This window comes from Nocardioides panaciterrulae (assembly GCF_013409645.1).
Lineage (GTDB): Bacteria > Actinomycetota > Actinomycetes > Propionibacteriales > Nocardioidaceae > Nocardioides > Nocardioides panaciterrulae.
Genome location: NZ_JACCBG010000001.1, coordinates 564110 through 619158, shown reverse-complemented (window position 1 = coordinate 619158; position 55049 = coordinate 564110). Strand labels below are relative to the sequence as shown.

The window sequence follows — 55049 nt, the reverse complement described above, 5'->3', positions numbered from 1 at the left end:
GAACGTCAGCCCGGCCGAGAGGTGGCGGCGCACCACATCGCCGTCGAGCGTGGTCACCGTGCGCTCGCCGTGCTCGAGCAGTCGGTCCACGAGCGCGCGGGCCAGCGTGGACTTGCCGCTGCCGGACAGACCCGTGAAGAAGAGCACCAGACCCTGGCGCTCGGGCGTCGGCTGGTCGAAATCGACGATCTCGGCGATGTCGGCCGGAGGTTCGGAGTCGTCATCGGTCGACGACAGGGCCAGCACCGGGTTGTGGCCGGCGTAATTGGCGACCACCCGGTGGCCCAGGGCGTGGTCGGCCTCGGCGTCGCCGTGCGCGGCGAGCGGGACGGCGACCACGGCCGCCCCCGGGAGGTGTCCGGCCGCCGCGAGCGTCGCGCGGAGCAGTGCGACCGGCGAGAGCGCCGGGGTGCCGTGGCCGACCAGGGCCAGCAGCACGAGCGGTCCCACCTCTGCGAGTTGGTCGAGCTGGGCCCGGGTGAGCGCGTCGTCGACGGGAACGAACGTGCGGCCGGCGTACTGCTCCAGGGCCTGGCGCGGAGTCAGGTAGTGGCTACGGAACGGTCCGAACTGCGCGTGCGTGAGCGTTTCGATCTCGCCGCCGGGCACCGACACGCGGGCGAGCGGCAGGCCCTCGGGGTCCACCAGCTCCACCGCCCCGGCGGCCGCCGCCTGGGCGTTCACCTGCTCGGGGAGGGTGAGCGTGACCGGGCTCCCGGGCTCGTTGAACGCGGTCGTCGGCGCCAGGGCGCCGTGCACCAGCAGCTCGAGGTCGTCGAGCTCGCGGGGCGTGGGGCAGTGCTGGGGGACGGGCGGCGAGGCGGGGGTCGACACGGGCAGCATCCTGCCACCCGCGGCTGGCTACGCTGCGGGGCATGTCTGCAGCTGCCTCCGCCGCCCCCGTGCCCGTCGCCGAGATCGTCCGCTCCGGGTTCGTGGAGGGCCACCACTACGGCTCCCTGGTCGCCCTCGGCCAGGACGGCGAGGTGGACTGGTCGGTCGGCGCGGTGGCCGTGCCGGTGCTGCCGCGGTCGTGCAACAAGCCGCTCCAGGCCCTCGGCATGGTGCGGCTGGGCCTCGACCTGCCGCCCGAGCTGCTGGCGCTGGCCTGCGCCTCGCACTCCGGTGAGGACTTCCACATCGAGGGCGCGCGCCGGATCCTGGGCTCGGCCGGGCTGGGCGAGTCGGCGCTGCAGACCCCGCCGGACTGGCCGCTCGACGACGAGGCCCGCCTCCGGCTGATCCGCGACGGCGGCGAGAAGTCGCGCATCCACATGAACTGCTCGGGCAAGCACTCGGCGATGCTGGCCACCTGTGTCGTCAACGGCTGGGACACCGCCAGCTACCTGGACCCGCAGCACCCGCTGCAGCAGGTCATTCTCGAGACCTTCGCCGAGATGACGGGGGAGCGCGTCGAGCAGGTCGCCGTCGACGGCTGCGGCGCCCCGCTCCTGTCCACCTCGCTGATCGGCCTGGCCCGCGCCTTCCGGCGCCTCGCGCTCGGGCTGGACGGCAACGACAAGCCCGACGAGCGCTCGCAGCGGATCACCGACGCGATCCGCCAGCACCCGGCGTCGGTCTCGGGGACCACCCGCGACGAGCGCGAGCTGCTCACCGCCATCCCCGGCTCGATCGGCAAGGCCGGGGCTGAGTCCTGCTACGCGGTCGCGCTGGCGGACGGACGCGCGTTCGCGCTCAAGACCGACGACGGCGCCGCCCGGGTGCGCCCGGTGCTGATGGCCGAGATGCTCCGGCGGGCCGGGGTGCCCGAGGAGGACGGCGTCGACGCCGACGCGGTGCGGCGCACGGGGGTCGTGGAGCTGCTCGGCGGCGGCCGACCCGTGGGCGAGATCCGAGCCAGCTTCTGATGCTGGCGGGGCTGGTGCTCGCGGGACTCGTGGTGCTGGCCGCCGTCGCACCCCAGACGGGGCGGATCGGGGCGATCGCCCTCGGGTTGACCTCGGTGGTGTGGCTGCTCGTCGACCAGTCCGTCGAGGGCGTCGTGGTGCTGACGGTCACCCGCACTCACGGACTGACGTCCTCGGACCTCGCCGGGATCGCCGGACTCGGGGTTGCCGGATGGTTGTTCTTCTGGCCCCGGGACTAGTGGTTACGTTGGTTGCCGTGGCTAGCGGGGCTGGAGTGCCCAGAAGTCCATGTTTCATTGGGATTTTCACTCAGGTGTGAACGGCTTCACCCTCGTTCTGCTTGCATTTGCTAACTCCTGCTAGCAGGGTGGAGGTATGGCAAAGGGAAGGGTCGGCAAGACCGTCGGGAACCTCGGCGACTACCTCAGGGAGCAGCGCGTCGCCGCGCAGCTGTCCCTGCGGCAGCTCGCTGAGCAGGCCGGCGTCTCCAACCCCTACCTGAGCCAGATCGAGCGTGGTCTGCGCCGGCCCTCGGCCGAGGTGCTGCAACAGATCGCCAGGGCGCTGCGCATCTCCGCCGAGCAGCTCTACATCCGCGCAGGGATCCTCAGCCCCGAGGATGGCGTCGGAGGCTCCGTGGAGCTGGCGGTGCTCAACGACACCGGGCTCACCGAGCGGCAGAAGCAGTCGCTGCTCGACGTCTACGCGTCGTTCCTCGCGCTCAATGCCAGGACCGAGAGCGAAACCGACAACCCCTCCAAGGAGTGATCGACATGGCCAAGGCCAAGTTCGACATCAAGACCGAAGCTGCCCGCCCGCTCTACGCCGGCGTGGGCGTCACCGACCTCGCCGTGGAGTACGTCCGCGGCTACGTCGCCGGCGTGCAGAAGAACGTCTCCGGCCTCGACGTGAAGCCGCAGGCGCTGCGTGACCGGGCCCTTACGACGGTGAACGGCCGGGTCGAGGCGCTCTCCAAGGACGCCAAGGCCCGCCGCGACGCGATCGAGTCGCGCGTCGCCGAGCTGCAGTCCGACGCCCGCGAGCTGCCCGGCCGCGTCCAGGCGCTGCTCAACGACAACGTCGCCACCGTGACCAGCGCCTACGAGGACCTCGCCAAGCGCGGCGAGACGCTCGTGGGCCGGATCCGCCGCCAGGAGTCCACCAAGGCCACGACCACCGCGGCGAAGACGACGACCGCGAAGGCCAAGACCACGTCGACCCAGGCGAAGAAGACCGCCAAGAAGACGACGAAGACGGCCGCCTCCGGCGCGAAGTCGACCGCCAAGAAGGCCTCGACCACCGCCAAGAAGTCGTCGGCGAAGCCCAGCGCCAAGGCGACCGCCACCGCCGCGAAGGCCACCGCGTCGAACGCCGCCACCGCGGCGACCCAAGCGGCTGAGAAGGTCGGCGACTGAAGAGCACCCCGCGATGAGCAGCTGAGGCTGTTCTGACGGCGAGACCCCCGGAATCTTGTGGTTCCGGGGGTCTTTCGTGTCAGCGGGTCTCGATACGCTCGCTGGCGCTCGCTACTCGACCAGCGATCAGGTGCTGGCTACTCGACCACCGATCGGCTTCTGGCGCTTGCTGTTCGAGGAACGAGGCACGCCGGGGCGTCGGACGGCGGTTAGGCTGGTCGGGTGCTGAACGTGTTTGCCCTCGAGCTCGGGGTCGTGCTGATCGTGGACCTGGTGCTGCTGGCGGTCAAGGTCTTCGCCTTCGTCAACTCCCTGACCTGGTCGGGGCAGCACTACACGGCGGCGAACAAGCTGACCAAGCCGGCCTGGACGATCATCCTTGGGCTTGGGCTGGTGCTTCAGCTGTTGATGCTGCGGTCCTCGCCGATCAACCTGCTCAGCCTGGCGTTCACGATCGCCGCTTTCGTCTACCTTGCCGACGTTCGTCCCGCGCTTGCTTCGTTGAGTCGCCGCCGCTGACCTGGTCTTGCGCGTAGCTGTAGCCGTAGGAGTACCCGTAACCGTAGCCGTAGCTGCGGCCGGTGCGGCGCGCCGGCGCCAGGTTGATCACCACGCCGACGACCTTGGCATCGACCGCCTCGACCCGCTCGATGGCGTGGCGGAGCTGGTCGCGAGTGGTCTTGCCGTGCCGCACCACGACCAGCGCGCCGTCGGCCTGGGAGGCCAGCAGTGCGGCGTCGGTGACCGGCAGCAGCGGCGGCGCGTCGAGGATCACCACATCGAACTGGTCGCGCAGCTCGCCGAGCATCTTCTCCATGGCCACCGACTGCAGCAGCTCCGACGGGTTCGGCGGGATCGGGCCACAGGTGAGGACCTGCAGGCCGGTGTCGGCATACTCCTGGAGGGCGTCGGCGAGCTGGACCTTTCCGATCAGCACGCTGGTGGTGCCGACCGCGCCGTCGAGGCTCAGCCGGTTGGCGATCAGTGGTCGGCGCAGGTCGCACTCGATGAGCGCCACGCGCTGCTTGGCCATTGCCAGCGTGATCGCCAGGTTGACCGCGGTCGTCGACTTGCCCTCGCCTGGCAGCGAGCTCGAGACGACGAAGATCCGTTGCGGACGATCCACCTCGACGAACTGCATGTTCGTGCGCAGCACCCGGAAGGCTTCCGCCCACGGCGTCACGTCGCGCAGCACGTCGGCGGGGGCGACCTTCACGGCGTTGGGGTCGGTGCCGATGTGGCCGAGGATCGGGGCCTCGGTGACCTCGCCGACGTCCTCGGCGTTGGACACGGAGGTGTCCAGCAGTTCGCGCAACACCGCCACGCCGACGCCGAGCAGCAGGCCGAGCACGATCGCGAGCCCCAGGTTGCGCACGGGCTGGGGGCTGACCGGAGTGGTCGTGCGCTCCGCATTGTCGACGATCGAGGCCTTGATCAGCGGTCGCTTCTTGCCGTCGGGGGTCTCGAGGCCGGCGATGTAGTTGCTGAGTTCCTCGGCGTAGGCCTGGGCGATGTCCCGTGCCGTCGTGGGGTCGGGGTCGGTCGCGGTGATCGTCAGGAGGACGGTGTCGGGGTCGACCGTCGCGGTCACCTCGTCACGCAGCTCATCGGGCGTGTAGGTGCTGCCGAGGTCATCTGCGACTCGCGAAGCGAGCTTCCGGGTGTCGACGATCTTGGCGTAGGAGCTGATCCGCTGCGTGGCGAACAGGCTGCCCTGGTAGGCCTGGCTCGCGTCCGTCGGGCTTGTGGAGACGAAGATCTGTGCCGAGGAGGAGTACTGCGGCGTCGCCGAGAACGTGAACACCGAGGCGGCGGCCACCGTGAGCAGCAGGCAGAGGATGACGACCTTCCACCGTCGACGGAGGGTGCGCCAGTAGTCCTTCAGTTCCACGTCAGTCCCGTCTGGTTGTGCGTCGTGGCGGCGTCACTCTATCGGGGATCTCCGCTCCAGTCGGATCCGGAGGCTACTGACGGGTAATGAAGGGCCTGTGCTGGGGACGGGTGAATCGGGTCCGCGGCTACTCGGCAGCGAGATAGCTACGCAGCGCCGAGCGTGCGTCGGCCGGGTCGAAGCCGGCGGCCTGGAGGCGGGAGAGGTCGAGCACACTGTGTCGCGGCCGGGGCGCGACGGCGGCGTACTGCGCGCTGCTGATCTCGGTGACGTCGCCGGGGTCGCGGCCGCTCAGCGCGAACACCTCGCGCGCGATGTCGGCCCAGGACGTCGGGGCGCCGCCGTTGGTGACGTTGTAGGTGCCGTAGGCGGCGCGGGTCTCCAGCAGGTGCCGGGTGGCGCGGGCCAGCTCGTCGGCGAAGGTCAGCCGCCCGACCTGGTCGCCCACCACGCGCGGGGAGGCGCCGGTGCGAGCGAGCCGCCGCATCGTGCGGACGAAGTTGTGGCCCTGGCCGACCACCCACGAGGAGCGCACGACGTAGTGCCGCGGTGCGGTGGCGGCGGCCAGGTCGCCGGCCGCCTTGCTCTGCCCGTAGACGCCGAGCGGGGAGAGCGGCTCGTCCTCGGAGTGCAGCTCGGCATGGCCGTCGAAGACGTAGTCGGTGGAGTAGTGCACCAGCGTCAGCCGGTGCTCCCGGGCGATCCGGGCCAGCAGCCCCGGGGCGGTGGCGTTGACCGCCCAGGCGCTGGGCCGGCCCTCGGCGGACTCGGCGACGTCGACCGCGGTGTAGGCGGCGGCGTTCAGCACCACGGCGTACTCGTGCCAGGGCCAGGCCGCCAGCGCCGCCGCGTCGGTGATGTCGAGCTCGTGGCGGCCCACGGCGTGCGCCTCGGGGAACGCGGTGGCCAGGGCTCGACCCAGCTGGCCCTGGGCGCCGGTGATCAGGGTCTTCAGCGGCGGCACGGGGATGGCCTCGGCCAGCGGCGGGTTGGCGCGGTCCTTCGGGGAGACTCGGGCGCCGCGGTCCAGCGCGATCGGCCACGGCACGTCGAGCTCCGGGTCGGCCAGGTTCACCGCCGGGTAGCCGACCCCGGGCCGCCAGTGGTCGTTGACGAGGTAGCAGTAGGCGGTGCCGTCCTCCAGCGACTGGTAGGCGTTGGCGACCCCCCGGGGCACGAACACGGCCACGGTGGGGTCGATGCGCACCTGTGCGGTCCGGCCGAAGCTGGGGCCGGGGCGCAGGTCCACCCAGGCGCCGAAGACCGAGCCGTGCGCCACCGTGACCAGCTTGTCCCACGGCTCGGCGTGGAAGCCCCGGGTGGTGCCGCGCTGTGCGTTCCACGACATGTTCTGCTGGACCGGCTCGAAGTCCGGCAGCCCGAGCGCGGTCATCGCCTGGCGCTGCCAGGCCTCCTTGAACCAGCCGCGCAGGTCGTGGTGGACCGGCAGCTGCAGCACCAGCAGTCCCGGCAGCGCCGTCTCCTGGACGCTCAGCGGGGCGGGTGCGAGGTCCAGCGCCAGCTCGGCCGCGGCGTTCATTGGCCCACCGCCGCGTAGGCCGCCTCGCTTGCCGCCTTGTGCCGGCGCCACCAGGGCTCGTGGACGCGGTACCAGTCGACCGTGGTCGCCAGGCCCGCCTCGAAGTCGGCGTACTGGGGCTCCCAGCCCAGCTCGCGGCGGATCTTGGCGGCGTCGATCGCGTAGCGCAGGTCGTGGCCGACCCGGTCCAGGACCGTGTCGTAGTCGTCGGGGTCCCGGTCGAAGAGGCGCAGCAGGGTCCGCACCACCTCCAGGTTGTTGCGCTCCCCGTCCGCCCCGACCAGGTAGGTCTCGCCGATCCGGCCGGACCGGAGGATCGCCAGGATCGCCGCGCAGTGGTCGTCGACGTGGATCCAGTCGCGGACGTGGCACCCCGCGCCGTAGACGCGGGGCCGCCCCCGGTCGATCAGCGTGGTGATCTGTCGGGGGATGAACTTCTCCACGTGCTGCCAGGGGCCGTAGTTGTTGGAGCAGTTGGAGATCGTCGCCCGGACCCCGAAGCTGCGCATCCAGGCGCGGACCAGGTGGTCCGAGCTCGCCTTCGAGGCGGAGTAGGGGCTGCTCGGACGGTAGGGGGTGTCCTCGGTGAACCGGGCCGGGTCGTCGAGCGGCAGGTCGCCGTACACCTCGTCGGTGGAGACGTGGTGGAAGCGGGCGCCGGTGCGCCGGACCGCCTCGAGCAGCGTGAACGTGCCCAGGATGTTGGTGGTCACGAAGGGCGCCGGCTGGGTCAGCGAGTTGTCGTTGTGGGACTCCGCCGCGAAGTGCACGACGGTGTCGTGCATGGCGACCAGCGGCTCCACGACGTCGGCGTGGGCGATGTCCCCGGGCACGAGCCGGACCCGCGACCCGGGCAGGCCGACCAGCGCCTCGGTGCTCGCGGCGTAGGTGAGCTTGTCGAGCACCGTGACCCGGGCATCGGTCTGTGAGACGAGGTGGCGCACGAAGTTCGCACCGATGAAGCCGGCGCCGCCGGTGACGAGGACTCGTTCCACGTCGCGAACCTAGGTCGGCGGCAGGGTGCCGGACCGGGTCCGGGGCTGCGGCTACGCCATGTTGGGGATCGTCACCCGGGACCCCCCGACCGGCGCCGTCCTCTCCTAGCGTCGTGGCATGCGCGGCATCATCCTCGCCGGCGGGACCGGCTCGCGGCTGCACCCGATCACCCGGGCGGTCAGCAAGCAGCTGGTGCCCGTCTACGACAAGCCGATGATCTACTACCCGCTGACCACGCTCATGCTCGCGGGCATCCGGGAGATCCTGGTCATCACCACCCCGCACGAGGCCGAGGCGTTCCGCCGGCTGCTCGGCGACGGGGCGGACTGGGGCCTCTCGATCTCCTACGCCGTGCAGCCCTCGCCCGACGGGCTCGCCCAGGCGTTCCTGATCGGCGAGGACCACATCGGCGGGGAGGAGGTCGGGCTGGTCCTCGGCGACAACATCTTCTACGGCACCGGACTCGGCCACACGCTGCGCCGCTTCCGCGGCCTCGACGGCGCCGCAGTCTTCGGCTACCGGGTGGCAGACCCGACCGCCTACGGCGTCGTGGAGTTCGACGAGCGGGGCCGGGCGTTGTCGCTGGAGGAGAAGCCGGCCAAGCCTCGCAGCAGCTACGCGGTGCCCGGCATGTACTTCTACGACAACGAGGTGGTCGAGCTGGCCCGCACGCTGCGGCCCTCCGCGCGCGGGGAGCTGGAGATCACCGACCTGAACCGCCTGTACCTCGAGCAGGGGCGGCTGCACGTCGAGGTGCTGCCGCGCGGGTCGGCGTGGCTGGACACCGGGACGTTCGAGGCGATGCACGACGCCGGCGACTTCGTGCGGGCGATCGAGGCCCGGCAGGGCACCAAGATCGGCTGCCCCGAGGAGGTCGCGTGGCGGCAGGGCTTCATCACCGACGATCAGCTCGCCGAGTGCGCCTACGCACTGCTCAGCAGCGGCTACGGCGGCTACCTGCTGGACCTGCTCGACCAGCGGGTCGTCTCCTGACTGACCCTTCCCGTCCGCGAGTCGGCGCTGGTTGACGCGCTGCACGTCAACGAGCGCCGACTCGGCCTCGTCGTGCGCGCGCCGGCGCGGCGAGCGTTAGCGCAGCGGCCGCACGTGCAGGCCGACCTCGGGGTCGACCAGGACCTCCTGGGCGGCGGTGAGCCCGTCGACCTCGAGCTGGGCGTCGAGCGGTACGTTGCGCTTGACCATCGCCAGCGCGATCGGGCCCAGCTCGTGGTGGCGGGCCGAGGTGCCCACGAAGCCGACCACCTTCTCGCCCTGGGTGAGCGCGGCGCCGACGGCCGGGAGGCGGTTCTCCGAGCCGTCGAGGTGGAGCAGCGTCAGCCGACGCGGGGGGCGGCCGAGCGTGTGCACCCGGGCCACCGTCTCCTGGCCGCGGTAGCAGCCCTTGTCGAGGTGCACCGCCGGGCCGATCCAGCCGGCCTCGTTGGGGATGGTGCGCTGGTCGGTGTCCAGCCCGAGGCGGGGCTCGCCGCCGGCGATCCGCAGCGCCTCGAACGCCCACAGGCCGCAGGCCGGGCCCGCGGCCTCGGCGTAGGTCGTGAGCTGGTCGCGGGGGACGAGCTCGTAGTTGGCGTAGAAGTCGTGGCCGCCTCGCGCCTCGGCCCCCGGCTTCGGGCGCCAGGTGACCGCGAGGTCGCCGGTCACCTCGGTGACCTCGACGCGCATCATGAAGCGCATCCGGTCCAGGAACGCGACCAGCGCGGCGGCCTGGCCGGGCTCGGTGTGGGCGAGGAAGGCCTCGCCGTCGTCGTAGCCGAAGAAGGCGTGCTCGACGTGGCCCTGGGGGCTGAGGACGAGCGCGCCGATCCACCTCTTCGGGGGCAGCTCCAGGAAGTGCTGGGAGGTCAGGGAGTGCAGCCAGGTCAGCCGGTCCGGGCCCTCGACCCGGATCACCTCGCGGTGCGAGAGGTCGACGAAGCCCTCCCCGGACTCCAGCGTGCGCTGCTCGAGGTTGAACGAGCCGTAGTGCGCGGCCACGCCCGCGTCGATCCCGTCGCCGGAGACAGCGCCGGGCAGCTCGAGCAGCGGACTGCGGTGGTCACTCACAGGTCTCACACCTTCCGAAGACGGTCAGGTGCCCCACGTCGATCGTGAAGCCGTGCTCGCTGCGCAGCCGGTCGCGCAGCGGATCAAGCACCTCTGGGTCAACGGACACGATGCGGTGACAATTCCGGCAGACCAGGTGGAAGTGCTCGTGGTCGCTGACCGAGTGGTAGGTCGGGGCCCGGTCGCTGAGGTGGGCGTGCCGGACCAGGCCGAGCTGCTCGAGCACCTCCAGCGTGCGGTAGACCGTGGAGACGTTGACCGCCGAGGACTGCTCGCGGACCCGGGCCAGCACCTCGTCGGGGGTGGCGTGGCCGAGCTCCTCGACCGCGCGCAGGATCAGCTCCCGCTGCGGGGTCAGGCGGTAGCCGCTGCCCCGCAGCTTCTCGCGCCAGTCGCCGGTCATGGGGCCATTCTCGCGCTCGCGGGCGTGCCCGCAAGCCCGAGCCCGCATCGCCGGGTCACCTCGCCGGTCTGATCACTCGCGCCCGGCGTCCAACCGGGCCAGATCGGCGTCGACCATCCGGGCGACGAGCTCGTCGAAGGCCACCGTGGGCGCCCAGCCCAGCTCCCGGCGCGCGCGGGCGGGGTTCCCGACCAGCTCGGGGGCGTCCTGGGGCCGCAGAAGGTCGCCGTCGACGCTCACCAATGACTCCCACTCCGCGATCCCGACGTGGGCGAACGCCATCGCGACGAAGTCGCGGACCGAGCGTGAGGTGCCGGTGGCGACGACGTAGTCGCCTGGGTGGTCGGCGCGGGCCGCCCGCACCATCGCGTCGACGTGGTCGGGGGCCCACCCCCAGTCGCGCCGGGCGTCGAGGTTGCCGAGCTGCAGCCGGTCGGCGCGGCCGCGGGCGATGGCCGCCACGGTGGCGGTGACCTTGCGGGTGACGAAGTGCCGGGGCCGGCGGGGCGACTCGTGGTTGTAGTGGATCGCGCTCACCGCGTGCAGGCCGCGCCGACGGTAGACGTCCACCATCAGGTGGGCGTGGGCCTTGGCCGCGCCGTACGGGTTCACCGGCCGCAGGGGCGTCTCCTCGTCCTGCGGGCTGGTCACCGGGATCCCGAACATCTCCGCGCTGGAGGCCTGGACGACCCGGACCGGGCGACCGCTCTTCTCCTGGGCCTGCCACGCCGACTCCAGCAGCGCTGCCGCGGCCAGCCCGTTGACGCGCGAGGTCAGGTCCGGCTCCGCCCACGAGCGGGCCACCGAGCTGACGGCCGCGAGGTTGTAGACCTCGCCCGGGGCCAGGTCCACCAGCAGCCGGCGTACCTCCGCGACGTCGGTGAGGTCCCCGCGGTGGATCGCCACGCCCTGCAGGTCGACGTCGGCGGGCCGCTCGCCGGGCTGCAGGAGCGCGTGCACCTCGGTCCCCTCGGCCAGCAACCGCTCCGTCAGATAGCTGCCGTCCTGGCCGGTGGCGCCGGTGATGAACGCGCGGGCCATGCTCACCAGCCCTGTCGGGTGGCTTCGAGGTCGGCCTCGACCATCATCGCGACGAGCTCGCGGAAGGTCACCCTCGGCTTCCAGCCGAGCACCTCGCGGGCCTTGCTCGCGTCACCGACCAGGTGGTCGACCTCGGCCGGGCGCACGAATCGTGGGTCCTGGCGGACGTAGGGCGTCCAGTCGGTCACGCCGACCTGGCCGAAGGCCTCGTCGAGGAAGTCGCGGATCGAGTGGGTCTCGCCGGTGGCGACCACGTAGTCGTCGCCCGCGGGCTGCTGGAGCATCAGCCACATCGCTTCCACGTAGTCGCCGGCGAAGCCCCAGTCGCGCTCGGCGTCGAGGTTGCCCAGCACCAGCTGGTCCTGCAGGCCGAGGTGGATCCGGGCGACCGCCTGGCTGATCTTGCGGGTGACGAACTCCGGTCCGCGTCGCGGCGACTCGTGGTTGAACAGGATCCCGGAGGACGCGTGCAGCCCGTAGGACTCGCGGTAGTTGATCGTCATGTGGTGGCCGAAGACCTTGCTCACGCCGTACGGCGACCGCGGCCAGAGCAGGGTCCGCTCGTGCTGCGGCGACTCCTGCACCTTGCCGAACATCTCCGAGCTCGACGCCTGGTAGAACCGCACCCCGCCGACCTGGTCGGACCCCTCCCGGTAGCCGCAGTGCAGCCGCACCGCCTCGAGCATGTTGAGCACGCCCTTGGCGGTGACGTCGGTGGTGAGGTGCGCGTTCTCCCACGAGTAGGCCACGAACGAGACCGCGCCGAGGTTGTAGACCTCGTCCGGCGCCGCGTCGCGCAGCGCGCGCAGCAGGCTGGACAGGTCGGTCAGGTCGCCGTTGTGGAGCCGGACCTCGGGCAGCAGTTTCTCGACGAGCTGTCGCTTGGGGTTGTTCTGCCCGCGGATCAGCCCGTGGACGTCGTACCCCTTGGCGAGCAGGAGCTCGGCGAGGTAGAGACCGTCCTGGCCGGTGATCCCGGTGATCAGCGCGCTCGGCATGGCCGCGATTCTGCCAGCGGGTCGTCGCCACTCACTACGGCATCGTCCCTCCCCCGCGCGCTACCGGCCGTAGTCGTCCTCAAGGCGCAAGGCCGCATCGACTGGGCAATGCGCCTCAGGCGCGCTGCAATCGCGCCCAGAGATGCGGCTGAAGCGCCTGCCCCATGGCTGCCATGTCGTAGGCGTACAGCAGGTCACCCTCGACGTTGCCGTAGAGCCGCATGCCGCCGACATACTCCTTCGCGGTCTCAGTGCGGGCGACCGCGTCGGTGACCATCTCGAGCTTGCCGCCGTCGGCGTGGCCGTACCAGATCTCGACGAAGCCGGTGTTGTGCGTGAGCACGAACTCGACCTTGCCCCCCGGCTTGGCGCGGAGGAACCCGGTTTCGATGGCGGCATCACGGACCTTTTCGCCGTTCTCGTCCACGATCCAGGCGCGAGCCATGTAGTGGAAGAAGGGCCGGCCGTCGTGGGTGAAGATCAGCTCTTGGCCGAACTGGAACGGCTCGATCGTCGGGTAGTCGCCGTGGCCGTTGCCGCGCCAGGTGCCGAGCATCCAGGCGATGGGACCACAGTCCGGGTGCAGGTTGTCGGGGAGCTCGAACGGCATGACAGGTGAGTCTAGTTAGGCTCGCGCCATGCCCCGAAACCTCGTGATCAAGGTGACCTGCGGTGTCGAGGACAGAGAGCGGTGCAACCAGGCGTTCACGGTGGCCGCGGCGGCCGTCGCGGCCGGTGCCGAGGTGAGCCTGTGGTTGACCGGAGAGGCGGCGTGGTTCGCGGTGCCTGGGCGGGCCGCCGAGTTCGAGCTGCCGCTGGCCGCTCCCCTGGCCTCCCTGCTCGAGGCTGTGATCGCAGGCGGCCAGGTGACGCTGTGCACCCAGTGTGCCCAGCGGCGGTCGATCGCGGCGGACGACGTCGTACCGGGAATCGGGATCGCGGGGGCGGCGGTGTTCGCCGAGGAGGTGCTCCAGGAGGGCGCGCAGGCGCTCGTGTACTAAGCGCTGCGCTGGGTTGGCGGGGTCTCGATACGCTCGCGGGCGCTCGCTACTCGACCACCGACGGACGGCTGGCGCTCGCTACTCGGCCAGCGACGTGTCAGGGGAGGGAGACCGCCCGGGCAGGTGCCTGGTCTGGGCGGTCTCTTGTCGTGCGGTTGACCTACCGAGGTGCTTCTTGCGCGGCTTCGGCCTGCTCGGGGAGTAGCCCGAGCTGCATCATCATCGAGCCGGTGTCGAAGTAGGACCGCTGGCGCTTCACCTTGCCCTCCTGGAACTCGAGCACGTCGCACAGCGACAAGGTGAGCTGGCGGCCCGTTGGCGGGATCGGACCCATCGACGTGGGGAGCGTGCCGGTGTGGGTGCCACGGCCGGTGAACTCCACGACGACGCAGTCGCCCGCGTCGAGGATGTTGTCGACCGTGATCTCACCGTCCGGGAACCCCTCGGCCCAGTTGCTGTCGTAGCGGCGTACGCCGTCCGGGCCGATGAACTTCTCACCCGTGCCGACGACGATGATCTCGCTGTCGGGCTTGACCATCTCTGCGGCACGGTCGAAGTCCCTCTCGTTCCAACTGAGGTAGAGGTCGCGAGCGATCTCTGCATTGCTGGGCATCATGAACCTCCGCTCTGACACCTGCCGCGGCTCAATCTAGGGCTTTGGCCCCTCCCGAACACGGGTCGTTTGTCCTCCCCGACCCGGGGAATCCTCCCGAGCAGGAGGTCCCCTGTGTTCGCGTCCCGATACATGCCCTGCCGGCGCTGCGGCGCCTCACTCGAGCGCTCTGAACGCGCGGGCCACGAGTGCTCCCTCGAGCGCCTGCTCGACTATCAGATGTTCCAACTGCGCGAGGAGGTGGCTGGCTTCGAGCATTGCTTCTGGGGCCATCTCGACAGCGCGTACGGACGGTTCGAGGTCTGGGAGGCCGCGCGACGGGTGCGGGAGTGAGGCGCTGCCTTCGGGTGCGGGGTCTCGATACGCTCTCTGGCGCTCGCTACTCGACCACCGATCACTGCACCGCTGGCGCTCGCTACTCGACCACCGAGGGGTGCAGTGTGGTCAGCAGGCGGAGTGGATCACTGCGTTGTTGTCGCCAGGAACAATGCTGGGCGTCATGCCGAGGTGGATGTCGCCGGTCTCACCGGGGCCCGTGGTCATCGTCCAGTTGATCACCACGTCCTTGGTCGAGGACAGCATGATCGGGACCTGGGTGACGGGGCGGCCGTTGAGGTGGGTGACGTTCAGCGAGTCGGTCAGTGACTTGCCGTTGATGCTCAGCGAGTCGAACGTGCCTCCGTGCGGCGCGTAGATGTCGATCACCACCAACTGCTTGCCGCGCCCTGTGCCGAACGTGCCGGGTCCGGTCACGGACGCCGGCAGCTTCCGAGCGGCCTCGGGGGTGATCTTCTGGTTCAGCGTCATCGACGCCTGGATGCGCTGGGCCTGGTCCTGGCAGCTCGTGGACTCGAGATCGGTGGAGTAGCGGAGGTAGTAACTCATCTTGGTGCCGGTCGCGTCGTTGAGCGCGATGTCGACATGCGGGGTGCGGCCGTCGTCACCTGTGAGCGCGCTTTCGACGCGTGTGCCGGCCAGTTGCGAACTGACCTCGGGGTCGTCCACGGACACAAGGAAGCGGCCCTCGCTGGCGGCGCGGCTCAGGCCGCGGACGAATCCCAGAGGCGACTTGAGGTGCCCCGTGGTGGCGTCGAAGATCGCCTTGGCCGCGTGCGCGAACAGCACGTCCTGCTGCGCAGGCTCCAGCTCGCGGTACGGCCGGCTCAGCAGCTCGTCGACCGCGTTCTCGCTGGTGATGGTCCGGCCGGCAACGGTGACCGGTCCGGTGCCCTTGAGCAGGTAGGACAGGGCCACCGGGTCGAGCGAGAGCACCCCATCGAGGTGGGTGGCCGGGAACTCCTGCTCGAAGCGGGCGGTCCACAGCTGTGCGGCCCGGGGGAAGTCCGGGGTGAAGTTCGCGTCCGCGAAGAAGGTGCCCAGCTGTTCGCCATGGACGGCCAGCTCCGCCTTGGACAGCGGCAGCACCGGCCGGGGTAGTGGCGGGAACTGTTGCAGTGAGCCCTGCTGGGTCACCTTGAGCTTGCCGTCCTCCGCATGGATCACCGACCAGGAGCCCGGCAGGCCACCCGTCGCCCGGATCTCGGCGTTGTTCTGAAAGATCAGCAGGTAGTCGCGCGGGCCGTCGGCGCCGATCATCGTCGGCAGCACCCGGACGGCGGTGTCGGCGGAGGACAGGGCCACCGACGTGTCGTGCACGAGGCGGGCGTAACGGTCGAACTTGGTGCGGAGGACGCCGACGTACCCCGAGCTGTCGAGGCCGGAGAGGTCGCTGTCGGCGCGAGCGAAGGCGCGACTCGCCTCCGAGACCGGCCGCTGGAGCGCCTCGACCTGGTGCACGTCCACGCCGCCGCCGGCGGTGAGCGAGTCCAGGCCGTCGACGCTGTCCGAGAGCGGCTGCACTCCCCCGGCAGCCACGGTGTCCAGCGACCGACTCAGCGCCCGCACGCCGGTGGCGTCGTCGCCCACGAAGGGCAGGTGGGTCAGCGCTCCCCACCAGGCGCCGTCGGTCCGGTTGACCGCATCGTCGGCGTGCCGGCGCAGGTCGGTGACCGCGGTGTCGCGGGCGGAGGCGTCACCGTCGTCGATGGCCTGTTGAAGCCGGCTGGCACTGCCCTGGGCGGCGGACAAGGAGGCCTGGACCCGCCATCCCAGCCAGCCGGTGTAGGCGACGGCGAGGAGGACGACGACCAGAGGCAGCCACAGCAGGCGACGTGCAGACACGCGGGGATCCTGTCAGAAAATGCCCGTCGGCCCCGCAGCGGGCTGCGGGGCCGACGGAATGGAGCGGTGTTCGGACGAGATCAGCCGCGGCGGGTGGCGCGGAACTGGTCGCGGTTGTCCGAGTCCTTCCACTTCGAGCCGGGGCGAGCGTTGTAGGCGGCGCGGATGTCGTAGGCACCGCGCGGGTGGAGCTTCGTCGAGCGGAAGCAGACCCGGTGGCCGTGGTAGGCCTTGGTGCGCACCCACTTGTAGCCCCCGTTGCCGCGGACGATGCGAACCGTCACGTTGCCCTTGGGGTTGGTGTTGCCCGAGGTGACGTTGACGCAGACCCGGATGGTGTGGCGCACCTTCACGTGGTTGGGCGCGTGGATCCTGGTCGAGGTCGGCACGGAGTGCGGGTAACGTGCATTGGCGTTGGCCGCCCCGACGCCGGTGAAGGCGACAAGAGCGCCCGCCACCATCAGCGTCGCGATCAGCCCGGAAATGATCTTCTTCACTGCGGGAAACCCCCATGGGTGAGACATCGGAAAGTCTGGAGAGAGGCCACTCTCTCACGAAAATTGGGTAGGTGCACCCCGAGTTGGCCGCGGTGGACGCGGGGGCGCGGATCGCAACGCGATCGTCACCTGGGGTTCACCCGATCAGGTGAGCCCGAGCAGCGTGCGCGCCTCGGCGGTGGAGGCCGGAGTGCGCTGGGCCACGGCCGCCGCGGAGACCGCCCGCTCGACGAGCTGGGCGTTGCTGTCCACCGGCACCCCCCGGCTGATCGTCAGCACGTCCTCCATGCCCACGCGCAGGTGGCCGCCCTTGGCGAGGCTGGCCAGCATCACCGGCAGCGTGCTGCGGCCGATGCCGGTTGCCGACCAAGAGGTGACGACCTCGGGCAGCCCCTGCACGGCGGCGACGAGCGCGTCGGCTGTGCCGGGCATCCCGCCGGGTACGCCCATGACCAGGTCGCAGTGCACCTTCCCGCCGTACGGCAGGCCGAACTTGTCCAGCAGCCGGTGCAGCGCGTGCACGTGGCCGAGGTCGAACAGCTCGAACTCCGGCACCACCCGGCGCTCCTGGCTCAGCTGGTAGAGCTCGCAGACGAACGGCCACGGGTTGGAGAACACGTCGTCGCCGAAGTTCGTGGTGCCCATGGTCAGGCTGCAGGAGTCCGGGGCCGCGTCGAGCACCTTCAGCCGCTGGTCCAGCGGGTCGTGCACCGAGCCGCCGGTGGAGAGCTGGACGACCAGGTCGGTGCTCTCCCGCAGCGCCGCGACGGTCTCGGTCAGCCGGCCCAGGTCGAGGGTCGGGCGATGCTCGGCGTCGCGGATGTGCACGTGGATCATCGCCGCGCCGGCGGCCTCGCAGGCCTGCGCGGTCGCGACGAGCTCCGCCAGCGTGGTCGGCAGCTGCGGACAGTCGGCCTTGCTGGTCTCGGCGCCGGTGGGCGCCACGGTGATCAGGATGCGGTCGGCGGGAACGTCGGTCACGGGCGTGATCCTGCCACGACGTCTGGGAGGATCTCCCGGTGAGAGCGGTGATCCAGCGAGTTCTCGAGGCATCCGTGGCCGTGGACGGGAGGATCGTCGGCGCGATCGACAAGCCGGGGCTGCTGGTCTACCTCGGGGTGACCCACGACGACGGCCCGGCCGAGGTCGCCTGGACCGCCCGGAAGGTCTGGGACCTGCGGCTGCTGCGTGAGGAGAAGTCGCTCTCCGACCTAAATGCCCCGGTGCTGGTGGTCAGCCAGTTCACGCTCTACGGCGACGCCCGCAAGGGCCGGCGGCCGACCTGGCAGGCGGCGGCGCCCGGCCCGGTCAGCGAGCCGACCTACGACGCGGTCTGCGCCGAGCTCGAGCGGCTCGGCGCTCGGGTGGAGCGCGGGGTGTTCGGCGCGGACATGCGGGTGACGTCGGTCAACGACGGACCGGTCACGCTCGTGCTGGATTCCACGCCAAAGGCGTGAGCCGCCATGGTTCCCCGTAGCCCCGACGCCTTCAGAGCCCCAAATTCATCCACCGACACGCCGTTGAGGCCGAGAACCGCGACGCGTCACGCGGCCAAGCGTATGAGTCAGGCGCACACAGTGCGGAGACCGATTTATCGAGCAGAATGCCCGCTCGGGACTTGCTGTAGCGTTCGCGGGTGCTTGGCATACGGAAGTGGCATGTGGCGATGGCTGTGGCGGGTGCGAAGCCGACCCCGCCGAGGTTGCGGCTGGCGATCCTGCGTCGCCTCGGCCTGCGGATCGAGACTGACCCCTTCCGGCTCCGTCCCGGCCTCACCGCACTCGGCCCCCACCTCCAGATCGGTGAGGGCACCTTCGTCAACTACGGGGTGCTTCTTCGAGAACGAGCACGCGTGGGTGCGGATCGGTCGGAACTGCGACATCGCCATGCGAGTGTTGTTCTGCACCGCGACCCACGAGATCGGCCCCGCCAGCCGCCGCGCAGGCGAGCAGGTCAAGGCCGACATCACGGTCGGCGATGGCGTGTGGATCGGGGCGGGTGCCCAGGTGATGCCCGGGGTCACGATCGGGGACGGCTGCGTCATCGCGGCCGGGACAGTCGTGGTTCGCGACTGCGCGCCGCATGGGATGTACGCGGGCGTCCCGGCCCGGCGGGTCCGAGACCTCGCCGCCTAGATCGAAGCCACCGAGAGGTCGTCCACGGTCAGGGCGAAGTTCCCCGACCCGAGGATTCGTTCTCGCGGCAACGACGATCGGGTCTGAGGCATGCACCTCGACCCGAGGTAGGGTGCCGGGCGTGATGGACGGCAGGCGGCCTGGTGGCGAGCACCCCGACTTGTCCACGTTGCTCGGCAGGAGCTGGCCAATCACGATCCTTGGGGGCGCAAGCGTCGCCTACTGGCTACTGGTGATAGCTGACGTCATCCACTCGTCGACACCGGAGATCGCTATCCCGACGTTCTTGCTTGCCACGTGGGTAGTCCTCGCCAACGACGGGGATCACTAGTGCCCGGCTTCGATGCTTTGGCGGCGTTCGCCTGCGTTCTCTTGGCCCTGCTCTTGTGGACCACGCTCAAGAGGAGACCAGAGCAGTCCCCCCGATGGTTCATCCTGCTGGTGTGGGCAATGCTTCTCGCGCAACTCATGCCTAAGTCCGTCGCGACCGCCGTAGACGGCGCCGCACTGTCAGTCGGGCTGTTGGTGTGGCTCACTCGTCCTGCGAGCCAGCGACGCGGCAAGGCAGTCGTCGGGTGGTCACTAGCCGTGCTGCTGTTCTGGGCCGCCCTGGTGGTGCACCCCAACGTCCCAGATCTAGCCACCGGGGCGCTTGGCTTCCGCCAGTCGGTCTTGGCTGTGGCGGGCCTGATCCTCGGCTGTGCGCTTAAACGGGAGCAAGTGGCGGCTACCGAATTGACTGTGATTCGCGCGCTGATGGCGACTCTCGGCGCGTCGATCTACATCCACCTCTATCAGCCCTCGATCGAGAACGGGATCACCCGGGCCGCTGGCGAATACACCGCCCTGTTCGCTGGGGAGGCACGCCTCCAAGGCATCTTCGCCGGGCCGTTTCACGCCGCCACCGCTGGTGCAGTGCTGTTGGCCTGGGCGCTGGTGCGACTCGGGAAGCCGGGGACGCCTCGTCTTCTTTGGTTCGCTGCGGTGGCCGTCGGCGCCTACGGTTTGATGCTCGCGGAAGTGAGGACGGCCTACGTTGCGGTCGCCCTCGGCGTTATTGCGTGGGTCTTGGTCGGTCGAAGCGTCAGCGGCTTCGCGGGCCGAGCTGCGGTCGTCCTGGTCGGGTTTGGGCTCGTCTACTACGCCTTCGTGACGGGCGACGCCGCCAATACCGTCGTGGGTTCGATCGCGAACTACTCCACGGACTCACGGCTCCTGAACCGACTCCCCGGGTATCAACTCGGACTGGACATGTTCCAGCGGTCTCCATTCATCGGTTGGGGCGCCGGTTCGGCTGGGGACACACTGCGCGAACACTTCCTCGGCCGCGAATACGTGACTCCTCACAACCTCGTGCTCAAGCTCGGCGTGGAAGGCGGCACGATCGGTCTGCTCCTGTGGGGCGGGCTCGCCGTTGCGGCAAAGCGGTCGCTCAACTCGAAATCCCGTCAGGGCCAGCTAGCAGTCGTTCAGGTGGCAGTGCTCGTCGGCTTCGGGATCACCGGGTCGGCCATCAACGCGCTGCCGATCTCCTACCTCATGTTCGTGCTCGTCGGCTTGGCTGTCGGGGTCGGTGACGAGGGCCCGGCCGCCGAGGGTCAGAGGTTTGGAGAGGACCTTGCCGACCGGTGCGACCGCGATGCCCGTCGTCACGAGGTAGTCGATGATGCTCTGGAACTCCGCGACGGCGTACTCGATGCTGGACGACGGGTCGTCTTGAGATGTGGAACGTCAGGATGAGCCAGCCCCGCTTGGCCTTGGCCTGATCGATGGCGGCCTTGATCGAGGCGGGGGCGTCGGTGTTGAGCACCTCCCAGGTCCGCAGCCGGAAGGCATCTCCAGGCGGCATCGTCTCGTGGTAGTTCGGCCGCACGGTGGTGCGCGCCGAGGTGAAGACGCTGGCGACGTCATCCATCAGGCGGCGGTGGACCGCAACCTTCGGGTAGGCGAGGTGCTCCCATGCGTTGAAACCCTCGTCGGCCAGCAGCTTGGTGATGCCACGCATCTCGCGGCGCACATCGGAGGGCGCGCCGTTGCGGAAGTCGGTTGAGTGCCCGGCCAGGGTCGCTGACTGCGAGGCGACCTCGAAGCCGTAGTCGTCCTGGGCGCTGCGAACCTGCGCGGTGGTCATGAAGCCGTTGGGGTCGAGGGTGTCACCGAGGACGAACAGGGTGCCCGTCAAGCCCTTGGAGGCGAGGTAGGGGATGCTGTTCGCCCACTGGTCGGAGGTGTCGTCATCGAACGCGATCGACACCACGCCGTTCGGGTAGAAGGTGGGTGTCTCGTCCTCGACCGCGTCGACGGACTGGAACCACACGGTGATCGGGTTGGTCGCGCCGTTGTCGCCGATGCGGAGGTTGACCTGCGTGATCGCCGTACGGTTGGGGTGCCGGTCGTGGTAAGAGAACGGCAGCGTCATCTCCACCCACTCGCTCCCGGTCGTGTAGTGGTAGCCAGGCGCGCTGCTGTCGCTGCTGTTGTCCATCAGCGTCCACATGTAGTTGTTCGTCAACGCCGAGTCGCCCCCGTAGCAGAGGATCTGCTTGGTGCGGGATGCTCGCTCTCGGTGATGCCGAGCTTGAACTAGATTCGGAGCACCTGACCGGTGAGGTCAACGGTCAGGCCGGTCTTCTCGATGAAGACGCCGCCCCCAGCGCCGTCCGATACCACCCTGTAGGACTGGGTGAATCCTTGCGCGAAGACGGAGGTGTCGTTGGCTGTCGTGCCAGCACCTGCCCCTGCTCATCCGGGTTGAACCCGGCCCCGAGGCCGGGCTGCTCCGATCAGACCGAGGTCATGGCCTTCCAGACCAGGACCATCGTCACCAGCAGCACAAGCACGAGACCGAGGATCTCGAGGTTGCGGACGCGGCGATCGATCTGGACGGAGCGCATCTTCGTGCGACGCCCCGACATGGATCCCTCCCACCTTGTGCGTTGAGCACCGGCAAGTCTGACAGGCCCACGGGGCACGAATCCTCAATACCGTCCAAGAAGTTGCGAAGAGCCGCCGTAGGGGTCGATCGCCGCCTCTCAGCGACGACCGTCCTCGTCCAGGCTTCGGCCACCGGCGGCGTCTCGGGCGCGGCGCTCGACCGTCTCTCGGGTGAGGCCGGCGACGCAGCGGATCATGAAGGGGATCGCCGCCAGCGAGATCACGAGTCGCGCGACGTGCATGCCGGCGACCAGGGGGACGTCCGCATGCAGGGCGGTGGCAGAGGCGACCATCTCCCCCACCCCGCCCGGCACCATCCCGAGCACCGCGCTCACGTGGTCGAGCTTGCCGGTGCCGGCGATCAGCAGCCCCGTGGCCACGCCGATCCCGAGGATGGTGACGACGGCCAGCGCGCCGGGCACGACCACGCTCAGGAACTCACGCAGCACGCCCTTCTGGATGGCGGCGCCCACGGCGGTGCCCACCAGCACCTGGGCGGCGATCCGCCAGCCGCCCGGCACATCGATCGGGTCCGGCCAGAGGAGCGTCAGGACCAGGCCGCCCAGGATCGCCCCGGTGAGCGGCCACATCGGCAGCCGGAGCCGGCGCCCGAGCCAGGCGCCGGCGCCGGCACTGAGCACCAACAGCAGCAACGCGGCGACCCTCACAGCGCCCGCGCCAACGTGATCAGCACCGGCAGCACCAGCAGCACGACGGTCAGGATCCGCACGGTGTGCACCGCGATCACGACCCCCAGCTGGGCGCCCATCTCGTCGGCCACCCCCGAGATCGCCGAGAAGCCACCGGGGGCGCAGGCCAGGACCGCGGTGACCACGTCCACCCGGTAGCGGAGCACCAGCAGGCACGCCAGCACGACGTCCGCCACGAGGAGCAACGCCACGCCGGCGAGCAGCGGCGCCCAGATCCGCAGCAGCCCGTCGACGGTCTCGGCGTCGATCTGGGTGGCGACCGTGCAGCCGAGCAGCGCGAGCCCGCAGATCCGCACCGCTCGGGGCGCCGAACGGGGCCCGCCCTCGACCAGGCGGCTCCTGTTCACCAGGGCACTGCCGAGCACCGAGCCGATGAGCACGCCGGCGGGCACGCGCACCAGACCGAGCACGGCCGCGCCGGCGGCGGCCCCGGCCATCAGCGAGGCAGCGTGGGCAAGCCGTTCGTGCTCCGGTCTCACACCTGGAATCCCGGCAACAGCGGGAGCAGCGTGCCGGCGGGGAGATCGAAGTTCCCGTAGAGGTAGCCGATCACCAGCAGCGCCACCGCCCCCACCGTGTAGACGCCGGTCTTGACCGCGCCGAGGCGGGCGACCGCGAGGAGGAACAGCGGCACGAAGACCAGGGTGCCCACGACGAAGCCCAGGAAGTTCACCAGCACCACGAACAGCACCAGCCAGCCGAAGGCGACCGCGGTCTGGCTCACCTCACGGTTCCACGCCCGTTCCCGGCGCCTGCCCCGCCACACAGCCACGCCCTCGCGGACGACCAGCACCGCGGTCAGGACCATCCCCAGCAGGGTGACGAGCGCCGGCGCGAGCCGCGCGCGCGACGGGTAGTCCTGGGCCACCACGAACGCCGTGACGAACGCCGCCAGGGTCGCGAGGCCGAAGAGCAGCGGCCAGATGCTCTTGGCCAGCGCCCCCTCCCCGGAGGCCGCCTCTCCCGCCGGACCGTCGTGCTCGTCCAGGACAGCAGCCGTGCGATCGGTGGCCGAGAGGAACGCGGTGCGGTCCGAGCCGCCTGCGCCCGACTCACCGCTGATCCGGGCGCCGGCGACCGCCAGCTCGGCGGGGACCAGTTCACCAGCCTCCAGCGGGCCGGACGTGGCGCCCTGGCGCTCCGAGCTCCTCGCCCGCATCCGGCGCACCGGGACGAGGACCAGTGGGATCGCCAGGATCACCATCATCGCGATCACCAGCGGGCGGCTCATCCACTCACCGGTGGTGTAGAGGTTGCTCGTCAGGAAGTAGTACCGCTCCAGGGGGACACTCAGGATGAAGCCGATCAGCAAGGGGGCGCGGGGGAAGTCGGCTGCCCTCATCGCGAACCCGATCGCCCCGAGCACGAGCATCGCGACGATCCCGCCGAACTGGGTGGAGTCCGAGTACGCCGCGGCGAACATGATCAGCAGCAGGCCGGGGGCGAGGTACTGGAACGGCACGTAGCTGAGCCGGGCCAACGGCTTCGCGAGGAAGAAGCACACCACCGAGCCCACCACGCTGGCGATGGCGAAGGACCAGACCACGGTGTACATGACGTCGAGATGATCGGTGATCATCTGGGGCCCGGGCTGGATCCCGTAGGCGAGCAGGGCGCCGAGCAACAGCGCCGCCGGCGCCCCACCCGGGATCCCGAAGAGCAGCGTCGGGATGAGGTCACCGGCCTCCACCGAGTTCGCGGCGCTCTCGGCGGCGACCAGGCCCCGGGTGTTCCCGTGCCCGTAGGACTTGCGCTCCTCCCGGCTGGCCGTGGCCGCGGCCTGGCCGTAGGCGATGTAGGTGCCCGCGGTGGCTCCCAGGCCGGGCAGCACACCCGCCCACATGCCCACGAAGACGCCGCGGAGCATCATCTTCCACTCGCGCAGCGCCTCCCGGGCGCCCTGCAGCCAGCCGTCGCCGACCTCGAGCTTCTCGGCCACGGCGCTCTTGCGGGCCACCATGTGGGCGATCTCCGCGAGGCCGAACAGCCCGAGCGCCAGCGGCACCAGACCCACACCGTCGAGCAGGGAGTCGGCCCCGAAGGAGAACCGGTAGGTGGCCGCAGCCGGGGCCGCGCCGATCATGCCGATGAGGAGACCGAGGGCCGCGCCCACGAGACCCTTGAGCATGTTCCCCTGCGAGAGCAGGGCGGCCAGGCTGATGCCGAGCACGGTGAGCATGAACAGCTCCGGCGAGCCGAACGCCAGCACCAGCGGCTCGGCGATCGGGATGGAGAAGGTCAGGCCCACCGCCCCCAGCACGCCGCCGATCATCGAGGACACGAAGCAGAGGGAGAGCGCTCGCGCGGCCTGCCCCTGCCGCGCGAGCGCGTGACCGTCCGGCATGATCACCGCTGCCGACGCCGACCCGGGGACCCGCAGCAGGATCGCGGTGATGACGTCGGAGTGGTGGACCACCGCCACCGCGCCGATCAGGATCGCCAGGGACTGCTGGGGCGGAAGCGTGATCACGAAGGGCAGCAGGATCCCCACCGCGGCCGTGCCGCCCAGGCCGGGCAGGACGCCCATGGCCAGCCCCGCCAGGACTCCGATGGCCAGCATGAGGAGGGTCCCCGGGTTTGCGAAGCCCGCCAGGGCGGACATGGCAGCGTCGAACATGGGTAGCTTTCCTTCTCGACGAGTAGCCGGAGGCTACTGAACGGTGGTGTCGTACTTGGTCTTGAGCATCTCGACCACGTACTGCTTGACCGAGTCGGAGATGTTGAACGCCTTGGTCAGCGCGGCCTCGACCTGGTCGCCCCGGTAGACCGGGTAGTCGCCGAGGTCGGCCTTGCGGGACTGCTCGAACTTCGCGTTGTTCTCCAGTTCGGGAACCGCGGCGATGAAGGCGTCCCGGACGGCCTTCGGCGTCTCCGCCGTCACCCACAGGCCCTTCTGGTAGGTGCAGCCGGCCGCGAGGAACGCGACGTACGCGTCGTAGGCAGGGCCCGACGGCTTCTGGCCGTACAGCTGCTCGTAGACCTCGGGCACCGTCGGGAGGTCCTTGAAGTTCGGGTCCCGCACGACGTTGCCCTGCTCGTCGAGGACACCGAAGGACATCAGCGGGATCGCGGTGCCCTCCTTGACCATGGGCTCGACCTCGGTGAGGTAGCCGGCGGTGGTCTGGTAGTCGATGTTGGTCTCACCGCGCGCCAGCGCCAGCCGCGCCGGGCCGCGTCCCTCGAAGCCGAACGTGGTCTTCGGGTAGACCTTGAGCAGGTCGAAGGCCAGCAGGGTGCTCAGGTCGAGGCCCGTGGCGCTGATCCCGCCGTACGACAGGGGCTTCGGCGGGTCCTTCAGGTCCTCGACCGAGGTGATGCCGGAGTCCTTCGACACGTAGATCACGCCACCGGTGCCGGCCACCATGATCGGCTTGAGCTTGGTGAAGTCGTACTGGACCTGCGGGACCCCGAGCAGCCACTGGAACGTCGTCGTCGCCGAGGAGACCAGCACCTGGGAGCCGTCGTTCGGGTTCTGGGTCACGAACTGGTTCGTCCCGGTGATGCTCTCACCGCCGTCGCGATTCACGACCTGGATCGAGGGCTGACCCTCGACGTCGTGGGCCAGGGCCGGGGCGAGCACCCGGGCGAACGTGTCGGTGCCGCCCCCGGGGGCGAACGGCACGATGAGCTGGACGCTGCCGGGCACGTCTCCGCCGCTCTTGGCCGAGGAAATGCGTCCGCCGCAGGCGGACAGCGGAAGGCTGGCCGCGAGCAGGACGCCCACGGTCGCTGTGAGTCTCCGACGTCGTGAGTTCAGCATGAAGATGGCACCTCCGTACCAGTAGTGGTTGATGTTGCGGGGTGGGCGACCTCGGCGGGATCGTCGAGGAGCTCATCGGGGACGAGGACGGCGCCCTCGAACAGCCGGCGGGCAGTCCGGAAGGCAGACACGAACGGCACGTGCCAGCCGCCGTCCTGCTGGACCACTTCCGCCGAGAGGGGCAGCACGCCGGCCGGGTGGCCGATCCGTGTCTCGCCGCTCTGCGACTGGGATGCCTCGTGCGGGAGCGTGCCGGGGAGCGCCGCGGCGACCGCGGTGCAGATGCCGCCGGTCAGGGCGTAGGAGCGGTGCAGCCTGCCCATCGACATCATGGCCGCCCGCAGCGTGGTGTCGCCCGCCGACTGCAGCGATCCGTCCGACCTCGCATAGTCGCGGGGCGCTCCCACGAAGGTGAGCTTGGGCACCGACGGGCTCGTCGCGGTGGCCTGCTCCGCGGACGCCGTGATGCCGGCCAGCACGGCCGCCTGCGAGCGGACCCGCTCGATCCGCTCGAGCAGGTCGGGGCGCGAGTCGATCGCATCGGGCGACTCCACCCCGCTCAGCCCCAGGTCCTCCCAGCGCACGAACACGAGCGGATTGGCCGCATCGACGATGCTGACCTCGAGGGAGCCGACCCCGGGCACGTGCAGGACGTCGCGCGGGTTGCCGGTGGGGAGCAGGTGCCCGGTCACCGAGCCTCCCGGATCCAGGTAGTCGAGCCGAATGGCTGCCCCCGCCCCCGGGACCCCGGGCAGCTCGAAGTCGCCGACCGGGTGGAAGCGACCGTTCCGCGTAGGGACGTGCGCCACGATCGTCTTGTTCGTGTTGACGTTGAGGAACCGGACGACCGTCACCGGGTCGGTGGCCGTCACCAGACCCTCGTCCACCGCGAAGGGGCCGACCGCCGACGAGATGTTCCCACAGTTTCCGCGCCGGTCGATCAGGGCCGTGTCGATCGAGACCTGCCCGAAGTGGTAGAGGACGTCGACCCCGAGGTGGCGGCCGTCCGAGATCACCGCGACCTTGCTCGTGCTCGAGGTGGCGCCGCCGACCCCGTCGACCTGCCGCCGGTCGGGGTCCGGGCTGCCGTAGGAGGCCAGGATGAACCGGTCGCGGAGGGCCGGGTCCTCGGGCAGGTCCTGCTCGTGGAAGAACAGCCCCCTGCTCGTGCCGCCCCGCATGAACACTGCTGGCACCCTCACCGAGAAACCCCTTTGCATACAAGTTGAACGCGTGATGCGTGCCACCCTGTCGCAAGTCCCCCCGTGCACACAATGGCGAGGTTTTACAGGCACCGTGAAGCAGCGCTAAACGCTCAGCTCGCGCTCGGCGCACGCCGGCGGGGTTGCGGCCGGGGTGCCGGCGGGGGTACGGGCGGGACTACGGCCGGTCGGACGGCCGCACGGCCGAGGCTCGGGCGACCGCCGCGAGAATCTCCGCCATCGCGGCCTCCGCCGGCGTCGACACGCGTCCGGCGAGGCTGGCGAGGAGGATGCGTCGACGAGGGGCGTCGACGCCGAGGGAGAGCACAGTCACGTCGTCGCGCAGGTTCGCCAGGGCCAGTCGTGGCGCCAGGGCGATCCCCATGCCGACGGCCACCATGGCCTGCGCCTCCTGGTAGTCGTTCGCCTCGAACGACACCGCGGGCTCGAAGCCCGCCGCGTGGGCGGTGCGGGACAGCACCTCGGCCACCGGGTGCCCGCCACCGCGGATGACCCAGCTCTCGTCGGCCAGCTCGGCCATCCGCACGGACCCGCGGGCGGCCAGCGGATGACTGCTCGAGACCACCACCGCGGTGGGATCCTCGGTCAGGTGCCTCAGGTCGAGACCGGGCTGGCTGATCCGGGACCACTCGTAGTCCCACAGCAACGCCATCTCCACGCGCCGGCGCTCGAGGTTCTCCAGGAGCAGCTCGAGCCGGGCGCTGACCACGCTGAGCCGCACCCCGGGATGCCGCTCATGGAGGCGGTTGACCGCCAGCGGCAGCAGGGAGGACGCCACGGTCGGGAAGGTCCCGAGGCGCAGCGATCCCGCCCGGAGTCCCGCGATGTCGTCCAGCTCGACGTTGAGCGCCTCCAGCTGCCGATCGATCGAGCCGATATGAGCCACGATCGCCTTCCCGGCATCGGTCAGGATGACCCCCCGGGCATGCCGTTCGAGCACCGGATGGCCGATCTCCGCCTCCAGCCGGCGAACCTGCTGGGAGATCGCGGACGGGGTGTAGGCCAGGGCCGCCGCCGCGCCGGTCATCGAGCCGTGCCGGGCGATCGCAGCCAGCAGTCTGAGCCGTCCGACGTCGAGCTGCCTCATGACGCCGCTCAGCCGCCCAACAGCACCGCGACGCGGATCTCCCGGGCTCTGCGCATGTGGGCACGGGCGAGCCGCTCGGCCGCTTCACCGTCGCGCGCCTCGATCGCCCGCGTCACGGCCTCGTGCTCACACACCGCCTCGTCGGCGCGCCCCGGATGCGACAGCGTGGAGAACGGCATCCGGCGCACCGCGTGCTCGACCTGGGCCAGGAACCGGTCCAGGTAGGTGTTGGAGGCACCCTCTCTCAGCGCTCGGTGCCACTCGAGATTGAGCCGCGAGAGCGCGGCCACGTCGCCGTCCTCCGCGGCCCGCTTCATCCGCTCCCCGACCTCGTCGAGCTGGGCGACGAGCCCCGGCGGGCAACGGACGGCGGCGAGCCGCGCCGCGACGCCCTCGAGGTCCTCGCGGACGACGTAGAGCGCCAGGATGTCCTCGAGCGACAGCGGGGCCACCACGGTGCCGTGGTTGGTGGTCTTGACCGCAAGGTCCTCGTCGGCGAGGCGCCGCAGCGCCTCCCGGACCGGCGTACGACTGACACGGAAGGCCTTGGCCAGCTCGTCCTCGCGCAGCCAGGTGTTCGGGGGCATCACGCCGTCGAGGATCGCCTCGCGCAGGGCGTCGGTGACGGCCTCGGTCGTGCGGCCCCGGTGGAGGTCGTCGGGGAGGTACTTCGCCAGGGCGTCGTACGGCGGCGCCATCTCGGGAGTCCCTCTCACGACGCCACCCTAGCCGGGTTCACAGTCGCGTCCAACGTGGTTACACTCGGCGAAGTTTTGTATGCAATCTGAATGCGAGGAGTATCGAATGGGCCAGGTCATCGTGGTCGGCGGCGGGAACGCGGCGCTGTGCGCCGCACTCTCCGCTCGGGAGCAGGGCGCGGACGTCGTCGTGCTGGAGCGTGCCGACGAAAAGACCGCAGGCGGCAACACCGCCTTCACCGCCGGAGCCATGCGCGTCGCCTACGACGGCGTGGACGACCTGCGGCGGCTGATGCCGGAGCTGACCGAGGACGAGGTGGCCAACACCGACTTCGGCGCCTACACCACCACCGACTTCCTCGACGACCTGGCGCGGGTCACCGAGTACCGCACCGACCCCGAGCTCGCCGGAACACTGGTCGACAACAGCCTCGAGACGCTGCTGTGGATGAAGGACAAGGGCGTCCGGTTCGTCCCGATCTACGGCCGCCAGGCGTTCAAGGTCGACGGCCGCTTCAAGTTCTGGGGCGGCCTGACCGTGGAGGTCTCCGGCGGCGGCCCCGGCCTGGTGGACTTCCTGACCCGCGCCGCGCTCGCCGAGGGCATCCGGATCGAGTACGGCGCCCGGGCGCTGTCGCTGCTGCACGACGACAGCGGGGTCAAGGGCGTGGTCGTGCGCCAGGACGGAGTCACCCGGGAGATGCCGGCGGACGCCGTGGTCCTCGCCTGCGGCGGCTTCCAGGCCAACACCGAGATGCGGACGCGCTACCTGGGCCCGTCCTGGGACCTGGCCAAGGTGCGCGGGACCAGGAACAACACCGGCGACGGGATCCAGATGGCCCTCGCCATCGGCGCCAGCCCGGTGGGCAACTGGTCCGGGGCGCACGCCGTCGGGTGGGAGCTCAACGCACCGGAGTTCGGCGACCTCGCGGTCGGCGACCACTTCCAGAAGCACAGCTACCCGTGGGGGGTCATGGTCAACGCCCGCGGCCAGCGCTTCCTGGACGAGGGAGCGGACTTCCGCAACTACACCTACGCGAAGTACGGCCGGGAGATCCTGGCGCAGTCCGGGCACTTCGCCTGGCAGGTCTTCGACCAGAAGGTAAGCCACCTGCTCCGCGACGAGTACCGCATCAAGCAGGTGACCAAGGTGACGGCGTCCAGCCTCCGCGAGCTCGCGGGCAAGCTCGACGGCGTCGACCCCGAGGGCTTCCTGCGCGAGATGGAGGAGTACAACGCCGCGGTCGACACGTCCGCGGGGTTCAACCCGAACGTCAAGGACGGGCGGCGCACGCAAGGGTTGCGCATCGACAAGACCAACTGGGCGAACCGGCTCGACGAGGGTCCGTTCGAGGCCTACGCCGTCACCTGCGGGGTCACCTTCACCTTCGGCGGCCTGCGCATCGACACCTCGGCGCACGTGCTCGACACCGACATGAACCCGATCCCCGGCCTCTACGCCGCCGGCGAGCTGGTCGGTGGCATCTTCTACTTCAACTACCCCGGCGGCAGCGGGCTGACCAACGGCTCGGTGTTCGGGAAGATCGCGGGGGCCGCGGCGGCCACGGCCTCGGCATGAGGCTCGCCGTCATCTCCGGGGACGGGATCGGGCCGGAGCTCGTCGACAGTGCCCTGGAGGTGCTGACGGCGGTCTCCTCACTCGAGGGCTTCGCCCTCGAGGTGGTCCACCAACCGGGTGGCGCGGAGCACTTCCTCCGCACGGGCGAGCCGCTGAGCGCCGACGAGCTGGACCGGTTGCGCGGGGCCGACGCCATCCTCAAGGGTCCCGTCGGCCTGCCGCACGTGCGGCGGGCCGACGGGACCGAGGGCGGCCTGCTCGGCGGCGTACTCCGACGCGGGCTCGACACGTTCGCCAACGTCCGTCCGGTGCGCCTGCTGCCCGGGGTGCAGGGGCCCACGCGGCACGCGCCGGAGGACATCGACTACGTGATCGTCCGCGAGAACACCGAGGGGCTCTACCTCTCGCGTGGCGCCGGCGTGGCCACCCCCGCCGCCGCCTCGGACCAGCTCATGATCACCCGGGACGGGACCCGCCGCGTGGTGGTCTTCGCGTTCGAGCTCGCGCGCCAGCGGGCCCGGGCTCGAGCTGTGCCGGCCCGCCTGACCTGTGTCGACAAGAGCAACGTGCTGCGCAGCTATGCGCTGTTCCGGGCCGTCTTCGAGGAGATCGCCGCGGACTACCCGGATGTCGAGACCGATTGCCTGTACGCCGACGCTGCCGCGCACGAGCTGGTAGCCCGGCCACGGCGCTTCGACGTGCTCGTCATGGAGAACTTCCTCGGCGACGTGCTGAGCGACCTCGGTGCGGCGACCGCAGGCGGCCTGGGCATGTGCGGGTCGGCCAACATCGGCGCGGAGCACGCGTACTTCGAGCCGATCCACGGCAGCGCCCCCGCCATCGCAGGACAGGACCGCGCGAACCCGGTCTCGCAGATCCTCAGCGCCGCCATGATGCTCGCGCACCTGGGCATGGAGGAGGCCGCGGCGCGCGTGCAGCGCGCCGTGGAGTCCGCCTTCAGCGACGGTGCGGTGGTCCTCGACGAGGCGGGCTCGCCGACCGCGGGCACGCGCGCCACGACGAGCGCGATCGTCGAGCGGCTGGTGTCCGGCTAGACAGCCTGCGGACATGTCACAGGGCGGCAACCCGATCGGGTTGCCGCCCTGTGTCTTGTTGCGGGGTCTCGTTAGGGGTCTCGATACGCTCGCTGGCGCTCGCTACTCGACCAACGAACCGCGCCGCCACTCGACCACCGAGGGTGGTTACGGGGTCTCGATACGCTCGCTGGCGCTCGCTACTCGACCAACGAACCAGACGTCGCTACTCGACCACCGAAGCGCGCTCGCTACTCGAGCAACGAGTCAGATGGCGACGGCGACCTCGGCGACGTTGCCGACCGCGGCGTGCACCTTGCGGTCCACCGGGTCGGCCTTGGGAGCCAGGGTGCGCAGCGTCCACTCCCCCGGCCCGGCGAAGAACCGGAAGTGGCCGGTGGCCGAGGTCGGAACCTCGGCGGTGAACTCACCGGTGCGGTCGAGCAGCCGCACGTAGGCGTTGCCGACCGGCGCGCCGTCGCGGGTCACCTGACCCTGCACGACCGCCTCCTTGGCGACGTTGACGCCGTCCAGCGACAGCCCGCCGGCAGTTGCTCCGCACATCTCAGGCCTCACCCTTCTCGTCGCCCAGGACGACCGGCACGCCGACGAGCGAGCCGTACTCGGTCCACGAGCCGTCGTAGTTCTTCACGTTCTCCTGGCCGAGCAGCTCCTTGAGCACGAACCAGGTGTGCGAGGAGCGCTCGCCGATGCGGCAGTAGGCGATGGTGTCCTTGCTCCAGTCGACACCGGCCTCGCTGTAGATCTTCTTCAGGTCGTCGTCCGACTTGAAGGTGCCGTCGTCGTTGGCCGCCTTGCTCCACGGGACGTTGGCCGCGGTCGGGATGTGGCCGGCACGCTGGGCCTGCTCCTGCGGGAGGTGGGCCGGGGCCATCAGCCGCCCGGCGTACTCGTCGGGGCTGCGCACGTCGACCAGGTTCTGCGTGCCGATCGCCTCCACGACCTCGTCGCGGAAGGCGCGGATCGAGGAGTCCTGCTCCTGCGCGACGTAGGAGGTCTTCTCGCGGGTCGGCAGCTCGTCGACCAGCTCGCGGGAGTCCAGCTCCCACTTCTTGCGGCCGCCATCGAGCAGCTTGACGTCCTGGTGGCCGTAGAGCTTGAAGTACCAGTAGGCGTAGGCGGCGAACCAGTTGTTGTTGCCGCCGTAGAGCACCACGGTGTCGTCGTTGGCGACGCCGCGGTCGGAGAGCAGCGCCTCGAACTGGGCCTTGTTGACGAAGTCGCGGCGGACCTGGTCCTGCAGGTCGGTGGTCCAGTCGAGCTTGATGGCGCCCTTGATGTGGCCCTTGTCGTAGGCGGTGGTGTCCTCGTCCACCTCGACCAGCACGACCTTCGGGTCGTTCAGGTGGTCCTCCACCCACTGGGCGATGACGAGCGTGTTCTCGCGGCTCATGTCTTCATTCCTTCCATGTGCACCTAGGGGTGCGGGTCGTTTGTGGGTCAGGCGCGCGCGACGCGCTTGGTGAGCAGGTAGAGCTCGCAGCCCAGGCAGAAGCCGAAGACCGCGTTGAGCAGGGCGGCGACCAGGGCCAGCCCGGTGGCGACGAGGCCGACCGCGGTCAGGCCGGTCAGGAAGCCGGCGAGGCCGACGACGCTGAACGCCAGCCCGACGGTCTGGGCGAACCGCGGCGGCGCCGCGTCCTCGAGCTCCTTCGGCGCCCCGAGGCGCGGGCGGATCAGGCTCCGGAACACCAGCGCGTGCGGCGTATGCCGGACGCCGAGGCCGGCACCGATCGCGAACAGCAGCGCCTGTACGCCGAGCAGCGTGACCGCCACCGGGCTCGGCGCCGAGAGCAGCACGACCGCGAGCACGACCGAGGTGACCGCGGCGGCGAACTGCTGGCCGCGGGGGTCGACCCGGCCGGCGGCCTGGCCGACCGGCTGCGGGCGGGTGGGACTGAGGGTGGACATGACGCTCCTGCGGGGTCCTGGACGGGAGGGGGCCTGGGATGGCACGGGCGCGCGTTCGTCGGCGTACGACGAAGAGGACGTGACCGCGGGCAGCAGCGCTGCGCGATCGGGATCAGTCCGGGACGCGACCCGTCAGGACATTCGACACAGCGACGAGCGCACGCGGCAGTGATCCACTGCGCGGCGCTTGGTCAGCATGGTCGAGGACATGGACATCACTGTAGGGAACGACCAGGGGTCGCGATTCATTCCGTCTCAGGATGTGGTCAGCATGTCCACTTGATGGACACCTCTCTCGCGCGGAGTCGCACGGAGGCCGGTCGTCCGGACCGGATTGGTGCTGCGGCCTGGGACGCCGAGAGCTCTCCCATGACGTCCCGGCCGGCAGCAATGACCGACGCTAGGCGGCCTGACGAAACGGGCACCACATCTCCGCGCGACGACACCCAATCTTCGGTAGGACCTGGAGACGCGGCCGGTCGGCTGCTCAAGCAGTGACGTCGGCCAGCGTCGAGAGCACCTGCTCCTTGCGCGGCGCACCGGCGGCCCGGGCGACCTCGGCGCCGCGGGCGTCCAGGACCAGCGTGGTCGGGGTGCGGAGCACGCCGAGGGCGCGGACCGCCTCGAGGTGGTGCTCGGCGTCGACCTCGACATGGGTCACCCCGGGGACGACGGCGGCGACGTCGGCGAGGATCCGGCGGGTGGCGCGGCAGGGCGCGCAGAAGGCGGAGGAGAACTGCAGGAGGGTGGCGCGCTCCCCCAACCCGAGGTCGAGACCGGTGGTGGCGAGCAGGTCCTTGACCGACGGACCGGCCGACTGCGCCGGCCCCGCCGCTCCCGGGCTGTCGGTGGGCTCGGCGATGCTGGGCTCCGGCGTCGCGGCACCCACCCGGTGGGTGCCGCGGAACCGACCGTCGGTGGCGGCGCGGTAGAGGCCGAAGGCCAGTGCGGCGACGACGGCGACGATCAGCACCCAGGCTCCTGCGCTCATGCCGCGGTCAACGCCGGCATGGCTCGACGGCATTCCGGCTGCAGTGCCGGTCTAGCACATCACCGATGAAACGCCGCCGCTAATCCACAGCGAAATCCACAGTCTGTGTATTATTCGAATCTCTTGACGAGCCCGCGCCGGAGGCCTAGCGTGGGTTCATGGCCAACCCCTCGGCTCCGATCGCACACCCGCTGCTGGCGTGTGCCGAGCGACTGGTGGCCGACATCGACGAGGTCCGCGGGATCAGCCCGGCCCTGATGTCTCCCTCCGACAAGGAGGCGACCCTGGTCCGGCTGAACCAGGCCCTGGCGGAGCTGCGGGCGCTGCTCCTCCAGGTGCTCGCGGCCTCCGACGACGTCGCCGAGCAGACCGGCGACCGCGACCCCGCCGCGTGGCTCACCCAGCATTGCCGCGGACGCCGAGGAGCAGACCGGCACGCGTTGAAGCTCGCCCGCCTCCTCGACCAGCGCTGGCACCGGGTGGCCGAGGCATTCGCCGGTGGCGCGGTCAACGAGGCCCAGGCGGACACGATCGTGGCCGCGCTGGAGGCCTTGCCGAGCAGCGTCGGCTCCGAGATCCACGAGAAGGCCGAGCTCCACCTGATCGAGCTCGCCGCCCACCACGGCCCGGAGGACCTGGAGCGGCTCGGGCGCCGGATCCTCGACCTGGTCGCGCCGGAGATCGCCGACGAGGAGGACAAGCGCCGGCTCGAGGCCGAGGAGCGCAACGCGCGGCGGCGTACCTTCCTCGAGCTGCGCAACCGGCCCGACGGCACCACCGACCTCCGCGGCCGGGTGCCGCGAGCCATCGGTGACCGCCTGCGGGGCGACCTGGAGTCGTTCACCTCGCCGCGCCACCGGGAGTCGGCGCCCCTTACCGAGACCACGCCCGAGGGTGAGGTCGAGAAGCTGCCGTACGACCGGCGGCTCGGCGAAGCCTTCTGCGCGATGATCGAGCGGCTGCCCGCCGAGGTGCTCCCCCAGCACGGCGGCACCGCCACCAGCATGGTGATCACCGTGGACAAGGACGACCTGATCTCCGGCCTCGGCCACGCGACGCTCGCCACCGGCGCCGAGATCAGCATCGGCGAGGCACGACGGCAGGCCTGCACCGCGGGGATCCTGCCCGCGGTGCTCGGCGGGGACTCCGTCCTCCTCGACCTGGGCCGGACCAAGCGGCTCTTCGACAAGAGCCAGCGGATCGCGATGACCCTGCGCGACCGGGAGTGCAGGGCCGAGGGCTGTCACGTGCCTGCCGCCTGGACCGAGGCGCACCACAAGCGGCGATGGTTCGACGGCGGAGACACCAACCTGGCGGACGGCGTGCTGCTCTGCTCGTGGCACCACCATCGGGCCCACGACGACCGCTACCTCGTGAAGTACCTGCCCAACGGTGACGCCAGGTTCCGACGGCGGACGTAGGCCGAACGCCCGCTCCTCGGCCTACCGCCCGTAGTCGTCCTCGAGACGCTCGATGTCGTCCTCGCCGGTGTACGCGCCGTGCTGGACCTCGACGATGACCAGCTCCTGCTCGCCCTCGTTGGCCAGCCGGTGCTTCGCGCCCAGCGGCACGTCGACCGAGTGCCCGGGCCCGGCGACGATCACCTCGTCGTCGATCGTGCAGGTGGCCACCCCGAAGACCACCACCCAGTGCTCGGAGCGGTGGGCATGGGTCTGGTAGGACAGCCGGCAGCCGGGGTTCACGTGGATGCGCTTGATCTTGTAGCCGTGGTTGACGTCGATGACGTGCCACGAGCCCCACGGCCGCTCCTCGGACTCCAACGGGACCATGGCTCTCGCCTCCTCGGGCTCATCGATGACGGACCGTGCTTCCACGAAGCGGCTGCAGTGTTACACGGCGGAGCGCGCGCCGACCGGCGAACCCGGATCAGCTACCCAACGGCACCGCCTCCGCGCCCCACGCGTCCCACCCGGGTGAACCGACGACTCCTCGTCCCGGTCGCCGCCGCACTACTGAGCCCTGCTCAGCGGAGCTCGAGCAGCTGCAGCAGGTTCGCGCCGTAGCCGCTCTTCAGGAGCGCCTCTGCGCGCTCCCGAAGCTGGTCGTCGCTGAGCCAGCCCATCCGCCAGGCGATCTCCTCGGGCGCGCCGATCTTGGTGCCCTGGCGGTTCTCGATAGCGCGGACGAAGTTGCTGGCGTCGTTCATGTCGTCGACGGTCCCGGTGTCCAGCCACGCCACGCCGCGGGGCATCACCTCGACCTGGAGCAGGCCCTCCTGCAGGTAGAGCCGGTTCAGGTCGGTGATCTCCAGCTCGCCACGGGCCGAGGGCTTGAGCTGCTCGGCGCGCTTCACGACCGTGTTGTCGTAGAAGTAGAGCCCGGGCACCGCGTAATGGCTGCGGGGCTGCTCCGGCTTCTCCTCCAGTGACAGCGCCTTGCCGTCGGCGTCGAACTCGACGACGCCGTACGCCCGAGGGTCGGACACGTGGTAGCCGAAGACCGCGGCACCGACGATGTCGCGGAACCGGCGCAGGTGCAGGCCGAGGCCCGCGCCGTAGAAGATGTTGTCGCCCAGCACCAGCGCGACGCTGTCGTCGCCGATGTGGTCCTCTCCGATCGTGAACGCCTGGGCGAGACCGTCGGGGCTCGGCTGGACCGCGTAGTCGATCTCGATGCCGAACTGCGAGCCGTCCCCCAGCAACCGCTGGAACGCCTCGGACTCGTGCGGCGTGGTGATGACCAGCACCTCACGGATGCCCGCCAGCATCAGCGTCGACAGCGGGTAGTAGATCATCGGCTTGTCGTAGATCGGGACGAGCTGCTTGCTGATGCCCTGCGTGATCGGGTGCAGTCGTGAACCCGTGCCGCCGGCCAGGATGATCCCTCGCATGAGGGCAAGACACCGGAAGACACCCCCGATGTCAAGTCGCCGAGTGCACCTAGACTGCGGCGGGTGCAACGAATTCTGGTTACCGGGGGCGCCGGGTTCATCGGCTCGAACTTCGTCCACCACCTCGTGGAGAAGACCGAAGCGACCGTCACCGTCCTGGACAAGCTGACCTACGCCGCGAGCCGCGAGTCGCTCGCAGGCTTGCCCGACGACCGAGTCCGTCTCGTGGTCGGCGACGTCGCCGACGCCGCTACGGTCGAGCCGTTGGTGGCCGAGCACGACGCGGTCGTGCACTATGCGGCCGAGTCGCACAACGACAACTCGCTGCGCGACCCCTCGCCGTTCGTGCAGACCAACCTGGTCGGCACGTTCACGCTGCTGGAGGCGGTCCGCAAGGCGGGGGTGCGCTACCACCACATCTCCACCGACGAGGTGTACGGCGACCTCGAGCTGGACGACCCGGGGCGGTTCACCGAGGCCACGCCGTACAACCCCTCCTCCCCCTACTCCTCCACCAAGGCCGGCTCCGACCTGCTGGTGCGGGCCTGGGTGCGCAGCTTCGGGGTGCGCGCGACGATCTCGAACTGCTCCAACAACTACGGGCCCTGGCAGCACGTCGAGAAGTTCATCCCCCGCCAGATCACCAACGTCATCGACGGCGGCCGACCCAAGCTCTACGGCGCCGGGCAGAACGTGCGCGACTGGATCCACGCCGACGACCACTCCTCGGCGGTGTGGACGATCCTCACCGACGGGCGGATCGGCGAGACCTACCTGATCGGCGCCGACGGCGAGCTGAACAACCTCGACGTGGTGCGGATGATCCTCAAGCACTTCGGCCGCCCCGAGGACGACTTCGACCACGTCAACGACCGCGCCGGCCACGACCTGCGCTACGCGATCGACTCGACCAAGCTGCGCACCGAGCTGGGCTGGCAGCCGCGCTTCGGCGACTTCGCGGCCGGGCTGGCGCGGACCATCGAGTGGTACGAGCAGCACCGCGACTGGTGGGCGCCGCAGAAGTCCGCGGTCGAGGCGGCGTACGCGGCGAAGGGGCAGTGATGTCGGCCGAGCTGACCTTGGACCAGTCACCGATCCCGGGGCTGGTCGTCCTCCGCCTGCCGCTGCACGGCGACTCCCGCGGCTGGTTCAAGGAGAACTGGCAGCGGGAGAAGATGCAGGCCCTCGGCCTTCCCGACTTCGGCCCGGTCCAGAACAATGTGTCGTTCAACGGCTCCCGGGGGACTACTCGTGGCATCCACGCGGAGCCGTGGGACAAGTTCGTGTCGATCACCACCGGGCGGGTCTTCGCCGCCTGGGTCGACCTGCGCGAGGGCGACTCGTTCGGCACCGTCTTCCACATGGAGATCGACCCGTCCGTGGCTGTGTTCGTGCCTCGCGGCGTCGGCAACTCCTATCAGGCGCTCGAGGACGCGACCGCCTACACCTATCTGGTCAACGAGCACTGGCGGCCCGGCATCACCTACCCCGCCCTCGACCTGGCGGACCCGACCTGCGCCGTGCCCTGGCCGATCCCGCTCGCGGAGGCCGAGGTCTCCGAGAAGGACCGCAGCAATCCGCGCCTGGACGCCGTCAAGCCGATGCCACCCAAGCGCGCCCTCGTGGTCGGCGCCCGCGGCCAGCTCGGCCGGGCGCTGCTGGCGGAGCTCCCGGACGCGGACGCGGTCGACCTCGACGAGCTCGACGTCGGGGACGCGGAGGCGGTGGCGGCGTGGCCGTGGCACGAGTACGAGCTGGTGCTCAACGCGGCGGCGTACACCGCCGTCGACCCCGCCGAGACCCCCGAGGGCCGGGTGGCGGCCTGGCGGGCCAACGCCACCGCGGTCGCCCACCTCGCCCGGGCGGCGCGCGAGCACCGGCTGACGCTGGTGCACGTCTCGACCGACTACGTCTTCGACGGCACCGCCGAGGTGCACACCGAGGACGAGCCGCTCTCGCCGCTCGGTGTCTACGGCCAGACCAAGGCGGCGGGCGACCTGGTCGCGGCCACCGCGCCGCGGCACTACCTGCTGCGCACCTCGTGGGTGGTCGGCGACGGCGGCAACTTCGTGCGGACGATGGCCGGTCTCGCCGACCGCGGCGTCTCCCCCGGCGTGGTCGACGACCAGGTCGGCCGGCTCACCTTCACCACCGAGCTGGTGCGCGCGATCCGGCACCTGCTCGACGTCGGCGCGCCCTATGGCACCTACAACGTCACCAACGGCGGCCCGGCCACCTCGTGGGCCGACGTGGCGCGGGAGGTGTTCCGGCTGCGCGGGCGGTCCGCCGACGACGTCGCCGCGGTGAGCACCGAGGAGTACGGCCGCGGCAAGGGGCTGGCACCGCGGCCGCGGTGCAGCACGCTCGCGCTGGACAAGCTGCAGGCGACCGGCTTCGAACCCGAGGACGCCTTCGTCGCGCTGCGGAGGTACGTCGCCTCGCTGGGCTGACGCGGCCCGCAACCGGATCTACGCTGGAAGCGTCCCACGTGCATCGGCACGTCGCCGAGCACGCAGCGATCCGTGACCGGGACCAAGGGGCACACCATGCCGACGACACGCACCCGCCAGACCCGCCGCACCTGCCGCGCCGACGGGGGCCCCGGCGGGCTCGCCCTCGCGGCGATCGCTGCCCTGATCACCGGGCTGATCGCCGGAGTGCTCGTCGGCGGCTCCGGCCCGGCGTCCGGGGCCGCCCCGGACCGGCCGGCCGGCGCGACCCGCGTCGTACGCCTCAGCCCGGTGACCGGCGACGGCGCACTCAAGCCCGGTTGGCGGGTAGCCACCCGACGCAGCGGCGGCACCTGCAGCCGGGGCTCGGAGGCGCTCGGCGCCGGGGCGTACCGCTGCTTCGCCGGCAACACCGTCTTCGATCCGTGCTGGGCGCAGCACGACGGCCACCACGTGGTCTGCGCCGCCTCGCCGTGGCGGCGTGTTCTGGCGCGGGTGCGGGCCCGCCACCTGCACCCCGCGCCGGGCCCCACCCCCAACGTGTGGGGCATCCGGCTGGCCTCGGGCCGCGAGTGCACGTTCCTGCAGGGCGCCAGCAGCGTCCACCACGGCGAGCGGATCAGCTACGCCTGCGGTGGGCGGCTCTACCTGTACGGCGAGCCGGACCGCTCGACCGCCCGGTGGACGATCGGCGCGGTGACCTACCGGCACGGGCACTGGCGCCACGACCACCCGGTGCGGATCGCCCGGGCCGTGCTCGGGCGTCCGTCGCCGGCGCCCTGAGGGGGCGCCTGAAGCCGCGCCCTTAAAGCGCGCACCGGGGCCGCGCCCGTCGGACCGGGTCCGGACATGATCGGAGCCGCTGCGGGAGGGCCCCTGTTCCACTGCCCGCGCGGCTCCGAAACCTCACCTCCGCCCGGTCACGGGACTCATGAGCGGCCAAGCGAGGTGGTTGACTCCCACGCTAGGTACCCCACCCGGCTCCGGTCATACCCCATCTGCGTGAGAAGGCCGCTCGCGGGCGAAGAGGGGACCTTGGTCCCGCCGGATGGGCCGGACCTTGGTCCCGCCGGGTGGGCCGATTGGGGGGGCGAAGGCATGGCCGATCAGGGGCGGGGCCGATCAGGGGCGGGGCCGATCCGGTGCGGCGACCGGTGGACGCCCGACGCGCGGGCGCCCACCGGCCTCGCGGATCGCTCGGGCCGACAGGGGATCAGCTCGGGCTCTCCGGAATCTCGCGGCGGGTGATCAATCCGCCCGCGAGCGCGGAGCCTCGCCGAGGACCAGGACGCACAGGGCACCCAAGCTGCCCGACCGCGCCCTTCGACACGCCGGACCACCCGGTCTGGGGACTCAAGAGCGGCCCGGGTGAGGCTCCGGCGACCATGGTAGTCGCGAGTCCTGCTCGCCGCCGCATGCAGACCTGGTGGCGGCCCCGGCGGCGGCCCCGCCGGGCTCAGCCGCGGCCCGGCATACCTGCGGAGGCGCGCAGCCGGGCGTTCTGATGCCGCAGCCGGGCCACCTCGGCCTCGAGCTCGAGCACCCGGGCGATGCCGGCGAGGTTGAGGCCGTCGGCCAGCAGGTCGCGGATCCGGTGCAGGGTCTCGATGTCGGCCCGGCTGTAGAGGCGGGTGCCGCCGGTGGTGCGGTCCGGCTCGAGGAGGCCGCGGCGCTCGTAGACGCGCAGGTTCTGCACCTGCATCGAGACCATCTCGGCGGCCACCGAGATCGCGAAGACCCCGCGGCTGTGGTCCTCGGGCATCTTGGCTCCTCTCGGGTTCGAGGGCTTGATTCTGCCTGATGATTGGAATATAAGAAACCTGTAACCGTCAATACAGGTACGACGCCGCACCGGCGGCGCCCGACGACCAGAACCAGGAGGACCACGCGATGTTGCTGCGCACCACCGACCCGTTCCGCGACTTCGACCGCCTGACCCAGCAGCTCCTCGGCACCACCAACCGTCCCGCGGTGATGCCGATGGACGCCTGGCGCGAGGGCGACTCGTTCGTCATCGAGTTCGACCTGCCCGGCGTGGCGAAGGAGAGCATCGACCTCGACGTCGAGCGCAACGTGCTGACCGTGCGCGCCGAGCGGGTCGCGCGCAACGGCGACTGGGAGATGCTCGCCAGTGAGCGCCCGCGCGGCGTCTTCAGCCGCCAGCTGGTGCTCGGCGACAACCTCGACCTCGACCGGATCGAGGCGGCCTACGAGGGCGGCGTGCTGCGCCTGGTCGTGCCGGTCGCCGAGCGGGCCAAGCCGCGCAAGATCGAGATCGGCACCGGTGCCGACCCCGGCCGGACCGCGATCGAGGCCTGACCCCCGGCCGCACTGACCCGCACGCGACGAGGGACCGCTCTCCCCCGGAGAGCGGGCCCTCGTCGTCTGCCGGGTCGTCGACAGGCGTACGGCGCCGGTCGGGCGTGCCGGTCGAGAGTCCCCCGCGGACCCGGTGCCCCCGCACCGCGTCCGCCCCCGCACACCGGCACGGACGACCGGGCGCCTGTCGGACCCCTGGACCGTTCACCCCGCCGGTCCGCTCCGACATCCGCCCGTCGACTTCCGGGGTCCACCTTGGCGCGTGCAGCGCCGCGGCGCGTGGAGACCGGGGCAGGTCACCACAATTGGGTACGCCGCCGGGTCAGCTGCGGGGTCGGCCGCGGGCCAGCCGCCGGGTTTGCCGCGGGTCAGCCGCCGGCGAAGGGCGGCAGGAACTCCACGGTCTGCCCGGGCTCGACCGTGACCTCCGCAGGGTCGCTCGCGCCGACCGGCCGGTCCCCGACCAGCGCCGAGCAGATGGCCAGCACCTGCGGCAGCTTCGAGCCGGAGTGGAGCGCCAGGACCCGGCGTACGACCTCGGCCAGCGTGAGCGGGCCGTCGACCTGCAACTCGTCGCCGGCGACCCCGGCCGCGGCCTTCGCCGCCGCCCAGTAGTGCACGTGGACGGTGCCCGTCGCGGCGGGGCCGGTCGTCTCAGGAACCTCGGCGGTCGGCGTGGGGCGCTCCATGGTCCGGTATTCTCCCCGATCAACGAAACGACCGGGGCCCAGCGTCGCGTCCCGGTCACCGCCCGGCCACCGGGAGGCTCCCATGAGCGCCCTCTTGCTGCTCACCAGCGCGCTGCAACCCTCCGTCGAGGTGCTGCCCGGCCTCGCCCTGCTCGGGCACCAGGTCAGGATCCTGCCCGCCGAGGGCAGCGCCCTGCTCGAGGCGCCCGGCGCCGACCTGCTGCTCGTCGACGGCCGCCAGGACCTCGCCCATGCCCGCGACCTGTGCCGGCTGATCCGTACGACGGGCTCCGACGCGCCGGTGCTGCTCGTGGTCACCGAGGGCGGGCTGTCCGTGGTCGCCCACGACTGGGGCATGGACGACGTCGTCCTGCACACCTGCGGCCCGGCCGAGCTCGAGGCCCGGATCCGGCTGGCGATCGGCCGGCTGGCCGCGGCCCGGTCCGCCGGCGACCCGGAGTCGCACGTCATCCGCTCGGGTGAGGTGGTGGTCGACGACGCGACGTACACCGCGAAGGTGAGCGGCCGGCCGCTGGACCTGACCTTCAAGGAGTTCGAGCTGCTGAAGTTCCTCGCCCAGCACCCGGGGCGGGTCTTCTCGCGGCAGCAGCTGCTGCAGGAGGTGTGGGGCTACGACTACTTCGGCGGCACCCGCACCGTCGACGTGCACGTGCGCCGGCTGCGCGCCAAGCTCGGGCCGGAGAACGAGCACCTGATCGGGACGGTGCGCAACGTGGGCTACCGGTTCGTGCTGCCGGCCAAGGAGAAGGAGGCGTCCCGGGACGCCGCTGGTGCTGCGGCGCGGGAGACGCAGAAGGCCTGAGGGGCGGCCAGGCAAGGGGCCACATCAGGTCGGAAGATCTGTCGCAGCTGGTGCCGCAGATCTTCCGAGCTGCCCACCCGTTGGTCGCGCCTCCTGGTCCCCGCCGTTCCCCGGACACGTGCCGGCTCATCCACAGGCCGCCAGATCGGGGTTGGCGATGCTCGGGCGGCGGACGACGCTGCTGCCGTGGACTCCGCCATGCTCGAGCAATTGCTCGCCGACCAGGCTGGGCTGATCAGTCGGGCCCAGCTGCTCAGCGTGGGCGGGCGGCACGACCTAGACCGGCTGGTACGCCGCCGCGAGCTGACCCGCGTGCATCCGCGGGTCTTCGTCAACCACACCGGGCCGCTGAGCGACGAGCAGCGAGCGTGGGCGGCGGTCCTGTACGCGGGCGGACCGGGCCAGGCGGCTCTCTACCTCGGGTCGGCGCTGCCCGACCCGGACGGAGATGCGCCCGTCCACGTCGCGATCGACGAGTCTCGGCGGGTCCCGTCCCTGCCGGCTGTCAGGGTGCACAGGGTGCTCCGGCTAGCTCCGCTAGTGCGCTGGAACGTCTCGCCCCCACGCGTACGCGTCGAGCCCAACACGCTCGAACTCGTCCACCGCGCCGCGACCGAGATGGACGTGGTCCGCTTGCTCACCGATGCCTGCAACGGCCGCCACACCCACCCGCAGCGGCTCCGCCCGGCGCTGGCCGAGCGCAAGCGGATGCGCCGCCGCCCCTTCGTCGCCGCCCTGCTCGACGACATCGAGGCGGGAGCGTGCTCGGTCCTCGAGGAGGCTTACCTGACCCGCGTCGAGCGGGCCCACCGTCTCCCGGAGGGCCGGCGCCAGGTCCGCCGGGAGGGCGAGCGGGGCACGGAGTACCGCGACGTGGAGTACGCCGAGTTCGGGGTCGAGGTCGAGCTCGACGGGCGCACCGGCCACCTCGGCTGGGACAAGGAGGGCCGGGACGCCGATCGGGACCTCGACGACCTCACCGCCGGCCGGGTGACGGCGCGGGTGCGGTGGGCGCAGGTGTTCCAGCGCGAGTGTCAGACCGCCGAACGCATCGGTCGACTGCTTGCCCGGCGGGGTTGGACCGGACGACCCCAGCCATGTGGGCCGACGTGCACACTCCGGGTGGCGGCTTGAGCTGTCCCTAGGCTGGCGACGTGGACATCCAGACCGGCGACATCGAGACGGGCGACATCGAGCAGATCGCGGCCGCGGCCGAGGCGGCCGACGGCGCCGCGCCCCTGGACGAGGCGACCTGGCTGGCGCTGCGGCACCACCCGGAGCGGGTGCGGCGGTGGGCGTCGGAGCACGGGTTCGCCCTGCTCATCGGAGACGAGCTGACGCTGGTCGTGCACCCCGACGCCCGGGCGCGGGGCGAGGGGGCGTCGCTGCTGGACGGCGTACTCGCCAAGGCCTCCGGCCCGCTGTCCGCCTGGTCGCACGGCGACCACCCCGCGGCCGCGGCGCTGGCGAAGCGGCACGGCTTCGACCGGGTGCGGGAGCTGTGGGTGATGCGCCGGCCGTCCTCGGTGCCGCTGCCTCCGCTGCGGGAGCCGGAGGGGGTGGCCGTGCGCGGCTACCGGCCCGAGGACGCCGAGGAGCTGGTTCGGGTCAACGCGGCGGCGTTCGCGAGCCACCCCGAGCAGGGCGCGATGGACGAGGCGAACCTCGCCGAGCGGATGGCCGAGCCGTGGTTCGACCCCGCGGGGCTGCTCGTGGCGATGGACGGCGAGCAATTGCTCGGCTTCCACTGGACGAAGCGGCACTCCCCCGAGCTCGGCGAGGTGTACGTCGTCGGCATCGACCCGGCCGCCCAGGGCCGCGGCCTCGGGAAGGCGCTCACGCTCGCCGGCCTGCACCACCTCGTCGACGGCGGGGCGCGGGAGATCCTGCTCTACGTCGAGTCCGACAACGCGCCCGCGGTCGCGGTCTACTCCGGGCTCGGCTTCGAGCACGCCTCCGCCGACACGCACGTGATGTATCGGTGGGGGTAGGTCAGAAGCTGCCGTTGCCGGGCTTGGGCGTCTGGTCGCAGGGCACGCCGAACATGTCGGTCACCGCCGGGGGCGTCCAAGTGATGGTGGGCGTGTCCTTGCTGCCCTCGCCGTTGGACGACGGCACGCCGAGGGTCAGGGTGATCACGGTCACCGGGTAGCCGTTCACCGTCCCCTTGGTCGCCGAGAGCGTCGACCCACTGAACGTCAGCACGGTGCTGCCCGAGATGTACGGCGGGGAGGCATCCACGAGCAGGTCGCCGACGTTGGCGTTGACGTGCATGCTCACCCCGTTGCCGCTGCGGTCCATGGTGACGGTGACGCCGAGGGGTCCACCGTTGTAGGTCAGTCCGGACATGATCGACGACGGGTCGACAAGCCCGCTGTAGGTGAAGGCGATCTTGTCTCCGTTGTTGATGATCTTGTCCGCGCCGCCGGGCCCGTTGGTGATGGTGACGGCCCCACCGGCCAACGTCCGGTTGTCGACCGCCGTGGACTTGGGGGCGGAGCTGACCACCCTCGCGCCGACGTTCGTGGTCATCACGGCCTGGACGTCGTAGGCGCCGTAGGTGATGCCGGAGATGTTCCACGGGCAGGACCAGATCCCACCCGACAGGGTGGCGGTGCACAGCGTCGTGGTCGTCCCGTTGGAGGTCCCCTGGAACCGGACCCCGCTGATGCCGGCGTTGGAGGTGGCGGTCGCCGTCAGGGTCTGGCTGGTCCCCTTGATGTTGGCAGGCAGGTCGCCCAGGACCACGCTGGCCACGATGTTATCGACCAGGACGGTCACGGAGTTCGACGTCTTGGTGCCGTTGACGTCGGTCATCGTCGCGGTCAGCTGGTAGGTGCCGTAGACGATGTTGCTGCCGCCGGGCACCGAGCCCGTGGCCCAGGTGCAGGAGAAGTTGCCGCCGTTGGTCGGGTTGGTGGCCGTGCAGGCGGTCAGCGCGGTGCCGCCGGTGGTTCCGGTCGGGGTCGCGGTGACGACGACCTTGCTGATCGTGCCCGACGAGCTCACCGGGCCGGTGATGGCGACCGGGCCCGTCACCGTGCCGCCGGTCGGACTGGAGATGGCCACGTTGGAGAAGGGGTGCAGGACCTTGACCGCGACGGTGCTGGTGACGGCCGCGCCGTACGTCGGGGTGACCGTGGCGCGCAGGTTGTAGCTGCCGTTGGCGAGCGAAGTGGTGTTCCAGGCACAGGCGAACGGGGAGGCGGTCGGCGCGCAGACGGTCTGCCAGGCGCCGCCGGGCGCGGCCTGGTACTCCAGCTTCGCGCTCTGGACGCCGTTCGGCGAGCTGTAGGTGCCGGTCACGTTCACCGTGCCGTCGAGGCTGGCGTTCGCCGCGGGGCTGGTGATCGAGACCGTTGCCGTGCCGTTGACGACGGTGCGGCTGACCGGGCCCTGGACGGTGGTGTTGCCGGCGGCGTCGGTGACGACCGCCCGGAAGTCGTGGGGCCCGTCGGAGAGCTTGGTGGTGTCGAGGCTGCAGGAGGCCGACGCCGTGCCGGTGCCGCAGTCGACCCAGCTGCCGTCGGAGGCCTGGTACTGGATCTTCACGGAGGTGACGCCGGAGCCGGCGTCGCTGCCGTTCGCCGACAGGGTCACGGTTCCTGACAGTGGGCCGGTCGGGACGGTGAGGCTGCCGGTCGGCGCTTTGTTGTCGACGACGATGCCGGTCTGGGTGTCGGTCTGGCCGGTGCCGGCGACCACGCGGACGTCGTACGTGCCGTCAGCGATGCCGGGCCCGGTGGTGTTCCAGGTGCACGAGATCGGGCTGGTGGCCGAGGTGCAGAGCGGCGTCCAGGCACCGCTGCCCGAGCGGTACTGCAAGGTCAGGGAGGTCGGCGCGACGGGGTTGACCAGGGCGCCGGTGACCGTGACCGAGCCGCGGACCGCGCTCGGGAGGCGGGTCAGCGCGACCCCGACCTTGTTGGCGACCGAGGTGGTGACCGGCGCCGAGGTCGCGGCGTTGCCGGCGGAGTCGGTCGCGATCGCCTGCAGCTGGTAGGTACCGTCCCCCACGCCCGTCGTGTCCCACGGACAGCTGACGGTGGTGGGGTGGCTGCCGGTGGTGGTGCAGCCGCTGAGGGTCTGCCAGATCATGCTGCCGTCGAGGGCGTACTGCACGACGACGCTCGCGACGGCCGATCGGCTGTCGTCGGCCGTCGCGGTGATCGTCACCGAGCCGGTGAGGACCGCCCCGGGGGCGGCCACCGAGACGGTCGGCGGCGTCCAGTCCCTCGCCGCGGCGACGTCCGCGTGGTAGACGCTGGTGTCGGTCCAGGTCGCCCCCGAGAACTGCACGCCCAGCAGCGCGCTGCCCAGGCAGAGCAGCGCGCTGAGGGCGAGGAGCAGACGACGAGCCATGACCTATCCGTGGAGGGGGACTGACGGATTCTGAGGACGCGGTGCGGTGTCCGCAGGCTTCGCCTCGTCCTGGGGCTTCTTCCTGAGCGCACCGACCAGCTGAGCGGCGGCGAACAGGCCGATGACCGCGGCCGGCAGGCCGATCACGAGCATCCGGGTGTGGCGGTCAGACAACCAGATCAGCGGGTAGCCCATGTAGGGAACCGCGAAGACGACCCGCGCCTGCTGGTTGCTGTCGAGCTTGAACTTCCAGGGGTCCCGGTTCGGGACGGCGTCTCCCCTGGTGCGGAAGACGTCCCCGTGGATGGCCACGATCCGGTGGGTCACCGGGTGGTCGATGCCCGAGTCCGGCGGCGGCTGGTAGGTGATGATGTCACCGACCCGCAGGTCCCCGACCGGCACGACCCGCTCGTAGGTCACCGACCCGTAGTCGATCGTGCCGGTCATCGACGTACCCGCGATGACGTAGCGCTGCAGCCCGAAGACGGCCGGCACCAGGAATGCCAGCGCCAGCAGGGTGACGACCACACAGGCGACCGTGATCGCCTTGTCTCCGAGACTGCGCCGACCACGGCGCCGCACTTCGATCTCCACCTGTCATCCCCCCAGTACTACGCAGTCGGAACCGGTCAGCTCCAGCTCGCTGTCGTCTCCTGGTCGGTGGCACCGTCCGTGGCCGTCACCACGAAGTGGATGGAGGCAGAGCCGGTCGCGCCCTGGTTGTCGTTGTCGGCGGCCTTGGGCATGCTCACGGTGATCTTGATGTCCCGGTAGCCCCAGTTGTCCGGCAGACTGCCCAGATCGATGGTGGCCTTGTGGTCAACGCTCTGCTCCACCGTCTCGAGGTCGGCCGTGCCCGAGGTGCTGTTGCCGTCCACGGTGATCGTCACCGCGTCGGCGTCGAAGCCGCTGGTCACGTTGTCGATGACGACGCTGAGATCGCCACTGAGGTTGCTGCCGGTGCCACGGGTGAGCTGGACCGTGCCCGAGGCCGCGTCACCCGGCTTGAGCTCGGTGATCGTCAGCGTTCCGGTGTCCTTGTTGTTGTCGGCGACGATCTTGCCGGCGGTGATGTCCGCCGTGATCTGGCTCGTCGAGGTGAAGTCCGCGCCCGACCCCACCGCCACGGCGGAGGCGATGGCCAGCGTCGCCAGCGGCACCAGGATCTTGCGGGACTTGCGCTCGTCGCGCTGCTCGTTCTTCATGTCGTACCCCCCACTCAGGGCCCCCTCCCCAGGGGGCGTGTTTCGTTGTGACCCCAAAACTAGGGAGACGTCCTCAACCCAGGGGGCACGCGAGATCCACGCAGGATCCACAGTTGAGTAACAAGATCTCCGGGGCTTGTTACTCCTGGGTACGCCGTCCCGACGCGCCCTGGCGGGGGCGTGACGCACTACGCTCGCGCGCGATGAGTACGGCGACCCCCCGCACCCCAGACGACCCCGCCGGCACCGGGTCACCGCGCGATCGCGGGCGCCCGAACGACGGCGGCCGCCTGTGGCGGCGTCGCGCCGATGCCGCACCGACCTCCCCCGAGGAGCTGCAGCGGGCGGTGGACCGCGCCGCCGAGCAGGTCGCGGCCGGCGAGCGGGTGGCCGGGCTGCGGCGCGCCGCCGAGCTCGCCGCGTCCGAGCAGGCCGCCGAGCGGATGGTCGCCGAGGAGGCGGCCCGGGAGGCGCTGGCCGGGCGCGCGGAGGCGGACCGTACGGCGGCCGCGCACGCCGCCGCGGCCGCGGACGCGCTGCGGGCCCGCGAGGAGGCCGAGGCCGCCCTGGCCACCCACGTCGGGGAGCGCGCCGCCGCCGAGCAGGCCGCCAACGACGCCCGGCTGGCCCGGCGGCTCGCCGAGCAGAAGGCCCAGCAGCAGGCCGAGGCCCGCGCGGCCGCCGAGGCGCTCGCCGCCGAGCACCTCGCCGCTCGCGCCACCGCCGAGGACCAGGCGCGCGAGCAGGCGGAGGCCGCCGCGCGCGCCCACGCCGAGCACCGCGCCGCCGAGGAGTCCGCCCGCGACCAGGCGCGGGCCGCCCAGAGGGCCGAGTCCCAGCGGGAGGTCGCCGAGCGCGCCGCCGCGGAGCAGGCCGACTCGGCCCGGACGGCCCACGAGGCCCGGCTCGCCGCCGAGCAGCGCGCCACCGAGCTCGCCGAGGCGGCGGCCACCGCCGCGACCACCCACGAGGAGGCCAGCCGCACCGCCCACCAGGCCCGGCAGGCGGCCGAGGCCGCCGCCGCGGAGCAGGCCGAGGCCAGAGCCACTGCCGAGCGGCTCGCCGACGACCACGCGCGCGCCCGCGCGGAGGCAGAGGAGTCCGCCCGAGCCCGGGCCGAGGAGGCGGAGGCTGCACACGCCGCCCGCGCGCGGGCCGAGGCCGCCGCCGCCGACGCCACCCGCCTCGCCGACGCCGCCCAGACCGCGCGCGAGCAGGCCGAGCGGGTCGCCGACGACCAGGCCCTGGCCGCCGGCCGCGCCGCCGCCGCCGAGCAGGCCGCCCACGAGGCCACCCGGCTCGCCCACGAGGAGCAGGCACGGGCCGCCGACGAGCAGGCCCGGGCGGTGCAGGTGGCGCACGAGGCCCGCCTCGCCGCCGACGAGTTCGCCCGCACTCACGCCGAGTCCGCCGCCCGCGCCGAACAATTGCGCGAGGACGCCGAACGAACCGCCGCCGAGGCCCTGGCCGCCCGCGAGGCCGCCGAGCGCACCGCCGAGGAGCGCAGCCAGCAGGCCGGCGCCGCCGCCCACGAGCGGCTCGAGGTCGAACGCCGGGCGCGGGAGGTGCTCGAGGCCGCCGCGGCCGAGGCGGCCACCCAGGCCGAACAGCTGGCGGCGGCGGTCCGCGGACGCACCGAGGCCGAGTCCGCCGCGGCCGAGCAGGCCCAGGGCCGGGCGGCGGCCGAGGCGGTCGCCGAGGAGCGCGCCCAGGACCGGGCGGCGGTCGAGGCCGCCGTACGCCACCAGGCCGAGCTGGCCGAGGAGGCCCTGCGCGAGCGCCGCGACGCCGAGCAGCGCGCCCGTGAGCTCGCCGTCGCGCTGGCCGAGACCCGGGCGCTGCTGGTGCAGGAGCTCGCCGCCCGACGCCGCTGGTGGCAGCGTCCCGACCCGGTGGTGCTGGCGGCGGTGCCGACCACCGCGGCGGAGGACGTGCTGCAGGCCTCACCCGCGACCCCGCCGGCCGGCCGCAACCGGGCGGCCGGGCTGGGGCTCATCGTGCTCATCGTGCTCGCGGTGCTGGCCGCCGCGGTCGCCGCGCTCGCGCTGACCGGGCTGCTGTTCGCCGGGAGCACCGGCTCGGTCGTCGGCGTCGCCGCTGCGGTGGTCGCGGTGGTGCTGGTCGTCGCCGCGTGGCGGGTCGGCGCGACCGGCCGGACTGCCAGTCGCGGCGCTGCTGGTCGCGGCGCTGCTGGTGGCGGCGCTGCTGGTGGCGGGGCCGAGGAGTCCTGATCCGCTGCCTCAGGCCGCCTCAGGCGAGCCCGGCGCGCAGCGCCTGCGCGATCTCCTCGTCGGCCCGCCGGCTGGAGCGGGCGAGCAGCACGTTGAGGAACCCGTGGATCTGGTCCTCGAACCGCCGCAGCTCCACCTTCACCCCGGCCTCGGCCAGCCTGGCCGCGTAGGCCTCGCCCTCGTCGCGCAGCGGGTCGAAGCCGGCGGTGGCGACGTACGCCGGGGCGAGCTCGGCGGGCAGGTCGGCGTAGAGCGGCGAGAGCCGGGGGTCGCGGGGGTCGGCGTCCGCGGGCACGTAGCTGCCGGTGGCCAGGTCCATGAAGTCCTTGGTGAGGTAGAACCCCTCGCTGAACGTGGCCCGGCTGCCGGCGGTCGCGGTGTGGTCGGTGCCGGGATAGACCAGCAGCTGGAAGGCCAGCGGCAGCCCCTCCCGGGCGGCCTCGATCGCGGTGGTCGCGGCCAGGCAGCCGCCGGCGGAGTCGCCTCCGACCGCGAGCCGGTCGCGGTCGGCGCCGACCGCCCTGGCGTTGTCGACCAGCCAGCGGTACGCCGCGCGGGCGTCGTCGTACGCCGCCGGGAACGGGTCCTCCGGGGCGAGCCGGTAGTCGACCGCCAGCACCCGCACCCCGCTGCGCTCGGCGAGGAACCGGCAGGTGCCGTCGTGGGAGGCCAGGCCGCCGTAGACCCAGCCGCCGCCGTGCAGGAAGAGCAGCGTCGGGCCGGTCGTGGCGGCGCCGGTGGGCAGGTAGAGACGGGCCGGCCGACCCGCGACGTTCAGGCTGCGGACCGCGCCGATCGGCTGTCGGCCGGCGCTCATCGCGGTCTGCCGGTCCAGGGCGCGGCGGCCGGCGGGGATCGGCAGCGTCTCCACGCCGGGCTCGCGGGCCAACCGGAGCAGGCGCAGCATCAGCTGGGTGTCGGTGGCCAGCGTCTGCCCGTCGCGGACCACCGGCGGCCCGGCCAGGCGGCGCTGCGCCTGCTCCGGCAGCGTCAGCAGGCCGCGCAGGGTGGCGGCCTGGAGACGGTCGTTGAGCTTGGTCAGGGTCGGGTGGGGACTCACGCGCTCACCCTACTGGCGGGTAATGGCCGATCTCACGCCCGGCGCCGACGCCACCGCGGGCGTCAGCCCGACACGGGGTGGCCCTCTCTCCCCCCAGAGAGGGCCACCCGGTGCCGCGCTGACGGCGCCGCGGGCTAGCGCGTCGCCGGCTCGGCGCAGCTGCGGGCCAACGCCTCGAGGGTCTGCGCCATGGCCGGGCGCATGTCGCGGTGGTGCGGGAGCAGCACCCCGTAGACCCGCTTGAAGAACGGGCGCGGCTCCTGGGTGATCTCGTAGGAGTGCCGGACGCGGGTGCCCCCGTCGACGGGCGCCAGGTCGTAGCGCCAGATGGTCGAGTCCTGCCGCGAGGGATCGCGCCGTTCGGGGATCGTGCGGAAGGCGAACGCCTCGCCGGGGGTCGCCTCGACCACCTCGCAGACCCGGCTCCAGCGGGCGAGGCCGGACCGGTTGTGGCCCCGGAACCGGGCGCCGACCACCGGCTCGGCGGGGCTGTCCGGCAGCCAGGCCGCGCGCCGGCACTCCGCGCTGCGCTCACCGGTCGACGTCACGTCGCCCAGCAGGCGGTAGACCTCCTCCGGCGCCGCCGCCACGGTCCGCTCCACACTGCCCTCGCGCAGCCAGGGACGCGCCATCACATGCTCCGTTCGTCTCGAGCCGGCGCCTCGCCGACCGCGTGCAGGATCTCTGCGGTGAGCCATCGCTCGTAGCCGGCCACACTCCAGCCCGACGAGGTCACCAGCAGGTCGTAGACCTCGGCCGAGGTGAGCGCCCACACCGCGTCGCGCGCCTCGTCCGTCGCCGGGGCGCCGAGCAGCCGTCCGAGGCCGGTGGCGACGTCGGAACGCCGCCGCTCCTCCAGCTCCCGGAGCCGCTCCGCGGCCGCAGCGTCGACCGCCGCCGCCTGGCGCAGCGCCCGGGACAGCCCGGCCATCCGGCCGTTGATGCTGCTGCTGACCCGAGCGGCCGCCCCGGCCCGGTCCCGGCGGGTGCCCACCCCGAGCGCGGCCACCGCGGGCCGCTCGGCCAGGGCCTGGGGCTCGGTGTCGTCGACGACCCCCACGTCCACCGCCGCCAGCAGCAGCCCGAGCTTGGACCCGTGCCGGCCGTAGACGGTCTCCACCGACACCCCGGCACGCCTGGCGACGTCGCGGATGCCGGTGGCCGCCCAGCCGTCCGCCGAGAACAGCTCGACCGCCGCCCGGAGCACCGCCTCCCGGGTCTGCGCCGCCTGCTGGGCGCGCAGCGGCGACCGGTAGGCCCGCTTCGGCGCCGTCGATCCCGCGCCGCCGCCGTCCTCGACAGGGAGGCTGGTCGCGGCACCGGGGGTCACGCTGTGGACTCTAGACCCGATCCGGATTCAATACAGGCGAGTTCGCCGAATTCGTCCCCGATCGGCGACGCGGGCCCCGCCCGCCCGTCACGGTCGCAGCTCGGCGACGAACAGCCGCCGGCCGCCGGGCAGGCGGCGGGCCTCGACGAGCAGCTCGACGATGACCTCCGAGCCGTCCCGGCGCAGGGCCGGCACCCGGACCGGATGGCCCAGCAGCGGGGCCCGGCCGTTGGCGAGGTGCATGGTGAAGCCGGCCAGGTGGGCCTGCCGGTAGCGGGACGGGATCATCGCGAGCAGCCGCCGGCCGACCAGCTCCGCGGCCGTGTCGTAGCCGAGCAGCGCGAGCGCGGTGGGGCTGAGCGCCACGATACCGTCGGCGTCGTCGGCCGCGACCAGCGCCGCGGTCGCGCCGGCGATCTCCTCGAGCACCTCGCTCGGCAGGGGGTCGGTGGCCGGCGGCGCGGCGTCGCTCTGGTCCGTCCACGGCGTGGGCCGGCCGCCCTCGCCCTGGCGCAGCACCTCGTGGCAGATCCACCGCCGGAACGTGCGGATCTCCGGCTGGGTCGGCGGGTTCAACAGCACCCCGGCCTCGGCGAGCGCCAGCGCCGCGTCGAGGAGCTCGTCGAGCATCCGGAACCCGCGCAGCGACCCCCGCGGCACCGCGACCACCAGCCGCGGCCGCGAGACCACCGGCTCCACCGCGCTCGACATCAGCTGGTCGGGGTCCTCGGCCAGCGACGGGTCGGGCAGCTGCTCCAGCAGCAGCCCGAGCGCCTTGCTCGCCGCCGCGTGCGCCTGCAGCGCCGCCGGGCCGTCGTCCTCGCCGATCGTGGTGAGGAGGTGCTCGCGCAGCAGCGCCTCGGCGTGCTGGGCCCAGGCCTGGTGCAGCAGCAGCGGCACGTTGAGCAGCTCGATCAGTACGGCGTCGGGCGGGTCCTCGCGCAGCGCCAGCTGCTCGACCCCGGTGAGGGTCGCGGCCAGCCACTCGTCGGCGTGCTCGCCGGAGGTCAGCTCGAACCAGACACACTTGCCCCCGCTGCGCGGCTCCGCGCCCCACCGGTCCGCCATGTGCTGGAGCAGCCGCAGCCCCCGCCCGGTCCCGGCCAGGTCGGCGTGGTGGCGCACCAGCGGCAGCTGC

The 55049-nt window shown here is 71.5% G+C and carries 58 protein-coding genes and 1 pseudogene (2 of these 59 running past the window's edge); 22 read left to right on the top strand and 37 right to left on the bottom strand.

The window, feature by feature from the left end:
* Window positions 1-834, bottom strand: the start of a protein-coding gene (cysC, locus tag BJZ21_RS02890) for an adenylyl-sulfate kinase (protein WP_343051923.1). It extends 1017 nt beyond the left edge of the window; only the first 834 of its 1851 coding nucleotides appear in the window; its start codon is at window positions 832-834; its stop codon lies beyond the left edge, outside the window.
* A 41-nt stretch (window positions 835-875) separates the two neighbouring features.
* Between cysC and BJZ21_RS02885 the strand changes: the two genes are divergently transcribed.
* The 5 genes from BJZ21_RS02885 to BJZ21_RS02865 all read left to right on the top strand — a co-directional run bounded on the left by BJZ21_RS02885 (window position 876) and on the right by BJZ21_RS02865 (window position 3802).
* Complete coding sequence (locus BJZ21_RS02885; RefSeq protein WP_179662380.1) at window positions 876-1868, top strand: asparaginase; 993 nt, start codon at window positions 876-878, stop codon at window positions 1866-1868.
* Complete coding sequence (locus BJZ21_RS02880; RefSeq protein ID WP_179662379.1) at window positions 1868-2107, top strand: hypothetical protein; 240 nt, start codon at window positions 1868-1870, stop codon at window positions 2105-2107. Before BJZ21_RS02885 ends, BJZ21_RS02880 begins: the two co-directional genes overlap by 1 nt.
* Before the next feature lie 136 nt (window positions 2108-2243).
* On the top strand, window positions 2244-2636 hold the full coding sequence (locus tag BJZ21_RS02875; protein ID WP_179662378.1) for a helix-turn-helix domain-containing protein: 393 nt from the start codon (window positions 2244-2246) through the stop codon (window positions 2634-2636).
* Window positions 2637-2641: 5 nt separating this feature from the next.
* Window positions 2642-3283 carry a hypothetical protein gene (locus tag BJZ21_RS02870; protein ID WP_179662377.1) on the top strand — a complete coding sequence of 214 codons (642 nt, stop codon included), beginning with the start codon at window positions 2642-2644 and terminating at the stop codon, window positions 3281-3283.
* A 222-nt stretch (window positions 3284-3505) separates the two neighbouring features.
* Window positions 3506-3802 (top strand): DUF2516 family protein, encoded by a 297-nt coding sequence (locus BJZ21_RS02865; RefSeq protein WP_179662376.1) that lies wholly within the window; start codon window positions 3506-3508, stop codon window positions 3800-3802.
* Here BJZ21_RS02865 and BJZ21_RS02860 read toward each other — a convergent pair.
* The 3 genes from BJZ21_RS02860 to rfbB (BJZ21_RS02850) all read right to left on the bottom strand — a co-directional run bounded on the left by BJZ21_RS02860 (window position 3732) and on the right by rfbB (BJZ21_RS02850) (window position 7709).
* The gene (locus tag BJZ21_RS02860) at window positions 3732-5174 is read right to left on the bottom strand and encodes a polysaccharide biosynthesis tyrosine autokinase (protein ID WP_179662375.1); all 1443 of its coding nucleotides are present in this window, start codon (window positions 5172-5174) and stop codon (window positions 3732-3734) included. The two genes, BJZ21_RS02865 and BJZ21_RS02860, sit on opposite strands and share 71 nt — an antisense overlap.
* Before the next feature lie 127 nt (window positions 5175-5301).
* The gene (rfbD, locus tag BJZ21_RS02855) at window positions 5302-6714 is read right to left on the bottom strand and encodes a dTDP-4-dehydrorhamnose reductase (protein ID WP_179662374.1); all 1413 of its coding nucleotides are present in this window, start codon (window positions 6712-6714) and stop codon (window positions 5302-5304) included.
* Window positions 6711-7709, bottom strand: coding sequence for a dTDP-glucose 4,6-dehydratase (gene rfbB, locus BJZ21_RS02850; RefSeq protein ID WP_179662373.1), 999 nt, complete (start codon window positions 7707-7709; stop codon window positions 6711-6713). The genes rfbD and rfbB (BJZ21_RS02850) overlap by 4 nt, the downstream gene beginning before the upstream one ends.
* A 118-nt stretch (window positions 7710-7827) precedes the next feature.
* Between rfbB (BJZ21_RS02850) and rfbA (BJZ21_RS02845) the strand changes: the two genes are divergently transcribed.
* Window positions 7828-8703, top strand: coding sequence for a glucose-1-phosphate thymidylyltransferase RfbA (rfbA, locus tag BJZ21_RS02845; protein ID WP_179662372.1), 876 nt, complete (start codon window positions 7828-7830; stop codon window positions 8701-8703).
* Window positions 8704-8799: 96 nt separating this feature from the next.
* On the opposite strand, the gene ygfZ is transcribed toward rfbA (BJZ21_RS02845), so the two are convergent.
* From ygfZ to BJZ21_RS02820, 5 genes are all read right to left on the bottom strand, one after another.
* A complete protein-coding gene (ygfZ, locus tag BJZ21_RS02840; protein WP_179662371.1) occupies window positions 8800-9774 on the bottom strand; it encodes a CAF17-like 4Fe-4S cluster assembly/insertion protein YgfZ in 975 nt (324 codons plus the stop codon).
* Window positions 9767-10177, bottom strand: a complete 411-nt coding sequence (locus BJZ21_RS02835; RefSeq protein WP_179662370.1) for a Fur family transcriptional regulator — start codon at window positions 10175-10177, stop codon at window positions 9767-9769. Before BJZ21_RS02835 ends, ygfZ begins: the two co-directional genes overlap by 8 nt.
* Window positions 10178-10249: 72 nt before the next feature.
* The gene (locus BJZ21_RS02830) at window positions 10250-11218 is read right to left on the bottom strand and encodes a GDP-mannose 4,6-dehydratase (RefSeq protein WP_179662369.1); all 969 of its coding nucleotides are present in this window, start codon (window positions 11216-11218) and stop codon (window positions 10250-10252) included.
* Window positions 11219-11220: 2 nt separating this feature from the next.
* A complete protein-coding gene (locus BJZ21_RS02825; RefSeq protein ID WP_179662368.1) occupies window positions 11221-12216 on the bottom strand; it encodes a GDP-mannose 4,6-dehydratase in 996 nt (331 codons plus the stop codon).
* A 115-nt stretch (window positions 12217-12331) separates the two neighbouring features.
* On the bottom strand, window positions 12332-12826 hold the full coding sequence (locus BJZ21_RS02820) for a heme-binding beta-barrel domain-containing protein (RefSeq protein WP_179662367.1): 495 nt from the start codon (window positions 12824-12826) through the stop codon (window positions 12332-12334).
* Between the two features lie 28 nt (window positions 12827-12854).
* On the opposite strand from BJZ21_RS02820, the gene BJZ21_RS02815 reads away from it, so the two are divergent.
* Complete coding sequence (locus tag BJZ21_RS02815) at window positions 12855-13217, top strand: DsrE family protein (protein WP_179662366.1); 363 nt, start codon at window positions 12855-12857, stop codon at window positions 13215-13217.
* 160 nt (window positions 13218-13377) lie between these two features.
* Here BJZ21_RS02815 and BJZ21_RS02810 read toward each other — a convergent pair whose 3' ends face one another.
* Window positions 13378-13830 carry an ester cyclase gene (locus tag BJZ21_RS02810; RefSeq protein ID WP_179662365.1) on the bottom strand — a complete coding sequence of 151 codons (453 nt, stop codon included), beginning with the start codon at window positions 13828-13830 and terminating at the stop codon, window positions 13378-13380.
* A gap of 114 nt (window positions 13831-13944) precedes the next feature.
* On the opposite strand from BJZ21_RS02810, the gene BJZ21_RS02805 reads away from it, so the two are divergent.
* Window positions 13945-14163, top strand: a complete 219-nt coding sequence (locus BJZ21_RS02805) for a hypothetical protein (RefSeq protein ID WP_179662364.1) — start codon at window positions 13945-13947, stop codon at window positions 14161-14163.
* A gap of 111 nt (window positions 14164-14274) precedes the next feature.
* Here the strand turns inward: BJZ21_RS02805 and BJZ21_RS02800 are convergent, their stop codons facing one another.
* From BJZ21_RS02800 to BJZ21_RS02790, 3 genes are all read right to left on the bottom strand, one after another.
* Window positions 14275-16011 (bottom strand): DUF4012 domain-containing protein, encoded by a 1737-nt coding sequence (locus tag BJZ21_RS02800; RefSeq protein ID WP_179662363.1) that lies wholly within the window; start codon window positions 16009-16011, stop codon window positions 14275-14277.
* Between the two features lie 80 nt (window positions 16012-16091).
* Window positions 16092-16508 (bottom strand): hypothetical protein, encoded by a 417-nt coding sequence (locus BJZ21_RS02795; protein WP_179662362.1) that lies wholly within the window; start codon window positions 16506-16508, stop codon window positions 16092-16094.
* A gap of 144 nt (window positions 16509-16652) precedes the next feature.
* Window positions 16653-17489, bottom strand: coding sequence for a beta-keto acid cleavage family enzyme (locus BJZ21_RS02790; protein ID WP_343051920.1), 837 nt, complete (start codon window positions 17487-17489; stop codon window positions 16653-16655).
* Window positions 17490-17527: 38 nt separating this feature from the next.
* Here BJZ21_RS02790 and dtd point away from each other — a divergent pair, with 38 nt between their 5' ends.
* The 3 genes and pseudogenes from dtd to BJZ21_RS21325 form a co-directional block, all read left to right on the top strand.
* Window positions 17528-17965, top strand: coding sequence for a D-aminoacyl-tRNA deacylase (dtd, locus tag BJZ21_RS02785; protein WP_179662360.1), 438 nt, complete (start codon window positions 17528-17530; stop codon window positions 17963-17965).
* 399 nt (window positions 17966-18364) lie between these two features.
* On the top strand, window positions 18365-18643 hold the full coding sequence (locus BJZ21_RS20555) for a DapH/DapD/GlmU-related protein (protein WP_218851253.1): 279 nt from the start codon (window positions 18365-18367) through the stop codon (window positions 18641-18643).
* Window positions 18644-19093: 450 nt separating this feature from the next.
* A pseudogene (locus BJZ21_RS21325) lies at window positions 19094-20032 on the top strand (O-antigen ligase family protein); the annotation flags it as partial.
* A 148-nt stretch (window positions 20033-20180) separates the two neighbouring features.
* Here BJZ21_RS21325 and BJZ21_RS20740 read toward each other — a convergent pair.
* The 9 genes from BJZ21_RS20740 to BJZ21_RS02740 form a co-directional block, all read right to left on the bottom strand.
* Entirely contained in the window at window positions 20181-21140 is a 960-nt protein-coding gene (locus tag BJZ21_RS20740; protein ID WP_246298439.1) for a polysaccharide deacetylase family protein, read from the bottom strand.
* 286 nt (window positions 21141-21426) lie between these two features.
* On the bottom strand, window positions 21427-21558 hold the full coding sequence (locus BJZ21_RS21320; RefSeq protein WP_281380814.1) for a hypothetical protein: 132 nt from the start codon (window positions 21556-21558) through the stop codon (window positions 21427-21429).
* 117 nt (window positions 21559-21675) lie between these two features.
* A complete protein-coding gene (locus BJZ21_RS02770) occupies window positions 21676-22230 on the bottom strand; it encodes an AbrB family transcriptional regulator (RefSeq protein WP_179662358.1) in 555 nt (184 codons plus the stop codon).
* A gap of 11 nt (window positions 22231-22241) precedes the next feature.
* Window positions 22242-22766: an AbrB family transcriptional regulator gene (locus BJZ21_RS02765; protein ID WP_179662357.1), complete on the bottom strand. Its 525-nt coding sequence runs from the start codon at window positions 22764-22766 to the stop codon at window positions 22242-22244.
* On the bottom strand, window positions 22763-24904 hold the full coding sequence (locus BJZ21_RS02760; RefSeq protein ID WP_179662356.1) for a tripartite tricarboxylate transporter permease: 2142 nt from the start codon (window positions 24902-24904) through the stop codon (window positions 22763-22765). The genes BJZ21_RS02765 and BJZ21_RS02760 overlap by 4 nt, the downstream gene beginning before the upstream one ends.
* 33 nt (window positions 24905-24937) lie before the next feature.
* Window positions 24938-26011 (bottom strand): type 2 periplasmic-binding domain-containing protein, encoded by a 1074-nt coding sequence (locus tag BJZ21_RS02755; RefSeq protein WP_218851252.1) that lies wholly within the window; start codon window positions 26009-26011, stop codon window positions 24938-24940.
* A gap of 29 nt (window positions 26012-26040) precedes the next feature.
* Window positions 26041-27249, bottom strand: a complete 1209-nt coding sequence (locus BJZ21_RS02750; protein ID WP_179662354.1) for a PrpF domain-containing protein — start codon at window positions 27247-27249, stop codon at window positions 26041-26043.
* Window positions 27250-27427: 178 nt separating this feature from the next.
* Complete coding sequence (locus tag BJZ21_RS02745; protein ID WP_179662353.1) at window positions 27428-28357, bottom strand: LysR family transcriptional regulator; 930 nt, start codon at window positions 28355-28357, stop codon at window positions 27428-27430.
* Window positions 28358-28365: 8 nt separating this feature from the next.
* Window positions 28366-29073, bottom strand: a complete 708-nt coding sequence (locus BJZ21_RS02740; protein ID WP_218851251.1) for an FCD domain-containing protein — start codon at window positions 29071-29073, stop codon at window positions 28366-28368.
* An 88-nt stretch (window positions 29074-29161) separates the two neighbouring features.
* Between BJZ21_RS02740 and tcuA the strand changes: the two genes are divergently transcribed.
* Complete coding sequence (gene tcuA, locus BJZ21_RS02735; RefSeq protein ID WP_179662352.1) at window positions 29162-30634, top strand: FAD-dependent tricarballylate dehydrogenase TcuA; 1473 nt, start codon at window positions 29162-29164, stop codon at window positions 30632-30634.
* Window positions 30631-31689: an isocitrate/isopropylmalate dehydrogenase family protein gene (locus BJZ21_RS02730; protein ID WP_179662351.1), complete on the top strand. Its 1059-nt coding sequence runs from the start codon at window positions 30631-30633 to the stop codon at window positions 31687-31689. The genes tcuA and BJZ21_RS02730 overlap by 4 nt, the downstream gene beginning before the upstream one ends.
* 246 nt (window positions 31690-31935) lie before the next feature.
* Here the strand turns inward: BJZ21_RS02730 and BJZ21_RS02725 are convergent, their stop codons facing one another.
* The 4 genes from BJZ21_RS02725 to BJZ21_RS02710 all read right to left on the bottom strand — a co-directional run bounded on the left by BJZ21_RS02725 (window position 31936) and on the right by BJZ21_RS02710 (window position 34591).
* Window positions 31936-32232 carry a DUF1416 domain-containing protein gene (locus tag BJZ21_RS02725; protein ID WP_179662350.1) on the bottom strand — a complete coding sequence of 99 codons (297 nt, stop codon included), beginning with the start codon at window positions 32230-32232 and terminating at the stop codon, window positions 31936-31938.
* Between the two features lies 1 nt (window position 32233).
* Window positions 32234-33082, bottom strand: coding sequence for a sulfurtransferase (locus BJZ21_RS02720; RefSeq protein WP_179662349.1), 849 nt, complete (start codon window positions 33080-33082; stop codon window positions 32234-32236).
* Window positions 33083-33129: 47 nt separating this feature from the next.
* A complete protein-coding gene (locus tag BJZ21_RS02715; RefSeq protein ID WP_179662348.1) occupies window positions 33130-33600 on the bottom strand; it encodes a DUF4395 domain-containing protein in 471 nt (156 codons plus the stop codon).
* Between the two features lie 487 nt (window positions 33601-34087).
* Window positions 34088-34591: a thioredoxin family protein gene (locus BJZ21_RS02710; protein ID WP_179662347.1), complete on the bottom strand. Its 504-nt coding sequence runs from the start codon at window positions 34589-34591 to the stop codon at window positions 34088-34090.
* Window positions 34592-34749: 158 nt separating this feature from the next.
* Between BJZ21_RS02710 and BJZ21_RS02705 the strand changes: the two genes are divergently transcribed.
* On the top strand, window positions 34750-36012 hold the full coding sequence (locus BJZ21_RS02705) for an HNH endonuclease signature motif containing protein (protein ID WP_179662346.1): 1263 nt from the start codon (window positions 34750-34752) through the stop codon (window positions 36010-36012).
* Window positions 36013-36033: 21 nt separating this feature from the next.
* On the opposite strand, the gene BJZ21_RS02700 is transcribed toward BJZ21_RS02705, so the two are convergent.
* Both BJZ21_RS02700 and rfbA (BJZ21_RS02695) read right to left on the bottom strand, forming a co-directional pair.
* Window positions 36034-36381, bottom strand: coding sequence for a phosphomannose isomerase type II C-terminal cupin domain (locus BJZ21_RS02700; protein WP_179662345.1), 348 nt, complete (start codon window positions 36379-36381; stop codon window positions 36034-36036).
* Window positions 36382-36575: 194 nt separating this feature from the next.
* Entirely contained in the window at window positions 36576-37442 is an 867-nt protein-coding gene (gene rfbA / locus BJZ21_RS02695) for a glucose-1-phosphate thymidylyltransferase RfbA (protein WP_179662344.1), read from the bottom strand.
* A 63-nt stretch (window positions 37443-37505) separates the two neighbouring features.
* On the opposite strand from rfbA (BJZ21_RS02695), the gene rfbB (BJZ21_RS02690) reads away from it, so the two are divergent.
* The 3 genes from rfbB (BJZ21_RS02690) to BJZ21_RS02680 all read left to right on the top strand — a co-directional run bounded on the left by rfbB (BJZ21_RS02690) (window position 37506) and on the right by BJZ21_RS02680 (window position 40675).
* Window positions 37506-38504, top strand: a complete 999-nt coding sequence (rfbB, locus tag BJZ21_RS02690) for a dTDP-glucose 4,6-dehydratase (protein ID WP_179662343.1) — start codon at window positions 37506-37508, stop codon at window positions 38502-38504.
* The gene (locus tag BJZ21_RS02685; protein WP_179662342.1) at window positions 38504-39892 is read left to right on the top strand and encodes a sugar nucleotide-binding protein; all 1389 of its coding nucleotides are present in this window, start codon (window positions 38504-38506) and stop codon (window positions 39890-39892) included. The genes rfbB (BJZ21_RS02690) and BJZ21_RS02685 overlap by 1 nt, the downstream gene beginning before the upstream one ends.
* Before the next feature lie 96 nt (window positions 39893-39988).
* Window positions 39989-40675, top strand: a complete 687-nt coding sequence (locus BJZ21_RS02680) for a hypothetical protein (protein ID WP_179662341.1) — start codon at window positions 39989-39991, stop codon at window positions 40673-40675.
* Between the two features lie 673 nt (window positions 40676-41348).
* On the opposite strand, the gene BJZ21_RS02675 is transcribed toward BJZ21_RS02680, so the two are convergent.
* A complete protein-coding gene (locus tag BJZ21_RS02675; RefSeq protein WP_179662340.1) occupies window positions 41349-41654 on the bottom strand; it encodes a MerR family transcriptional regulator in 306 nt (101 codons plus the stop codon).
* A 128-nt stretch (window positions 41655-41782) separates the two neighbouring features.
* Between BJZ21_RS02675 and BJZ21_RS02670 the strand changes: the two genes are divergently transcribed.
* On the top strand, window positions 41783-42211 hold the full coding sequence (locus BJZ21_RS02670) for an Hsp20/alpha crystallin family protein (protein WP_179662339.1): 429 nt from the start codon (window positions 41783-41785) through the stop codon (window positions 42209-42211).
* Window positions 42212-42579: 368 nt separating this feature from the next.
* On the opposite strand, the gene BJZ21_RS02665 is transcribed toward BJZ21_RS02670, so the two are convergent.
* Window positions 42580-42900: a ubiquitin family protein gene (locus tag BJZ21_RS02665; RefSeq protein WP_218851250.1), complete on the bottom strand. Its 321-nt coding sequence runs from the start codon at window positions 42898-42900 to the stop codon at window positions 42580-42582.
* A gap of 82 nt (window positions 42901-42982) precedes the next feature.
* Between BJZ21_RS02665 and BJZ21_RS02660 the strand changes: the two genes are divergently transcribed.
* The 3 genes from BJZ21_RS02660 (at window position 42983) to mshD (ending at window position 45714) form a co-directional block, all read left to right on the top strand.
* The gene (locus BJZ21_RS02660) at window positions 42983-43723 is read left to right on the top strand and encodes a response regulator transcription factor (RefSeq protein WP_179662338.1); all 741 of its coding nucleotides are present in this window, start codon (window positions 42983-42985) and stop codon (window positions 43721-43723) included.
* 186 nt (window positions 43724-43909) lie between these two features.
* Window positions 43910-44857, top strand: coding sequence for a hypothetical protein (locus BJZ21_RS02655; RefSeq protein WP_179662337.1), 948 nt, complete (start codon window positions 43910-43912; stop codon window positions 44855-44857).
* A gap of 20 nt (window positions 44858-44877) precedes the next feature.
* On the top strand, window positions 44878-45714 hold the full coding sequence (gene mshD / locus BJZ21_RS02650) for a mycothiol synthase (RefSeq protein WP_343051919.1): 837 nt from the start codon (window positions 44878-44880) through the stop codon (window positions 45712-45714).
* Between the two features lies 1 nt (window position 45715).
* Here the strand turns inward: mshD and BJZ21_RS02645 are convergent, their stop codons facing one another.
* From BJZ21_RS02645 to BJZ21_RS02635, 3 genes are read right to left on the bottom strand one after another with little or no spacing between them, the layout of a single operon-like run.
* Complete coding sequence (locus BJZ21_RS02645) at window positions 45716-48085, bottom strand: Ig-like domain-containing protein (protein ID WP_179662336.1); 2370 nt, start codon at window positions 48083-48085, stop codon at window positions 45716-45718.
* 3 nt (window positions 48086-48088) lie between these two features.
* A complete protein-coding gene (locus tag BJZ21_RS02640; protein WP_179662335.1) occupies window positions 48089-48679 on the bottom strand; it encodes a signal peptidase I in 591 nt (196 codons plus the stop codon).
* Between the two features lie 35 nt (window positions 48680-48714).
* A complete protein-coding gene (locus BJZ21_RS02635; protein ID WP_179662334.1) occupies window positions 48715-49290 on the bottom strand; it encodes a hypothetical protein in 576 nt (191 codons plus the stop codon).
* Window positions 49291-49493: 203 nt separating this feature from the next.
* Between BJZ21_RS02635 and BJZ21_RS02630 the strand changes: the two genes are divergently transcribed.
* Window positions 49494-51521: a coiled-coil domain-containing protein gene (locus BJZ21_RS02630; RefSeq protein WP_179662333.1), complete on the top strand. Its 2028-nt coding sequence runs from the start codon at window positions 49494-49496 to the stop codon at window positions 51519-51521.
* Between the two features lie 19 nt (window positions 51522-51540).
* Here BJZ21_RS02630 and BJZ21_RS02625 read toward each other — a convergent pair whose 3' ends face one another.
* The 4 genes from BJZ21_RS02625 to BJZ21_RS02610 form a co-directional block, all read right to left on the bottom strand.
* Complete coding sequence (locus BJZ21_RS02625) at window positions 51541-52581, bottom strand: alpha/beta hydrolase (protein ID WP_343051918.1); 1041 nt, start codon at window positions 52579-52581, stop codon at window positions 51541-51543.
* Between the two features lie 134 nt (window positions 52582-52715).
* Window positions 52716-53213, bottom strand: coding sequence for an SRPBCC family protein (locus tag BJZ21_RS02620; protein WP_179662332.1), 498 nt, complete (start codon window positions 53211-53213; stop codon window positions 52716-52718).
* On the bottom strand, window positions 53213-53911 hold the full coding sequence (locus BJZ21_RS02615) for a TetR family transcriptional regulator (protein WP_218851249.1): 699 nt from the start codon (window positions 53909-53911) through the stop codon (window positions 53213-53215). Before BJZ21_RS02615 ends, BJZ21_RS02620 begins: the two co-directional genes overlap by 1 nt.
* Window positions 53912-53998: 87 nt before the next feature.
* A protein-coding gene (locus BJZ21_RS02610; protein WP_179662331.1) for an ATP-binding protein crosses the window boundary here: on the bottom strand, window positions 53999-55049 show its 3' portion. The gene runs 242 nt beyond the window's last position; 1051 of the gene's 1293 nt are visible here — the last part of the coding sequence; its start codon lies off the right edge, out of view; its stop codon occupies window positions 53999-54001.

Coding starts and splice junctions, on each gene's coding strand:
- BJZ21_RS02885 (WP_179662380.1), top strand. CDS start 876: ATGTCTGCAGCTGCCTCCGCCGCCCCCGTGCCCGTCGCCGAGATCGTC.
- BJZ21_RS02880 (WP_179662379.1), top strand. CDS start 1,868: ATGCTGGCGGGGCTGGTGCTCGCGGGACTCGTGGTGCTGGCCGCCGTC.
- BJZ21_RS02875 (WP_179662378.1), top strand. CDS start 2,244: ATGGCAAAGGGAAGGGTCGGCAAGACCGTCGGGAACCTCGGCGACTAC.
- BJZ21_RS02870 (WP_179662377.1), top strand. CDS start 2,642: ATGGCCAAGGCCAAGTTCGACATCAAGACCGAAGCTGCCCGCCCGCTC.
- rfbD (WP_179662374.1), bottom strand. CDS start 6,714: ATGAACGCCGCGGCCGAGCTGGCGCTGGACCTCGCACCCGCCCCGCTG.
- rfbA (WP_179662372.1), top strand. CDS start 7,828: ATGCGCGGCATCATCCTCGCCGGCGGGACCGGCTCGCGGCTGCACCCG.
- BJZ21_RS02835 (WP_179662370.1), bottom strand. CDS start 10,177: ATGACCGGCGACTGGCGCGAGAAGCTGCGGGGCAGCGGCTACCGCCTG.
- BJZ21_RS02830 (WP_179662369.1), bottom strand. CDS start 11,218: ATGGCCCGCGCGTTCATCACCGGCGCCACCGGCCAGGACGGCAGCTAT.
- BJZ21_RS02825 (WP_179662368.1), bottom strand. CDS start 12,216: ATGCCGAGCGCGCTGATCACCGGGATCACCGGCCAGGACGGTCTCTAC.
- BJZ21_RS02820 (WP_179662367.1), bottom strand. CDS start 12,826: ATGCCGTTCGAGCTCCCCGACAACCTGCACCCGGACTGTGGTCCCATC.
- BJZ21_RS02815 (WP_179662366.1), top strand. CDS start 12,855: ATGCCCCGAAACCTCGTGATCAAGGTGACCTGCGGTGTCGAGGACAGA.
- BJZ21_RS02810 (WP_179662365.1), bottom strand. CDS start 13,830: ATGCCCAGCAATGCAGAGATCGCTCGCGACCTCTACCTCAGTTGGAAC.
- BJZ21_RS20740 (WP_246298439.1), bottom strand. CDS start 21,140: ATGTGGACGCTGATGGACAACAGCAGCGACAGCAGCGCGCCTGGCTAC.
- BJZ21_RS21320 (WP_281380814.1), bottom strand. CDS start 21,558: ATGTCGGGGCGTCGCACGAAGATGCGCTCCGTCCAGATCGATCGCCGC.
- BJZ21_RS02760 (WP_179662356.1), bottom strand. CDS start 24,904: ATGTTCGACGCTGCCATGTCCGCCCTGGCGGGCTTCGCAAACCCGGGG.
- BJZ21_RS02745 (WP_179662353.1), bottom strand. CDS start 28,357: ATGAGGCAGCTCGACGTCGGACGGCTCAGACTGCTGGCTGCGATCGCC.
- tcuA (WP_179662352.1), top strand. CDS start 29,162: ATGGGCCAGGTCATCGTGGTCGGCGGCGGGAACGCGGCGCTGTGCGCC.
- BJZ21_RS02730 (WP_179662351.1), top strand. CDS start 30,631: ATGAGGCTCGCCGTCATCTCCGGGGACGGGATCGGGCCGGAGCTCGTC.
- BJZ21_RS02725 (WP_179662350.1), bottom strand. CDS start 32,232: ATGTGCGGAGCAACTGCCGGCGGGCTGTCGCTGGACGGCGTCAACGTC.
- BJZ21_RS02720 (WP_179662349.1), bottom strand. CDS start 33,082: ATGAGCCGCGAGAACACGCTCGTCATCGCCCAGTGGGTGGAGGACCAC.
- BJZ21_RS02715 (WP_179662348.1), bottom strand. CDS start 33,600: ATGTCCACCCTCAGTCCCACCCGCCCGCAGCCGGTCGGCCAGGCCGCC.
- BJZ21_RS02710 (WP_179662347.1), bottom strand. CDS start 34,591: ATGAGCGCAGGAGCCTGGGTGCTGATCGTCGCCGTCGTCGCCGCACTG.
- BJZ21_RS02705 (WP_179662346.1), top strand. CDS start 34,750: ATGGCCAACCCCTCGGCTCCGATCGCACACCCGCTGCTGGCGTGTGCC.
- BJZ21_RS02700 (WP_179662345.1), bottom strand. CDS start 36,381: ATGGTCCCGTTGGAGTCCGAGGAGCGGCCGTGGGGCTCGTGGCACGTC.
- rfbA (WP_179662344.1), bottom strand. CDS start 37,442: ATGCGAGGGATCATCCTGGCCGGCGGCACGGGTTCACGACTGCACCCG.
- BJZ21_RS02685 (WP_179662342.1), top strand. CDS start 38,504: ATGTCGGCCGAGCTGACCTTGGACCAGTCACCGATCCCGGGGCTGGTC.
- BJZ21_RS02680 (WP_179662341.1), top strand. CDS start 39,989: ATGCCGACGACACGCACCCGCCAGACCCGCCGCACCTGCCGCGCCGAC.
- BJZ21_RS02675 (WP_179662340.1), bottom strand. CDS start 41,654: ATGCCCGAGGACCACAGCCGCGGGGTCTTCGCGATCTCGGTGGCCGCC.
- BJZ21_RS02670 (WP_179662339.1), top strand. CDS start 41,783: ATGTTGCTGCGCACCACCGACCCGTTCCGCGACTTCGACCGCCTGACC.
- BJZ21_RS02665 (WP_218851250.1), bottom strand. CDS start 42,900: ATGGAGCGCCCCACGCCGACCGCCGAGGTTCCTGAGACGACCGGCCCC.
- BJZ21_RS02660 (WP_179662338.1), top strand. CDS start 42,983: ATGAGCGCCCTCTTGCTGCTCACCAGCGCGCTGCAACCCTCCGTCGAG.
- BJZ21_RS02645 (WP_179662336.1), bottom strand. CDS start 48,085: ATGGCTCGTCGTCTGCTCCTCGCCCTCAGCGCGCTGCTCTGCCTGGGC.
- BJZ21_RS02635 (WP_179662334.1), bottom strand. CDS start 49,290: ATGAAGAACGAGCAGCGCGACGAGCGCAAGTCCCGCAAGATCCTGGTG.
- BJZ21_RS02630 (WP_179662333.1), top strand. CDS start 49,494: ATGAGTACGGCGACCCCCCGCACCCCAGACGACCCCGCCGGCACCGGG.
- BJZ21_RS02620 (WP_179662332.1), bottom strand. CDS start 53,213: ATGGCGCGTCCCTGGCTGCGCGAGGGCAGTGTGGAGCGGACCGTGGCG.